This window comes from Ectopseudomonas chengduensis (assembly GCF_900102635.1).
GTDB lineage: Bacteria > Pseudomonadota > Gammaproteobacteria > Pseudomonadales > Pseudomonadaceae > Aquipseudomonas > Aquipseudomonas chengduensis.
On sequence record NZ_FMZQ01000005.1, the window covers coordinates 112,771 to 170,441 of the forward strand.

General features: G+C 59.2%; 43 protein-coding genes, 1 tRNA gene and 2 pseudogenes (2 of these 46 only partly in view). 31 read left to right on the plus strand and 15 right to left on the minus strand.

From position 1 onward, the window contains the following. From BLS08_RS10280 to metR, 8 genes are all read right to left on the minus strand, one after another. On the minus strand, positions 1 to 1,184 hold the 5' portion of the coding sequence (locus tag BLS08_RS10280; RefSeq protein ID WP_139204198.1) for a coiled-coil domain-containing protein. Its footprint begins 667 nt before the window's first position; 1,184 of the gene's 1,851 nt are visible here — the first part of the coding sequence; it begins with the start codon at positions 1,182 to 1,184; its stop codon lies beyond the left edge, outside the window. A 451-nt stretch (positions 1,185 to 1,635) separates the two neighbouring features. After that, positions 1,636 to 3,099: a tyrosine-type recombinase/integrase gene (locus BLS08_RS10285; protein WP_090336536.1), complete on the minus strand. Its 1,464-nt coding sequence runs from the start codon at positions 3,097 to 3,099 to the stop codon at positions 1,636 to 1,638. A 253-nt stretch (positions 3,100 to 3,352) separates the two neighbouring features. Then, a complete protein-coding gene (locus tag BLS08_RS10290) occupies positions 3,353 to 3,637 on the minus strand; it encodes a type II toxin-antitoxin system RelE/ParE family toxin (RefSeq protein ID WP_090336539.1) in 285 nt (94 codons plus the stop codon). Continuing rightward, positions 3,637 to 3,912, minus strand: a complete 276-nt coding sequence (locus BLS08_RS10295; protein ID WP_090336541.1) for an antitoxin of toxin-antitoxin stability system — start codon at positions 3,910 to 3,912, stop codon at positions 3,637 to 3,639. The genes BLS08_RS10290 and BLS08_RS10295 overlap by 1 nt, the downstream gene beginning before the upstream one ends. Before the next feature lie 552 nt (positions 3,913 to 4,464). After that, complete coding sequence (locus BLS08_RS10300; RefSeq protein ID WP_090336544.1) at positions 4,465 to 7,620, minus strand: efflux RND transporter permease subunit; 3,156 nt, start codon at positions 7,618 to 7,620, stop codon at positions 4,465 to 4,467. A gap of 1 nt (position 7,621) precedes the next feature. Beyond that, positions 7,622 to 8,704, minus strand: coding sequence for an efflux RND transporter periplasmic adaptor subunit (locus BLS08_RS10305; protein WP_090336548.1), 1,083 nt, complete (start codon positions 8,702 to 8,704; stop codon positions 7,622 to 7,624). 6 nt (positions 8,705 to 8,710) lie between these two features. Next, positions 8,711 to 9,367: a TetR/AcrR family transcriptional regulator gene (locus tag BLS08_RS10310; protein ID WP_075748514.1), complete on the minus strand. Its 657-nt coding sequence runs from the start codon at positions 9,365 to 9,367 to the stop codon at positions 8,711 to 8,713. Positions 9,368 to 9,680: 313 nt separating this feature from the next. Then, on the minus strand, positions 9,681 to 10,598 hold the full coding sequence (metR, locus tag BLS08_RS10315) for a transcriptional regulator MetR (RefSeq protein WP_045735252.1): 918 nt from the start codon (positions 10,596 to 10,598) through the stop codon (positions 9,681 to 9,683). Between the two features lie 167 nt (positions 10,599 to 10,765). On the opposite strand from metR, the gene metE reads away from it, so the two are divergent. Together metE and BLS08_RS10325 are read left to right on the plus strand one after the other, a co-directional pair. Next, the gene (gene metE / locus BLS08_RS10320; RefSeq protein WP_090336551.1) at positions 10,766 to 13,069 is read left to right on the plus strand and encodes a 5-methyltetrahydropteroyltriglutamate--homocysteine S-methyltransferase; all 2,304 of its coding nucleotides are present in this window, start codon (positions 10,766 to 10,768) and stop codon (positions 13,067 to 13,069) included. A gap of 201 nt (positions 13,070 to 13,270) precedes the next feature. Next, the gene (locus BLS08_RS10325; RefSeq protein ID WP_090336555.1) at positions 13,271 to 14,260 is read left to right on the plus strand and encodes an alpha/beta fold hydrolase; all 990 of its coding nucleotides are present in this window, start codon (positions 13,271 to 13,273) and stop codon (positions 14,258 to 14,260) included. Positions 14,261 to 14,270: 10 nt separating this feature from the next. Here the strand turns inward: BLS08_RS10325 and BLS08_RS10330 are convergent, their stop codons facing one another. After that, positions 14,271 to 14,531 (minus strand): DUF6316 family protein, encoded by a 261-nt coding sequence (locus tag BLS08_RS10330; protein WP_003460676.1) that lies wholly within the window; start codon positions 14,529 to 14,531, stop codon positions 14,271 to 14,273. A 278-nt stretch (positions 14,532 to 14,809) separates the two neighbouring features. Between BLS08_RS10330 and BLS08_RS10335 the strand changes: the two genes are divergently transcribed. After that, positions 14,810 to 15,760 carry a DMT family transporter gene (locus BLS08_RS10335; protein ID WP_090336558.1) on the plus strand — a complete coding sequence of 317 codons (951 nt, stop codon included), beginning with the start codon at positions 14,810 to 14,812 and terminating at the stop codon, positions 15,758 to 15,760. Here the strand turns inward: BLS08_RS10335 and BLS08_RS10340 are convergent. Further along, a complete protein-coding gene (locus tag BLS08_RS10340) occupies positions 15,757 to 16,224 on the minus strand; it encodes an Lrp/AsnC family transcriptional regulator (RefSeq protein WP_003460678.1) in 468 nt (155 codons plus the stop codon). The two genes, BLS08_RS10335 and BLS08_RS10340, sit on opposite strands and share 4 nt — an antisense overlap. A 198-nt stretch (positions 16,225 to 16,422) precedes the next feature. Between BLS08_RS10340 and BLS08_RS10345 the strand changes: the two genes are divergently transcribed. From BLS08_RS10345 to BLS08_RS10360, 5 genes and pseudogenes are all read left to right on the plus strand, one after another. Then, on the plus strand, positions 16,423 to 19,890 hold the full coding sequence (locus BLS08_RS10345; protein ID WP_090336560.1) for an indolepyruvate ferredoxin oxidoreductase family protein: 3,468 nt from the start codon (positions 16,423 to 16,425) through the stop codon (positions 19,888 to 19,890). A gap of 106 nt (positions 19,891 to 19,996) precedes the next feature. Next, positions 19,997 to 20,089, plus strand: a pseudogene (locus tag BLS08_RS26015) (IS5/IS1182 family transposase); the annotation flags it as partial. A 93-nt stretch (positions 20,090 to 20,182) separates the two neighbouring features. Then, positions 20,183 to 20,257, plus strand: a tRNA-Arg gene (locus tag BLS08_RS10350). A 161-nt stretch (positions 20,258 to 20,418) separates the two neighbouring features. Continuing rightward, on the plus strand, positions 20,419 to 21,696 hold the full coding sequence (locus tag BLS08_RS10355; protein ID WP_003460680.1) for a tyrosine-type recombinase/integrase: 1,278 nt from the start codon (positions 20,419 to 20,421) through the stop codon (positions 21,694 to 21,696). A gap of 245 nt (positions 21,697 to 21,941) precedes the next feature. Next, positions 21,942 to 22,260, plus strand: a pseudogene (locus BLS08_RS10360) (IS4 family transposase); the annotation flags it as partial. A gap of 45 nt (positions 22,261 to 22,305) precedes the next feature. Here BLS08_RS10360 and sstT read toward each other — a convergent pair. Further along, complete coding sequence (sstT, locus tag BLS08_RS10365; RefSeq protein ID WP_003460683.1) at positions 22,306 to 23,529, minus strand: serine/threonine transporter SstT; 1,224 nt, start codon at positions 23,527 to 23,529, stop codon at positions 22,306 to 22,308. Positions 23,530 to 23,993: 464 nt separating this feature from the next. Here sstT and BLS08_RS10370 point away from each other — a divergent pair, with 464 nt between their 5' ends. After that, positions 23,994 to 25,301, plus strand: a complete 1,308-nt coding sequence (locus BLS08_RS10370; RefSeq protein ID WP_055986504.1) for an MFS transporter — start codon at positions 23,994 to 23,996, stop codon at positions 25,299 to 25,301. Positions 25,302 to 25,401: 100 nt separating this feature from the next. On the opposite strand, the gene BLS08_RS10375 is transcribed toward BLS08_RS10370, so the two are convergent. The 4 genes from BLS08_RS10375 to flgA all read right to left on the minus strand — a co-directional run bounded on the left by BLS08_RS10375 (position 25,402) and on the right by flgA (position 27,989). Further along, entirely contained in the window at positions 25,402 to 26,151 is a 750-nt protein-coding gene (locus tag BLS08_RS10375; protein WP_090336563.1) for a flagellar brake protein, read from the minus strand. A gap of 90 nt (positions 26,152 to 26,241) precedes the next feature. Continuing rightward, a complete protein-coding gene (locus tag BLS08_RS10380) occupies positions 26,242 to 26,709 on the minus strand; it encodes a flagella synthesis protein FlgN (RefSeq protein ID WP_003460689.1) in 468 nt (155 codons plus the stop codon). A 50-nt stretch (positions 26,710 to 26,759) separates the two neighbouring features. Continuing rightward, complete coding sequence (gene flgM, locus BLS08_RS10385) at positions 26,760 to 27,095, minus strand: flagellar biosynthesis anti-sigma factor FlgM (RefSeq protein ID WP_003460690.1); 336 nt, start codon at positions 27,093 to 27,095, stop codon at positions 26,760 to 26,762. A gap of 135 nt (positions 27,096 to 27,230) precedes the next feature. Continuing rightward, entirely contained in the window at positions 27,231 to 27,989 is a 759-nt protein-coding gene (gene flgA, locus BLS08_RS10390; protein ID WP_074856809.1) for a flagellar basal body P-ring formation chaperone FlgA, read from the minus strand. A 77-nt stretch (positions 27,990 to 28,066) separates the two neighbouring features. Between flgA and BLS08_RS10395 the strand changes: the two genes are divergently transcribed. The 22 genes from BLS08_RS10395 to fleR form a co-directional block, all read left to right on the plus strand. After that, positions 28,067 to 28,999 carry a chemotaxis protein CheV gene (locus BLS08_RS10395; protein WP_090336567.1) on the plus strand — a complete coding sequence of 311 codons (933 nt, stop codon included), beginning with the start codon at positions 28,067 to 28,069 and terminating at the stop codon, positions 28,997 to 28,999. A gap of 43 nt (positions 29,000 to 29,042) precedes the next feature. Beyond that, positions 29,043 to 29,870, plus strand: a complete 828-nt coding sequence (cheR, locus tag BLS08_RS10400; RefSeq protein ID WP_039964674.1) for a protein-glutamate O-methyltransferase CheR — start codon at positions 29,043 to 29,045, stop codon at positions 29,868 to 29,870. Between the two features lie 521 nt (positions 29,871 to 30,391). Beyond that, on the plus strand, positions 30,392 to 30,799 hold the full coding sequence (gene flgB, locus BLS08_RS10405) for a flagellar basal body rod protein FlgB (RefSeq protein ID WP_055986489.1): 408 nt from the start codon (positions 30,392 to 30,394) through the stop codon (positions 30,797 to 30,799). A gap of 11 nt (positions 30,800 to 30,810) precedes the next feature. Then, a complete protein-coding gene (flgC, locus tag BLS08_RS10410) occupies positions 30,811 to 31,254 on the plus strand; it encodes a flagellar basal body rod protein FlgC (RefSeq protein WP_055986486.1) in 444 nt (147 codons plus the stop codon). Between the two features lie 10 nt (positions 31,255 to 31,264). Continuing rightward, positions 31,265 to 31,954, plus strand: coding sequence for a flagellar hook assembly protein FlgD (locus tag BLS08_RS10415; protein ID WP_055986483.1), 690 nt, complete (start codon positions 31,265 to 31,267; stop codon positions 31,952 to 31,954). A 26-nt stretch (positions 31,955 to 31,980) separates the two neighbouring features. Then, positions 31,981 to 33,294, plus strand: coding sequence for a flagellar hook protein FlgE (flgE, locus tag BLS08_RS10420; protein WP_055986480.1), 1,314 nt, complete (start codon positions 31,981 to 31,983; stop codon positions 33,292 to 33,294). 156 nt (positions 33,295 to 33,450) lie between these two features. Next, positions 33,451 to 34,191, plus strand: a complete 741-nt coding sequence (locus BLS08_RS10425; protein ID WP_055986477.1) for a flagellar basal body rod protein FlgF — start codon at positions 33,451 to 33,453, stop codon at positions 34,189 to 34,191. 33 nt (positions 34,192 to 34,224) lie between these two features. Beyond that, the gene (gene flgG, locus BLS08_RS10430) at positions 34,225 to 35,010 is read left to right on the plus strand and encodes a flagellar basal-body rod protein FlgG (protein WP_055986476.1); all 786 of its coding nucleotides are present in this window, start codon (positions 34,225 to 34,227) and stop codon (positions 35,008 to 35,010) included. A gap of 49 nt (positions 35,011 to 35,059) precedes the next feature. After that, positions 35,060 to 35,749: a flagellar basal body L-ring protein FlgH gene (flgH, locus tag BLS08_RS10435; protein WP_055986472.1), complete on the plus strand. Its 690-nt coding sequence runs from the start codon at positions 35,060 to 35,062 to the stop codon at positions 35,747 to 35,749. Between the two features lie 197 nt (positions 35,750 to 35,946). After that, positions 35,947 to 37,026 (plus strand): flagellar basal body P-ring protein FlgI, encoded by a 1,080-nt coding sequence (locus BLS08_RS10440; protein WP_055986601.1) that lies wholly within the window; start codon positions 35,947 to 35,949, stop codon positions 37,024 to 37,026. Positions 37,027 to 37,035: 9 nt separating this feature from the next. Then, positions 37,036 to 38,190 (plus strand): flagellar assembly peptidoglycan hydrolase FlgJ, encoded by a 1,155-nt coding sequence (flgJ, locus tag BLS08_RS10445; protein WP_055986468.1) that lies wholly within the window; start codon positions 37,036 to 37,038, stop codon positions 38,188 to 38,190. 8 nt (positions 38,191 to 38,198) lie between these two features. Beyond that, the gene (flgK, locus tag BLS08_RS10450) at positions 38,199 to 40,220 is read left to right on the plus strand and encodes a flagellar hook-associated protein FlgK (protein WP_055986465.1); all 2,022 of its coding nucleotides are present in this window, start codon (positions 38,199 to 38,201) and stop codon (positions 40,218 to 40,220) included. Between the two features lie 11 nt (positions 40,221 to 40,231). Beyond that, entirely contained in the window at positions 40,232 to 41,827 is a 1,596-nt protein-coding gene (locus BLS08_RS10455; protein WP_055986462.1) for a flagellar hook-associated protein 3, read from the plus strand. A gap of 290 nt (positions 41,828 to 42,117) precedes the next feature. Then, a complete protein-coding gene (locus BLS08_RS10460; RefSeq protein ID WP_055986459.1) occupies positions 42,118 to 48,546 on the plus strand; it encodes a glycoside hydrolase family 99-like domain-containing protein in 6,429 nt (2,142 codons plus the stop codon). Between the two features lie 341 nt (positions 48,547 to 48,887). Continuing rightward, positions 48,888 to 50,330 (plus strand): flagellin, encoded by a 1,443-nt coding sequence (locus BLS08_RS10465; protein ID WP_055986457.1) that lies wholly within the window; start codon positions 48,888 to 48,890, stop codon positions 50,328 to 50,330. A gap of 69 nt (positions 50,331 to 50,399) precedes the next feature. Further along, entirely contained in the window at positions 50,400 to 50,765 is a 366-nt protein-coding gene (locus BLS08_RS10470; protein ID WP_082469402.1) for a flagellar protein FlaG, read from the plus strand. Between the two features lie 60 nt (positions 50,766 to 50,825). Then, positions 50,826 to 52,229: a flagellar filament capping protein FliD gene (fliD, locus tag BLS08_RS10475; RefSeq protein ID WP_055986451.1), complete on the plus strand. Its 1,404-nt coding sequence runs from the start codon at positions 50,826 to 50,828 to the stop codon at positions 52,227 to 52,229. A gap of 252 nt (positions 52,230 to 52,481) precedes the next feature. Continuing rightward, positions 52,482 to 52,859 carry a flagellar export chaperone FliS gene (fliS, locus tag BLS08_RS10480; RefSeq protein WP_055986446.1) on the plus strand — a complete coding sequence of 126 codons (378 nt, stop codon included), beginning with the start codon at positions 52,482 to 52,484 and terminating at the stop codon, positions 52,857 to 52,859. A 23-nt stretch (positions 52,860 to 52,882) separates the two neighbouring features. Next, a complete protein-coding gene (gene fliT / locus BLS08_RS10485) occupies positions 52,883 to 53,179 on the plus strand; it encodes a flagellar protein FliT (protein WP_055986443.1) in 297 nt (98 codons plus the stop codon). Positions 53,180 to 53,425: 246 nt separating this feature from the next. Further along, on the plus strand, positions 53,426 to 54,901 hold the full coding sequence (locus BLS08_RS10490) for a sigma-54 dependent transcriptional regulator (protein ID WP_055986441.1): 1,476 nt from the start codon (positions 53,426 to 53,428) through the stop codon (positions 54,899 to 54,901). 281 nt (positions 54,902 to 55,182) lie between these two features. After that, positions 55,183 to 56,397: a sensor histidine kinase gene (locus tag BLS08_RS10495; protein ID WP_055986439.1), complete on the plus strand. Its 1,215-nt coding sequence runs from the start codon at positions 55,183 to 55,185 to the stop codon at positions 56,395 to 56,397. 3 nt (positions 56,398 to 56,400) lie between these two features. Next, positions 56,401 to 57,671: the 5' portion of a sigma-54-dependent response regulator transcription factor FleR gene (fleR, locus tag BLS08_RS10500; protein WP_055986431.1), read on the plus strand. It continues 145 nt past the right edge of the window; the window shows 1,271 of its 1,416 coding nt (coding positions 1-1,271); its start codon is at positions 56,401 to 56,403; its stop codon lies beyond the right edge, outside the window.

Here is a 57,671-nt window from a genome sequence, read left to right on the forward strand (position 1 = left end):
TTCTCTGTTTGTTCGACTATTAGAGTATTCTTTTTCTCTAGCGTTTGCTCTAGTTTGCTATTTTGAACTTCTGCCTGTTTTATCTCCTGCTGAGTTTTTTCTAGCGTTTCTGTTGCTTCTGCTAGTTGTTTCTCTCTTAGGGTGTAGAGATTGAATGCACGATCTTCCTTGGCTTTTTTGCTCTCAAGTCTGAGTTTCTTTCTTAGCTCAAGGCTTTCTTGCGTGGTTTCCACTCTGCTAGCGACAATAGGGATATTCTCATTTTTAAACTTATCGTTTATGTGTTGGTAGAACAGTTCTTGTAGTGCTTCGCCTATAATCTGGCTTTCCTCGTAGGTCTGGCTTTGGGTATTGACTGGATTGTATTCTTTGAAGAAGTCAATTGACTCAATGACCTTGTTAGCAAGCAAGGCTTGATGCTCTGTGAGGTCATATTCGCCTGTCCTTTGGTTTTTACAGTCGATAAAGATATGAGGGTGGTCGCCAACCTTCTTGTCTCCTTTGGCCTCTAGTTCGTCGCCGTGGTAAACGGTTAGTAGGACTTTATAGTCTGGAAAATACTTTGAGTAAAAGTCTTGAATGCCGCTTATGTAGAAGTCGGCTGATAAATCTACTTGGTTGTGCATCGGGAACTTGAAGAAGGCTTCTTGAATAACCGTTTTTCTTCCATCCAGCGGTTTTTCTATCTGGATGATTCCATTGTGTAGGTCTATGTAATTTTGCACGCTTTTGAGCTTCTGAGCCTTTCTGCTCAGGTCAAAACCGTTGAAGTCTTCTGCGACTTGAAGGGGGTCTATGTGGTCGTTTCTTTCGATTAGATCTTCTAGGTAATCAGCAACCGGATTCCCGGCTTCTTCCTTGATTATCTTCTTGATTTTGTACTTATATTTGCCTTTGGTTTCTATGTCCTCCTGCCTTTTCTCCTTGGTTCGATTTATTGCATAGAACGGTTTTAGCGTCTCCTTTATGAAGGAAAGTCCGTCCTGGGTATTCATTGCAACTCGCTTTCCATTAACGATAAAGACGTTTTTATGCGATAGCGATTCGTCCCATTGAAGTTTTTTTATCTCTTTGCTTGGGATTCGCAAAGAGTGTTTAAGAGACTTGTCCAGTTTTCGGATTCTTGAAACTGAAAAATTTAGTCTCTTATATAGCATTGATGTTTCTTTAATCTGACCAGTCATTTTTTACCTCGTTTTTTAGTTGTTTTTCCCTCCATTTATCCAGCGAGATGGCTTTTGCATTTTGCTTTTGGGATTCCAAAGGGTGGAACCCTTGGCCCGACGTTTTAACTTCTCACCTTTTGCGCAGCAAAAGTGTGAAGTTAAAACCAAAGGGTTGATAAAGGTCTAAAAACTCTAGGTTTTTCATACCTTATATAAATAATTTACCATGAATTTTAAATTGATCAAAAATGATCGCTATTTTTATTGGTTTTCTTGTGTTGTGTATGTGCGTGTATAGGGTGGCTTATACAAGCCTACTTTATTAGTGCTCTATATATAGCTTGCTATAGCGGGCGCACATGTGAGGGCTGGGTAAGGTCTGCTTTAAAGCGGGAGGAGGGATTTTAGGGCGTTTTTTTATGTGTAACGCCCTAAATTTTTAATGAGTAACGCTTTTTGAGTGGACTGGTTAGATTGGGTATTTTAGTTTGGAAATTGCATTGAGTTTTTGGCTGGGGCTAGGGCCTGAACTGTATACGTCGAAAGTAATTGTTCCGGTTTCATGTCCGACAATTGCGGCAATCAATATTCCGGGGATATCTGCCCGTTGCAGTTGGGTGATTACTGTCTTTCTGAGGCTATGGAAAACGAATTGAGAGTTATAGCCGAGATCGGTTTTTAACCGTCCGAACTGTTTGCTAAGCGCATCCGAACGGTTCCCGTATTTATTTCCCGATGTGGATTTTATTAGGTAGCCGTCTTCGGACTTCTCCGCTAGACGGTCTATTACATGTAATAGGTCGGGGTGGATGGGGATGTTTCTTTCGCCTGCTGCGGTCTTTGCGTCTTTGATTGAAAAGCACTTAATGCCTTCGTCGTTGATTATGTCGCTTGTTTTCAAGCGGCATAGTTCTTCGATTCGTGCGCCTGTGTATGCTCCAAGCAAAATAAGATCGGAGAGGGTTTCTCGGTTTTTTAGGCTTTTAGCGGTGCTATAAAGCCTTGCTACGTCTTCCGTGCTGAATGATTTCCGCTCTGTAGAGTTTGCGGATTTCTTGCTTCGGTTCGTTGGGAAGTCGTGATTCTGGAAAGGGGATTGTTGATCTCGGTGTAGTTTTTTGAAATTTTCGTCGTATCTGACTGCCCATTTCCAAAAACTTGAACCGGCAAATAAAAACTGTTTTTTGGTTTTCTCGCTGACGCTGAGCGTATCCATGTAGGCCGTAATGCTTTCGTGAGTAAGGTCACGGCGGTTGTCTTCAAGCCATTTTTTGAGATTTTCCAACCGTGCTATTTGGGTGTCTACGGTCTTTTGAACTATGCCTTTGACGTTCTCTTGATATGTCTTGAATGTGTTGATTCTGGCGGTCGTTATGGGCGATTTAGCACGGTAGTGGGTAGGGTCTTTGAGAATTTTGCGGATATCTTCTTTTTCTTCTGCTTTTAAGGGCAGAGTATTACTCTGCCGCTCCATATTCTCTTGGATAAGATTTTGAAAGTCTTGATTGAGCGCCAAAATATCAACTTTTTCGCCATTCTCAAAATGGCGCAAAATCCGCTCCCATTTTTCTTGGCTATGGTTTTGGTCGAGTTTCAAAAAATCCGCCGCAAAATCGGCATTTAATGAAGCGATAGGGCGTTCCATTACGGTTGCCTGTGCCATATCTGCAAAGAATGCTTGGGCACGCTCTGCCATTCGCTTTGCTTCAATGCGGGCGTCTTCGGGGTCGATCTTCGCTGCGCTGCGGGCTTTGGCAATCATTGATTGCCATTCCTGTAGGTAGGGGATTTTTAGCCTTTGGGCTTCGGTCTTGGAGCCGGTTTTGAGGGAGGCGGTGAACTCTCGTCGGTTGAGTGCTGGTCTGGCGTCCTTCGGAATCGCTAGGCGAGCGTGCCAAATGCCCGAACGTAAGACGAGGTTGTCGCTTGCCATTTCTGTTCACCCATAAAGAACATGTTCTTTAGGGTGACAGGCTAGTCGTTTTTTCTATGGATTTGTAGCAAAAATTTGTAGCAAAACGGTCTGTAAGTGACTGTAATGCTTGATTTTACTGGGCTGTAGCCTGTTTTTCGGAGAGTCCCTATCTTCCCGCCATATCCAAGCCAAAGCCCCTGAAGCTCCCAGAGCTTCGGGGGTTTTTGTTTTCTGCGGCATGCAACGTGTCGAAAGCGGCTGGAGGCTGCAGCTAGCTCTGAACCGGTGGCCACATCCTGGCGACGTGCACCAGGGCAAGAATCCAGACCACATCACGCTCAGTCTGATAGACGAGACGGTAGTTCTCGTGAGGGATCAGCTCGCGAGTACCGACCACCGTTCCCAGTCTGCCCTTGTCGGGAAAGTCAGCCAGACTGGCGGCAGCAGCACTGAATAGCTCGTCCATGTGCGCAGCAGCGCGTGGGTTGTCGGTTGCGATATATTCCCAGATATCCAGACGATCCTGCAGTGCCTCGGGTGTCCAAATGACCTGCATCAGTGACCCAGAGCCTTAGCACGGCGAGCGGCGAATTCAGCCTCTACATCATCGTTGGATCGGCCACGACCAGCCTCTACCGATGCCCTGGCAGCAGCGACCTTGCGGTGCACGAAATCATCATGCTCTTTGGCCTGTTGCTGCTGGCGAATGTAGTCGCGCATGAGGTCGCGCATAACCTGAGAGGCCGGCCGGTGTGCGGCTTGAGCGGCTGCCATGAAGTCTTTGCGCAGTTCGGGCTCAAGCTTCAGATTGAAAACGGCTTCTTTGGCCATGGTGCATCACCTATCGGTCGATTCGTAACTACAACGTATATACGTTGTGTGCATGCTAAGCAATGCTCGCGGCACTGGAAAGCATGAGTCATCATCTTTGTGTCTAGTTCAAGACGTTGTGAGTGATAGTTTTAAGCGTCACGAAAAGAGATGGTTATTTGCCGTCATGCGAATATTCTGGGGAAATTCGAAGTGTGAGAGTTGCCAGGGGAGCATCTCCGCTCTGTGAAATATGCCGCGCAATTGAGGCTTGGCACATTGCCACTGCCTGGACTACTCTCCGGTTACTGGGCTAACGAAGTGGCCAACAGGCAGGATGCCGACCCCATACACTTCGTTAGCTCGGTGTTTCTTCCTTGCGCTGGCCAATGCCAAGCGAGTGGAAAAGCAAAGCCCTCCGAGAGAGGGCTTTGTCGTTTCTGCAAGACGCCTTGCGCGTCTGCTGTCTGTTAAAAGCATCCCTGCTGCCTTTCCATTCCCGCCCTAACCATCGTTGCTGGTTAGCCTAGGCGATATCTGGCGTTTTGCCATGTATTCCTGGGCGGTTCGGCGTCAGCTGGTGCGCTGCACCTGCGCCCTGTCGGGTTTGGCGGCGATCAGATGCTCCGGCAGGTCGAGCAGGTCGGTATCGTAGGTCTCCAGCGGCGGCGGACGCCGCTCGAAGCGGGCACCGAGTACCAGCAGGCAAGGGGTGAGCAGCAGGGTCAGCACGGTGGCGAAGGCCAGGCCGCCAGCGATGGCGCTCGACAGTTGCGTCCACCACTGCGTCGAGGGGGCGCCGAAGCCGAGGCTCGGGGTCACCAGGTCTACGTTGATGCTGAGCACCATGGGCATCAGCCCGAGGATGGTGGTCACTGCGGTGAGCAGCACCGGACGCAGGCGCAGGCTACCGGTTTCCAGCGCCGCTTCACGCGGTTCCAGGCCCTGGCGACGCAACTGGTTGTAGGTGTCGATCAGGATGATGTTGTTGTTCACCACGATGCCGGCCAGGGCGATCAGGCCCATGCCGACCATGACGATGCCGAACGACTGGCCATTGACCAGCAGACCCATCAGCACGCCAGCGGTGGAGAGGACGATGGCTGACAGCACCAGTGCCGCCTGGTAGAGGCTGTTGAACTGGGTCACCAGGATGATCGCCATGAGGAAGATGGCGACGACGAAGGCGGTCATCAGGAAGGTGGCCGCCTCGCGTTGGTCGGCATCCTCGCCGGCGAATTTCACCTTGACCTCGGCCGGTACATCGCCGAGCGCTTCGCGCAACGCCTTGAGGCGTTCGTCCAGGCGCGCACCTTCGGCCAGGTCGGCCTGCAGGGTGATGGTGCGGTCACCATCGACGCGGCGCAGGGTGCCGACCTTGGGCGCAGGCTGCAGGTCGACGAAGTTGCTCAGCGGCACCTGGCCGGCCGCTGTGTTGAGCGTCAGGCGGCCGAGTTGGTCGAGCGAGCGCCAGTTACCGGGCAGGCGCACACGGATGTCCACTTCGTCGGTGGCATCTTCGGGGCGGTAGGTCGCCAGTTTCAGGCCGTTGGTGATCATCTGCACCGCGTTGCCGACGCTGAGTACGTCCGCGCCGAAGCGCGCGGCAGCCTCGCGGTCGACCTTGATTCGCCATTCGATGCCGGGCAGGGCGCGGTCGTCCTCGATATCGGCGAAGCCGCCGAGCCGCGTCATTTCCCCGCGGATACGCTCGACCCACTGCTCGCCCAGTGCCGGGTCCAGCGAGCTGATCTGCAGTTTCACCGGCTTGCCGTCGGTGGGGCCCTGTTCCTGCTTGCGGAACTCCAGCACCACGCCGGGAATACCGGCGGTGCGCTGGCTCATTTCGGCGAGGATGTCCTTGGCCGGGCGGCGCTGGTGCCAGTCGACGAACTGGAATTGCAGGGTGCCGATCACGTCGGCGCCGAGCTGGCCTTGCTGGCCTTCCGGCTGGGCCAGGGAGCGCGCATACAGCGCCTTGACCTCACGCATGCCGATCACCTGCTTTTCCACCTGCTGGAGCAGGGCGTCCTTCTCCTGCACAGATAGATCGCCGCGTGCGCGCAGCCAGATCTGCGCGCTTTCCGGCTCGACGTCGGGGAAGAACTCCACGCCATGATTGAAGCGGCCATAGCCGACGTAGATCAGCGCGATCAGCGCCAGCATGCCGAGCAGGGTCAGGCCCGGGCGCTTGAGCAGCACCACCAGCAGATTGCGGTAGGCGTTGCCGGCGCGGCTGGCGCTGGGGGCCTGTGGGCGTGCCTGACCGCCGGTGACGGCGCCGAGCACCGGCAGAAATATCAGGGCCATGGCCAGCGAGGCCAGCAGGCAGAGAATCACCGTGGCCGGCAGGTACTTCATGAACTGGCCGACCACGCCGGGCCAGAACAGCAGCGGCAGGAACACCACCAGGGTGGTGGCGGTGGAGGCGATCACCGGCCAGGCCATCCGCGTGGCCGCGTTGGCCCAGGCCTGACGGGGCGTCTGGCCCTGATGCAGGTAGCGGTCGGCCAGCTCGGAGACGACGATGGCGCCGTCGACCAGCATGCCGGCTACCAGGATCAGGCTGAACAGCACGACGATGTTGAGGGTGAAGCCGAGCATCCAGATCAGCAGGATGCCGCTGAGGAAGGCGCCGGGAATGGTCAGGCCGACCAGCAGCGCCGAACGCATGCCCATGCTCGCTACCACCAGGATCAGCACCAGGACGATGGCGGTGAGCACGTTGTTGAGCAGGTCGCCGAGCATGCTCTGCACTTCCTGCGACTGATCCATGATGTAGCTGACTTCAACGCCCGGCGGCAGCAGGGGCTTGGCCTGCTCCATCAGTGCCTTGACCTGGTCGATGGTCTCGATGATGTTGGCGCCGCTGCGCTTGGCCACTTCCAGCACGATGGCCGGCTGGCCGTTGATGCGGGCGAAGCCGGTCGGGTCCTTGAAGGTGCGGCGAATGGTGGCGACGTCGGCGAAGGTGACCACGCTGTCACCGACCACCTTGATCGGCATGCGCATCACGTCTTCAAGGTCTTCGATGACGCCGGGCACCTTCATGCTCATGCGGCCTGCGCCGGTATCCAGGCTGCCGGCAGCGACCAGGCGGTTGTTGCGGCTGACCAGGTTGAACAGCTCGTTGTAGTCAATGCCGTAGCTGTCGAGTACCTGCGGGTCGACGACGATTTCCAGCAGGTCTTCACGGTCACCGCCGATCTCCACCGACAGCACTTCGGCGATGCCTTCGATGTTTTCCTTCAGGCGCCGGGCGATGTACACCAGCTCGGTCTCGGCAATCGGCCCGGACAGCCCCACCGACAAGACCGGGAACAGCGCCACGTTGACTTCGGTGACGGTCGGCTCGTCGGCCTCCTCGGGCAGCTTGCTGCGCGCGGTATCGACCTTCTCGCGCACGTCGGCCAGTGCCACCTTGGCGTCGAAGCCAGCGTCGAACTCCAGGGTCACCGAGGCGTGTCCTTCGCTGGATACCGAGCGCATTTCCTTGACGCCCTCGAGGCTGCGCAGCTCCTGCTCCAGTGGGCGTACCAGCAGGCGTTCGCCGTCTTCCGGGCTGATGCCTTCGAGGGTCACCGAAACGTAGATGATGGGAATGACCACGTCCGGGTTGGATTCCTTGGGCATGGCGATGTAGGCCGCCAGCCCGCCGCAGAGCAGGAACAGCAGGACCAGGATGGTGGTACGGCTACGGTCGAGTGCGGCAGCGATCAGTGCGTGCATCTCAACTGCCCACGGCCGCGAGTTGCGTGCGTACCTGCTGACCGGGCTGGACGAAGCCCTGGCCGAGGGTGATCAACGCCACCTTCGGCGGCAGGCCGCTGACCCAGGCGCCCTGATTGTCGACGCTGATCAGTTGCACCGGGGTGAACTCCACGCGCTGCGCGTCGTTGACCCACTTGACGCCGTGGCGGCCGCTTTCGTCCAGGCTGAGCAGGGCAGGGGACAGGCGATGGGCCATGACTTCGCCGGTCTGGATATGCAGGGTGGCGCTGGCGCCGGCCAGGCGCAGGCCGTCCGGGTTGTCCACCTTGACCTCGATGCGGAAACTGCGCGAGCCGGGGTCCGCGGCCGCGGCGATAAAGTGCAGTTCGCCTTGCAGCGTGCGGCCGTCGAGCAGTTCAACTTTTACCGGTTGGCCCAGTTCGAGCTGGGTGACCTGCTGCTGGGCGATCTGCGCGCTGACCTTGAGGCGGTCGATATCCACCAGGGTCAGCAGGCTCTGGCCGGGCTGGACGAAATCGCCCAGTTCGACCATGCGCTGGTCATAGATGCCGGCAAACGGCGCCTTGATCTTGGTGTTGCGCTGCTGCAGACGGGCGCTGTCGAGTTCGGCGCGGGCCTTGGCCAGTTCGCTCTCCAGGCGCATCAGCTCGTTGGCGGAAACGAGGCTGCGCTCGCGCAGGCGCTTGGCCGCGCTCACGTCGCTCTGACGCTGGCGCACATCGGCCTCGCTGCGCGCGACCTGGGCCGGGCGGTCGTCAGGCGAAATGCTCAGCAGCAATTGATCGGCAGCGACGCGGCTGCCCTTGTCCTGATCCAGGTTCTGTACGCTGCCGCTGACCTGGGCGCGCAGTTCCACTCGGCGCCAGGCTTCGATCTGCCCTTGCACCACATGCTGGCGCTGCATGGGTTGTGCTTGCAGCCATTGAATTTCGACACGCGCCAGCTCGTTGCTGGTGGCGGGTTGGTCGGGCTCGACATCGTCGCGCGCGACGAAACGCTCGCCGCTGAACAGCCAGCCCAGCAGCAGGACTGCGATGACGATGGCGATGATCCAGGGACGCTTGCTGAGTTGGGCGAACATGTGGGTTTACTCGCTGAGTACAGGCGCTGCATGCAGCGCGGCGGCCTGGCCTTGCAGGCCGGCAATGATGAAATCGGTGACGCGCTGGAAATAGGCGTCCAGCTCGATGGGTTCGGCCCAATGGGCGAAGCCGCCGGAGGCGATACGGGCCATCACGCCATTGACGCAAGCCTCCACGCCCCACAGCAGGCGTTGGCAATCAGTGGGGGAGAGTTGCAGTTCGCTGAAGCTGCCTTGCAGCAGGTGGTTGAACAGGGCCATGTACTGACCTTCCAGCTCGAGGAACTGTTCACGGTAGGGTGCGTCCAGGCGTTCCTGGAAGGCGGGGCGGTCGCACAGCAGGCAGAGTTGGGCTTGCAGTGGGTCGGCCAGCAGTTGTTCGAAGGCGCGACGAATCACATGGCGCATGGCTTCGCGAGGCGGCGCCTGGTTTGCGGTCTCACGCAGTTCGCTCAGATGCTGGCGCGAGCAGTCCAGCACCAGACGCGCGTAGAGCGCCTCCTTGCTGGAAAAGTGCTTGTACACCGTGCCCTTGCCGATGCCGGCGTGACGCGCCACTTCGGCGATGGTGACGCGATCCCAGGATTGCTCCTGAAACAGCTGGCGAGCGGATTGCAGCAGGGCGTTTTCCCGTTGCTGGAAGAGTTGATCCTGATAGCGCATGACTGTTCCGGGTTTCGTGACCGGTGGTCATGCTATGACTGTTGGTCACGATGCATCAAGACGGGAGTTGTAACAAGGCAATTGGCGGGTAGCCGTTCACTGCCTCATTCGTCGCGAGGCGCGGTTCTTACGGGGGATACATGAGTGTAGGAGCCCCGACCCGGGGCGAAGCTTCTAACTCACCAGGCGATCAAACGCGTTGCGTCGATGGCGGGTTACGCCGCAACAGACATTGCGAAGGTAATTGCGGAAGGTGGCAGGCGGCTAACCCGCCCTACGACATTCGCTCGATCCTTGCCCCATGAGGCGACGCTCAGCGCGCCACGCTGACGCCTTCGAGGCTGGCGAAAGAGGTGTCCTTGGCGGTGAGCAGGAAGTCGCGCATGAATGGCGCGTCGAGCATGTCGGTGCGAATCGCCGCGTAGAGCGTGGCGAACAGCCCTTTTTCGCCCAGGCGCTTGGCACTGACGTAGCCGCGCGAGCTGTACTCGTGCAGCGCCCAGTTGGGCAGGCCGCACACGCCACGGCCGCTGGCCACCAGTTGCATCATCATCACCGTCAGTTCGGAGGTGCGCACTTGGGCTGGCTCGATATCGTTGGGTTCGAGAAAGCGCGTGAAGATATCCAGGCGGTCGCGTTCCACCGGGTAGGTGATCAGGGTTTCCGTGGCCAGGTCCTGGGGCTGGATGAAGGCCTTGTGCGCCAGGCGGTGCTGATTGGCGACAGCCAGCATCGCCTCATAGGTGAACAGTGGCACGTAGGTGATGCCGGCCAGCTCGATGGGATCCGAAGTCACCACCAGGTCCAGATCGCCTCGGGCCAGGGCCGGCAGCGGAGCGAAGGAAAAGCCCGAGGCCAGGTCCAGTTCCACCTCCGGCCAGGCATCGCGGAACTGGTCGATGGTCGGCATCAGCCACTGGAAGCAGCTGTGGCATTCGATGGCCATGTGCAAGCGGCCAGCAGTGCCACCGGCCAGGCGCGCCAAATCACGCTCGGCGCCGCGCAGAAGGGGCAGGGTGGCGTCGGCCAGTTGCAGCAGACGCAGGCCGGCGCTGGTGAACCGCACCGGCTTGGTCTTGCGCACGAACAGCTGCAGGCCGAGGCGCTCTTCCAGCTCTTTGAACTGGTGTGAAAGGGCCGACTGGGTCAGGTGCAGGCGTTCGGCGGCTTCCACCAGGCTGTCGGTTTCGCGCAGGGCGTGCAGGGTTTTCAGGTGGCGTAGCTCGAGCATGGCGATTCTCTAAAAGGTTTCACTCATCCAGTTGCGTGTCTGGATGAAAATGGTTCATACAGCCTACATGAGTAAATCTTTAGATCAAGACGAAAATCTTGAGTTTGTCTCACTCGGTGTTGGTGCCGAGAATGGCGCCATCTCGATTGATTCTGGAGTTTCACGACATGGCCCTGTCCCATTCCCTCGGTTTCCCGCGCATCGGCCGCGACCGCGAACTGAAGAAAGCCCTCGAAGCCCACTGGCAAGGTGAGCTGGACGAAGCCGGCTTGCGCGCCGTCGGCCAGCGTCTGCGCGCCGAGCACTGGCAACTGCAGAAGGATGCCGGTATCGATCTGCTGCCGGTGGGCGATTTCGCCTGGTACGACCAGGTACTCGCTCATTCGCTGGCCTTCGGTGTGATTCCCGAGCGCTTTCGCCCGGCCGCCGGCAAGCCGACGCTGGACACTCTGTTCGCCATGGCGCGTGGAGCCGTTGCAAACAAGAGCAGCGGTACTTGCTGCGGCGGTGCTCATGCTCAAGAGATGACCAAGTGGTTCGATACCAACTACCACTACCTGGTGCCGGAATTCAGAGAGGATCAGCAGTTCGCCCTGAGCTGGGAGCAACTGTTCGAGGAAGTGGCTGAGGCGCATGCTCTCGGGCACAAGGTCAAACCGGTGCTGATCGGACCACTGACTTACTTGTGGCTGGGCAAGGTCAAGGGAGGCGACTTCGACAAGCTGGAGCTGCTCGAAAGTCTGCTGCCGGTCTATGGCGAGATCTTCCAGCGTCTGGCCGCGCAGGGCGTGGAATGGGTGCAGATCGACGAGCCGATTTTGGTGCTGGATTTGCCGCAAGAGTGGAAGAACGCTTTCGAGCGCGCCTACAACCTGATCCAGCGCGAGCCGTGCAAGAAGCTGATCGCCACCTACTTTGGCGGCCTGGAAGACAACCTCGGTCTGGCCGCCAACCTGCCTGTAGATGGCCTGCATATCGACCTGGTACGTGCGCCGGAGCAGTACCCGACCATTCTCGACCGTCTGCCGGCTTATAAAGTGTTGTCGCTGGGCGTGGTCAACGGGCGCAACGTCTGGCGCTGCGATCTGGAGAAAGCCCTTGAGGTGCTGCGCCACGCTCACGAGCGTTTGGGCGACCGGCTGTGGGTCGCGCCGTCCTGCTCGCTGCTGCACAGCCCGGTGGACCTGATGCGCGAAGACCAGCTCGATGCCGAGCTGAAAGGCTGGCTGGCTTTTGCCGTGCAGAAATGTCAGGAGGTCGCATTGCTCGGTAAGGCCCTGGAGGTGCCGGAAGACGCTTCTGTGCATGCCGCCTTGCAAGCGAGCCGCTCAGTACAGGCTGCTCGTGCGGCTTCAGGGCGTATTCACAAACCCGAGGTGCAGGCCCGTCTGGCGGCGATTCGTCCGCGTCATGCCCAGCGCCAGTCGGCGTTCGCCGAGCGCATCGAACAACAGCGTGAGTGCCTGCAACTGCCATTGTTGCCGACCACGACGATAGGCTCCTTCCCGCAGACCTCGGCCATCCGTCTGGCGCGGCAGTCGTTCAAGCAAGGCAAGCTGAGTGCGGCCGAATACACCGAGGTCATGCAGAGTGAAATTCGCCAGGCGGTACAGGTGCAGGAGCGCCTGGGGCTGGACGTGCTGGTGCATGGCGAGGCCGAGCGCAACGATATGGTCGAGTACTTTGCCGAACAACTCGATGGCTATGCCTTCACCCGCTTCGGCTGGGTGCAGAGTTACGGCTCACGTTGCGTCAAACCGGCGGTGATCGTTGGCGACCTGAGCCGACCCAAGGCCATGACGGTGGAATGGATCAAGTACGCCCAGGGTCTGACCGACAAGGTGATGAAGGGCATGCTGACCGGCCCGGTGACCATGCTGATGTGGTCGTTCCCGCGCGAGGACGTGTCACGTGAAGTGCAGGCGCAGCAACTGGCGCTGGCGATTCGCGATGAGGTGGTGGACCTGGAAGCGGTGGGCATCAAGATCATCCAGATCGACGAGGCGGCGTTCCGTGAAGGGCTTCCACTGCGTAAGTCCGCTTGGCAACACTACCTGGACTGGGCCACCGAGGCCTTCCGCCTCACCGCCAGCGGCGTGCGTGACGACACGCAGATTCACACCCACATGTGCTACAGCGAGTTCAACGATGTGATCGAGTCCATCGCGGCGATGGATGCCGACGTGATCACCATCGAGACCTCGCGTTCGGACATGGAGCTGTTGGCAGCGTTCGAGAAGTTCGCTTACCCGAACGACATCGGCCCCGGCGTGTATGACATCCACTCGCCACGGGTGCCGGACAGCGCCGAGATGGTCGGGTTGTTGCGCAAGGCGGCGCGGCGTATCCCGCTCGAACGCCTGTGGGTCAACCCCGATTGCGGCCTGAAAACCCGCGCCTGGCCGGAAACCGAGGCGGCGTTGGTGAACATGGTGGCCGCCGCCAGGCAGTTGCGCGCCGAGCTGGCCTGATTCCCCGGCAGTGGTCGCGGCTGAAGCCCCTCCTACGGATAGGTAGGAGGGGCGCTCGCGACGCTCTGGATCGCACTTCTGGTCACCGTCTGGGCAACCGTTCGTCCCCCTTCATCAAACTGTCACGCTTGTGTGGCAGCGCCGTCGAACGACTTTCATCAGAATCGCGTTTCAGTGGGGTTCTGCGTTTCTGGTGTTTTCATGCGTGCATTCATTTTCCTGGCCGCTTTGCTGTGCGGTCTGCAGGCTTTTGCAGCCAATCATTGCGACTTGTCCGAGCCGACTCGCTATGTGGATGTCGGTGAGGTGCGTCTGGCTTATCAAAGCATCGGCAGTGAGCGCGACCCGGCGCTGCTGCTGGTGATGGGGCTGGGCGGACAGTTGATCCACTGGCCTGACGAGGTGGTCGAACGCCTGTGTCAGCAGGGCTTTCGCGTCGTGCGCTTCGACAATCGCGATGTCGGGCTGAGCACGTGGCGGCGGCCGGCGCCGAGCATCAACCTGCCTTACGAGGTACTGCGCTATCGCCTGGGCCTTTCGCTCGGCGCGCCTTATCACCTGCGCGACATGGCGGGCGATGCCCTGGGGTTGATGGATCGTCTGGGCGTCGACAACTTCCATGTACTGGGTGCGAGCATGGGCGGCATGATCGCCCAGCACCTGGCCGATCTGGCGCCGCAGCGCGTTCTCAGTCTGACGCTGGTGATGACCAGCTCGGGTGCTCAAGGACTGCCTGCACCCAGCGATGCGCTGGTGGCGCTGCTGGCAAGGCGCGAGGCGGGGAGTCGCGAGGCCGCTCTGCAGCAGCAGGCAGACTTGCTGGCGGCCCTCGGTAGCCCGTCGGTGCATGATGATCGTGCCTTGCTCTTGCATCAGGCTGAACAGGCCTATGACCGCGCCTTCAATCCCGAAGGCGTGCAGCGTCAGCTGCTGGCGATTCTTGCCGAGTCGAGTCGGGTCGAGTTGCTCAATCGCCTGAACGTGCCGACGCTGGTGGTGCACGGCACGGCCGACCCGCTATTGCCGGTAATGCATGGGGTACACGTGGCTGCGCATATCAAGGGCTCCGAACTCAAGTTGATTCCGGGCCTGGCGCATCGCTTTCAGGATGCCTTCAAGGAGCCTTTGCTGGCCGCAGTGCTGCCGCATCTCGCGGCGCATCGGGGGGATTTGGGCTTGGCGCGTCTGTAGGTGGGAGCGCTCAAAGCTCCTGATTGTGCTTGATCGCTTCGCGGCGCTGCAGGTTGTCGATGTGCTCGCTGCTATGACGCATCAGCTTGTCGGCCATGACCATGCGCTCGATATAGCGCACGATGCTCTGTTCGGCGTCGTGACGGGAGAGGTAGGGGCCCTCCAGCGTGCCTTCGCGAGTGGCGAAGAAATACTGGCCGTTGACGGCGCTGACGCGTGAGCTGCGGTAATGCGTGCCCGGTTGGGGGTCGACGGTGCGTTGGCCGAACATGGCGGGGACTCCATCTGCAGGTGCTGGATAACCTGAGTTTACTGTGGCCAATGCGACCTGCTTGGCAAAACGACAGATGGTAGATTTTGGCGGCTTGTTAGAGGCTTTTAGCGGATTTTATGGATTATTGGCGCCGATCGGCTGGCGTTTCTGGGTTGCCGATCAGTACAGTTTCGCTCGGCAACTGGGCTGAACTGTTGCTGTGTCGGTGTGGTGGCCTCTCCTAGAATGCTCTGCTGCGGTCGACATGCTCTGTTGGCCGCCTGCCAGAGGTTGCCATGCACATTTCTTCCGGCCGTTGGATGTACGGTCTGCTGCTGGCCCTGATCACTTCGGTGCTTTGGGGCATCCTGCCAATCAAGCTGAAAGAAGTTCTCCTGGTCATGGATCCGGTCACGGTCACCTGGTATCGCCTGGCCGTAGCCGGCTCTCTGCTGTTTGCCTACCTCGCTGCGAGCCGTCGGTTGCCGCGTTTTCGTCCGCTCGGGCGCAAGGGCGGTTGGCTGCTGGCGCTGGCCATCGGCGGGCTGACGGCCAACTACGTGTTGTATCTGGTGGGGCTCAATCTACTCAGTCCCGGGACCACGCAACTGGTGATCCAGGTCGCGCCGATCCTGCTGCTAATCAGCAGCCTGTTCATCTTTCGCGAACGTTTCAGCCTGGGCCAGGCGATTGGCCTGATGGTGATGCTGCTGGGCTTCGGCCTGTTCTTCAATCAGCGCCTGGGTGAGCTGCTGACCTCTCTGACCACCTATACCACCGGGGTGCTGACCGTGCTGGCGGCTGCTTTCGTCTGGACCTTCTACGGCCTGGCGCAGAAGCAACTGTTGACCCTGTGGAGTTCGGTGCAGGTGATGATGGTCATCTACCTGGCCTGCGCGCTGTTGCTGACGCCCTGGGCGCAGCCGCTGCAAGCGCTGCAACTGAGCCCGCTGCAAGGTTGGCTGCTGCTGGCCTGCTGCCTGAATACCCTGGTCGCCTACGGCGCTTTCGCCGAGGCACTGGCGCATTGGGAGGCTTCACGGGTCAGCGCGACCCTGGCGCTGACACCGCTGGTGACCTTCGTCTCCGTGGCCCTGGCTTCGAGCTGGTGGCCGGATCACGTGCTACCTGAGCAGGTCAACTGGATCGCCTACGCAGGCGCGGTGGTCGTCGTGCTCGGTTCGGCACTGACCGCGCTTGGCCCATCGCTGTTGGCCGCTTGGCGGACGCGCAGGCCAGGGCGTTAATCCAGCGGCAGCTCGGTGGTGCGTTTGACCTCGCTCATGGCGATATGTGAGTGCGCCTCGTGCACATGCGGGCGCTGCAGCAGGTGGTCGCGCAGGAAACGCTCGTAATCGGCGATGTCCTTGGCCACCACCTTGAGCAGGTAGTCCGAACCGCCGGCCATGCTGTAGCACTCCAGTACCTGCGGGTAGCCGACCACAGCTTGCTCGAACTCATCCAGATTGCCGCGGCCGTGTGCCGACAGCTTGATGTCGACGAACACCGTGATGCCGAAGCCCAGGCGCTTATGGTTGAGCAGGGCGACCTTGCGTTCGATCAATCCCTCTTCCTGCATGCGGTTGATCCGTCGCCAGCAGGGCGATTGCGACAGCTCGACTTTCTCGGCTACCTCGGCGGCAGAGAGGTCGGCATCGTGTTGCAGCAGGCGGAGAATCCGCCGGTCGATGGGGCTGAGCTTGTCCTGCATGATTGTTTCCAATTTATTGTGATTGTTGGAAGGATCATGCGAAGTATTGCCTTTGCTACTGGAAAATAGAAAGAAAAAAGCGGAACCCTCCGGTCATGCTTTAGGCAAATCCGTCGCAGCGATCCTGTGACCGGACTCAACGGAGCGTGTCTACCGTCGCGCTCCCTGTGCTCGCCATAACAATAAAAGGAGCGCTCCATGTCACTGGCCGAAATCCGCCTGGATGACAAATACCGCCTCGCCACGGGTCACTTCTATCTGACCGGCACTCAGGCGCTCACCCGCCTGCCCATGCTGCAGAAGCAGCGTGATGCCGCCTTCGGACTCAATACCGCCTGCTTCATCTCCGGCTATCGCGGCTCGCCCCTTGGCGGCCTGGACAAGAGCCTGTGGGACGCGCGCGAGTACCTGAAGGAAAACCACATCCACTTCCAGCCCGGCGTCAACGAAGAGCTGGGCGCGACCGCGGTGTGGGGCAGCCAGCAGGCCAACCTGTTCCCCGGCGCCCGCTACGACGGCGTGTTCGCCATGTGGTACGGCAAGGGGCCGGGCGTCGACCGCAGTGGCGACGTGTTCAAGCACGGCAACTCGGCCGGCGTTTCCAAGCACGGCGGCGTATTGCTGCTGGCCGGTGACGATCATGGCTGCAAGTCCTCGACCATCGCCCACCAGAGCGAGCATGCGTTCATCGCCGCGTCGATCCCGGTGCTCAACCCGGCCAACGTCCAGGAAGTGCTGGACTACGGCATCATCGGCTGGGAGCTGTCGCGCTACAGCGGCTGCTGGGTAGCGCTGAAGACCATCGCCGAGAACGTCGACTCCTCGGCCGTGGTGGACGTCGATCCACTGCGTATCCAGATAAAGATCCCCGAGGATTTCCAACTGCCGGAAGACGGCGTGCACATCCGCTGGCCCGATCCGCCCCTGGCCCAGGAAAAGCGCCTCAACGTCTACAAGATCTACGCCGCGCGCGCCTTCGCCCTGGCCAACAACCTCAACCAGGTCAAGCTCGATTCGCCCAACCCGCGTCTGGGCATCATCACCACCGGCAAGTCCTACCTCGACGTGCGCCAGGCCCTGGATGACCTCGGCCTGGACGAAGCACTGTGCGCCAAGGTTGGCCTGCGCGTGCTCAAGGTCGGCATGAGCTGGCCGCTGGAGCCGGTGTCGGTGCACCAGTTCGCCGAAGGCCTGGACGAAATTCTGGTGGTGGAAGAGAAACGCAGCATCATCGAAGACCAGCTCACCGGCCAGCTCTATAACTGGCCAGTGGGCAAGCGCCCGCGCGTGGTCGGCGAGTTCGATGAACAGGGTAATTCGCTGCTGCCCAACTTGGGCGAATTGACTCCGGCGATGATCGCCCGGGTGATCGCCAAGCGCCTGGCGCCGATCTACAGCAGCCCGACCATCGAAGAGCGCCTGGCCTTCCTCGATGCCAAGGAAAAGGCCCTGGCCGCGCCCAAGCACAAGACCGTGCGCACCCCGCATTTCTGCTCCGGCTGCCCGCACAACAGCTCGACCAAGGTGCCGGAAGGTAGTCGTGCCCTCGCCGGCATCGGCTGCCACTACATGACCCAGTGGATGGACCGCAGCACCGACACCTTCACCCAGATGGGCGGCGAGGGTGCCACCTGGATCGGCCAGGCGCCGTTCACCGATACGCCGCACGTGTTCCAGAACCTCGGTGACGGCACCTACTTCCACTCCGGCCATCTGGCCCTGCGCGCGGCCGTGGCCGCCGGGGTCAATATCACCTACAAGATTCTCTACAACGATGCGGTGGCGATGACCGGCGGCCAGCCCATCGACGGCGAACTGCGTATCGACCAGCTCAGCCAGCAGGTGCATGCCGAGGGCGTCAAACGCATCGCCCTGGTCAGCGACGAGCCGGACAAGTACCCGACCCGCGCCACCTTCGCCCCGGGCGTCACCTTCCATCACCGTCGCGAGCTGGACGCCGTGCAGCGTGAGTTGCGCGAGGTAAAAGGTGTGTCGGTGATCCTCTACGACCAGACCTGCGCCACCGAAAAACGTCGTCGGCGCAAGCGCGGCAAGATGGTCGATCCGGCCAAGCGCGCCTTCATCAACCCGGCCGTGTGCGAAGGCTGTGGCGACTGCAGCGTGAAATCCAACTGCCTGTCGGTGCTGCCGCTGGAAACCGAACTGGGGCGCAAGCGCGAGATCGACCAGAGTGCCTGCAACAAGGACTTCAGCTGCCTGGAGGGCTTCTGCCCGAGTTTCGTCACCGTGCACGGCGGCAGCCTGCGCAAGCCCGAGGCCGTTGGCCTCGGTGCGCTGTTCATCGCCCTGCCGGAGCCGAAACAGCCGGCCCTGACTCGCCCCTGGAACATCCTTCTGCCCGGTGTTGGCGGTAGCGGTGTGACCACCGTTGGCGCGCTGCTGGGCATGGCCGCGCATATCGAAGGCAAGGGCTGCACCGTGCTCGACCAGGCCGGCCTGGCGCAGAAGTTCGGCCCGGTGATCACCCACATCCGTATTGCCACGCGGCAGAGCGACATCTACGCGGTGCGCATCGCCGCCGGGGAAACCGACCTGCTGCTGGGTTGCGACCTGGTGGTGTCGTCCAGCGAAGAGGCGCTGGCCAAGCTCAACTACAAGATCGCCCATGCGGTGATCAACAGCCATGAGGCGGCCACTGCCGAGTTCACCCGCAACCCGGACGCCCAGGTGCCCGGCGCAGCCATGCGCGAGGCGATCAGCGAGGCGGTGGGCGAGGGCAAGACCCGCTTCGTCGACGCTACTCGCCTGGCCACTCGCCTGCTCGGCGATAGCATCGCCACCAACCTGTTCATGCTCGGCTATGCCTATCAGTTGGGCCTGGTGCCGGTATCGGCCGAAGCGCTGAACAAGGCCATCGAGCTCAACGGCGTGTCCGTTCAACTCAACCAGCAGGCCTTCCTCTGGGGCCGTCGCGCCGCACATGATCTGGCTGCGGTGGAAAAACTCGCCGCGCCCAAGGTCGTCGAAGCGCCGCATTGCAGCACGCTGGAGGAAATCGTTGCCGACCGTGTGCAGCGTCTGACCGCCTACCAGAACGCGGCCTATGCCGAACGCTACCGTGAGCTGGTCGAGCACGTGCGCAAGGCCGATACCGATGCGCAGCAGCGCCTGAGCAAGGCCGTAGCTCGCTATTACTTCAAGCTCCTGGCCTACAAGGACGAGTACGAAGTGGCGCGGCTGTACAGCGATGCCACGTTCCGCAAGCAGCTCGAAGCGCAGTTCGAAGGCGACTACCAGTTGCAGTTCCACCTGGCGCCGAGCTGGCTGAGCAAGCCAGATGCGGTGACTGGTGAGCCGTGCAAGCGCAGCTTCGGCCCCTGGATGCTCAAGGCGTTCGGCGTACTGGCGCGCTTCAAGTTCCTGCGTGGCAGCGTGCTCGATCCGTTCGGCCACAGTGCCGAGCGTCGCCTGGAGCGCGAGCTGATCGAGGAGTACGAAGCCAATGTGGCCTACCTGCTCGCCGAGCTCAACGCCGGTAACTACCGCACGGCGGTGGCGCTGGCCGAGATTCCCGAGCAGATCCGCGGCTACGGCCACGTCAAGGAAGCGGCACTGACCAAGGCGCGCGAGCAGGCGACGCAGCTCAAGGCACGCCTGACCGTCAGCGAGATCGCCGCTGTGCAGCTGTTCGAACCGGCTGCCTGAACCTCAAACCCATCCCCTTTGCCACCCTCTCCCGTGCGGGAGAGGGGCGGCTTTTTATATCCGAGGTAATCCGATGTCCGTCTTCACTCACGTCGACTTCGATCAGCACGAACAGGTGGTCTCTCGATTCGACAAGCTCAAGAGAAATTACGAGAGCGTGGTGGCCATGGCCTGCGCCTTCCTATGGTTGCCCATGTAAAACGGCAGCAGGCCCTAGGAAGTGAGCGGTGGCGACATGACAAATGCGCGTGTCGCCGCTAAGATGCGGCCCGGCCGTTGCCAATACGGCCGTGTCCCCTTAGTTCAACGGATAGAATAAGCCCCTCCTAAGGGCTAGATGCTGGTTCGATTCCAGCAGGGGACGCCAAATGATTGACTCTATCTGTCTATAGAAGTCTACGAATCCCAGTAAAGCCGGCCACTTGAGCCGGCTTTGTTGTATCCGGCTGTCTACTATTGTCTCTGTACATATCCACGTTTTAGGAAGACGTTTAGGGATACGCCGGTTCGATAAGGGTACGTATTCCTATGGCACGCCCAGTCACCCCTCTGACAGATTCCAAGTGTGAGGCTGCCAAGCCGCGCGAGAAGGAATACAAGCTGTTCGATGGTCAGGGCCTGTACCTGGCTGTGAAGCCCAGCGGTTCCAAGGTGTGGCGCTTCAAGTTCACCCGGCCCGATGATAGGGCGGGGCTGGCCACTTTCGGCAACTACCCAGCGCTGACCCTGAAGGCCGCCCGTGATCGGCGTGCTTCTGCCCTGGAGCTGCTGGCCCACGATCAAGACCCGATAGAGACCGCCAGGCTCGCAAAGATCGAAGCCACCAATGCCCGCGCCAACACCTTCAAGGCCATGGCCGAGGAATGGCATGCGGCCTGTTCCCTCAAGTGGTCGCCAGGGCATGCCGCCACGGTGTGGCGCAACCTCGAGTTGCACGTATTGCCGGTGCTCGGTGCGCGCCCGCTGGGTGAGCTCAAAACCCGGGATCTGATGCAGCCGCTCAAGGCCGTGGAGAAGCGCGGCACCCTGGAGCTGGCTGGCCGGCTGCGCCAGTACATCACCGGGGTCATGCGTATGGCAGTGCAGCATGGGCTGATCGACAGTAACCCGGCCAACGACCTGGTGGGCGCCACGGCCACCCGCAAGAGTGCCCACCGGCCCGCCTTGCCACTGGATCGCCTACCCGAGCTGCTGCAGCGTATCAAGGCCGATTCCGGCCGGGCGCTGACCCGGCATGCGGTATCGCTCACCCTGCTGGTGTTTATCCGCTCCAGCGAGCTGCGTTTTGCCCGTTGGAGTGAGATCGACACCGTCCGGGCCATGTGGGAGATACCCGGCCAGCGCGAGGCCATCGAGGGCGTCAAGTTCTCCCACCGCGGCGCCAAGATGGGGACTCCGCACCTGGTACCGCTGAGCCGCCAGACACTGGAGCTGCTGGAACAGGTACGCCAGCTTACCGGCCGTTTCGATCTGGTGTTCCCCGGCGACCATTACCACCACAAGCCCATGAGCGAGAACACCATCAACAAGGCCCTGCGCCGTATGGGTTATGACACCAAGGTTGATCTGTGCGGCCACGGCTTCCGCACTATGGCCTGTTCCGCCTTGGTGGAGTCGGGGCTATGGTCGAAGGATGCCGTTGAAAGGCGGATGAGCCACCAAGAGCGCGACACGGTGCGTGGCGCCTACATCCACAAGGCAGAGCACCTGCAGGAACGCCGGCTGATGTGCCAGTGGTGGGCCGACTACCTCGATGCCAACCGGCAGCAGCACGTCACCCCATACGATTTCGCCCACCGTTGGTAAGGGGTCGGCAACGTGGTGCCGGTCAACTTCGGCAAGTCGGTTTGAGCATGCAAACCCATACCCCTGAAAAATTCCTTGTTCTTGGTGTGATTGGTGTTCCTAGAATGCTTGGAGCCAGTAACCACGGGGCTTTCAGCGATGGAGCACAAGAGCGAACAGACAGGAACACGGGCGGCAATGAACACCTGTTGTGTTCCGGCGTCCTGCCTCAAAAAGGCCGATTCGGCCTGCTCTTGCCTGTAAAGGAGCTGATCTACCAAGAGGTTTGGGGGATTGTTGCTGGCCTGCAACATCATTCGTCGTGAAGCCAGTCAGGCAGCCGTCGCCTTTGGCCGCTCCCCAAGCGACATCCGCTTCAAGCCGGTGGCCCACTACATCGCCGTGCAATTGATCGTGATGGCAGCGGCCAACCCGATTTCAGCAACAGGACAACGCTTATCAGCGTTGAGGGCAGGAGTCGGCGGGCTGTTTCTGGATCACCGCCCAAGGCCATCAAGAGCAAGGACGGTGAAGATTTCAAAGACCCGCTACCCGGTGGATCGCAAGGCTGCTCCGCTTAAGTGAACAGCATTACACGCGAGGTGGGCCTTGCTATCAACGCGGCGGGTCTCAGCTGTCCTTACGCTCTTGTGCCATGCAGGCCGCTGCGGTGAACAGTACGTCGGTGGAGGAGTTCAGTGCAGTTTCCGCCGAGTCCTGAACGATGCCGATGATGAAACCGATGGCGACGATCTGCATGGCCACGTCGTTGGGAATACCGAACAGGCTGCAGGCCAGCGGGATCAGCAGCAGCGAGCCGCCGGCCACGCCGGAGGCGCCGCAGGCACTGATCGAGGCCAGCACGCTCAGCAGCAGGGCGGTGGGTAGATCGACGGGGATGCCCAGGGTGTGCACTGCAGCCATGGTCAGCACGGTGATGGTGATGGCGGCACCGGCCATGTTGATGGTGGCGCCCAGCGGAATGGAGACCGAGTAGGTTTCTTCGTGCAGGCCCAGGCGCTGGCTCAGTTGCAGGTTGACCGGAATGTTGGCGGCCGAGCTACGGGTGAAGAAAGCGGTGATGCCGCTTTCGCGCAGGCAGGTGAACACCAGCGGGTAGGGGTTGCGACGGATCTTCCAGTACACCAGCGCCGGGTTGACCACCAGGGCCACCAGCAGCATGCAGCCGACCAGCACCACCAGCAGGTGCAGATAACCGAGCAGGGCGTCGAAGCCGGATTCGGCGAGGGTGGCGGCGACCAGGCCGAAGATCCCCAGCGGCGCCAGGCGGATCACCAGCTTGACGATGGCAGTCACACCGTTGGACAGTTCGCCCAGCAGTTGTTTGCTACCGGCGCTGGCATGGCGGAAGGCGAAGCCGAGGCCGATAGCCCAGGCCAGGATACCGATGAAGTTACCATTCAGCAGGGCATTGACCGGGTTGTCGACCACGTTCATCAGCAGCGTCTTGAGCACCTCGCCGATGCCGCCGGGGGGCGTCAGTTCAGCAGCCTGGCTGCTCAGTACCAGCGACGACGGGAAGGCGAAGCTGGCCACCACCGCGACCAGGGCGGCGCTGAAGGTACCGATCAGGTACATCAGCAGGATCGGGCGGATATGCGTCTGTTGGCCTTGCTGGTGGTTGGCGATGGACGACATCACCAGGATGAACACCAGTACCGGGGCGACGGCCTTGAGCGCCGAGACGAACACGTTACCGATGAAGCCGACGGACAGTGCTGCCTGCGGGGCGATTACGGCCAGAGCGATACCTGCCAGCAGGCCGATGATGATCTGCGTCACCAGGCTGGTGCGGTTGAGTAGCTGCAGGGCAGGGTGAAGGGCTTGGGACATCGCGAGTTCTCTGGTTGCTGGGCGCGTTGCAAGTGGCGTCGGGCCTGGTTCGAGAGGTTTTTCGGTAGTGCCATGGAGAGCAGGCCGAAAAAATAGCGCGCGACTCTAGCACAGCCGGATCGGGGTTCGTGCGCTGGACGGGCATCTGGACGACAGGGCGCAAGCCCATGTCGCATCTCTACAAGGCTTGTCTGCCGGCTCTGCCAGGTAGTTGCCGGGGCGGATCAGCAAACCTGCGGCTGGCAGGGTGTGACCCGTGGTCGCTCGAAGAACAGGAAGAATTGAGGCTACGCTGTACCCTGTGCGGCGCAAGCGAGCGTCTGAATCGTGATGAGTTGGCAATCGAACTGTTCGTTTTCCAGGGCATCGAAAGTTGCATCGCCCGCACGCCCCAAGGGCGCCGTCCTAGCCGCGCAGGCCCGCCGCCATTCCCGGTTTCCGTGCACAAGGAGCTTTACCCGTCAATGCGCTTGATCTGGAAGTCATTCCGCTCGCTCTATTTCGCCACCTTGCTGATGTTGCTCGGCTCTGGCCTGCTCAGTACCTACCTGGCCCTGCGTCTGGCTGACACCGTGGATGGTCTCTGGGTCGGTGCGCTGATGGCGGCCAATTACTTTGGCCTTGTGCTCGGCGGCAAGCTGGGGCATCGACTGATCGGTCGGGTGGGGCATATCCGTGCTTACGTGGCCTGTGCCGGCGTGGTCACGGCGGCTGTGCTGGGCCATGGGCTGATCGAGTGGCTGCCATTCTGGCTGTTTCTGCGCATGCTGGTGGGCCTGGGCATGATGTGTCAGTACATGGTCATCGAGAGCTGGCTCAACGAGCAGGCCGAAGCCACGCAGCGTGGCCTGGTGTTCAGCGGGTACATGGGGGCTTCCTACCTGGGCCTGATTCTTGGGCAGCTGGCGCTGGTGGTGCATCCGACGCTGGGTCTGGAATTGCTCATGTTGGTCGCCCTGTGCTTCGCCTTGTGTCTGGTGCCCGTAGCGCTGACCCGGCGTTTACACCCGGCGCCCTTGCATCCGGCACCGCTGGAGCTGCGCTTCTTCCTCAGTCGCGTGCCGCTGTCGCTGACCGCTATCGCCGTGGCTGGCCTGTTGATCGGTTCTTTTTATGGCCTGGCGCCTTTGTACGCCACTCGGATGGGGCTATCGACCGAGCAGGTGGGGCTGTTCATGGGCAGCTGCATCCTGGCGGGTCTCCTGGTGCAGTGGCCGCTGGGCTGGCTTTCCGATCGACATGACCGCGTGCGCCTGATTCGTGGCTGTTCGGTCTTGCTGCTGCTGGCTGCCTTGCCGTTGGCGGCACTGCCACAGGTATTTCTCGGCCTGCTGTTCGGTGTCGGTTTTTTGGTCAGCATGATGCAATTCAGCCTCTACCCACTGGCCGTGGCCCTGGCCAATGACCATGTCGAGCCGGAGCGGCGGGTATCACTGACGGCCATGCTGTTGGTGACATTCGGTGTTGGTGCCTGCATCGGTCCATTATTGGCGGGTGTATTGATGCGTTTTTATGGCGCCAACATGCTCTATGTGTTTGTCAGTGTCTGTGCGCTGATCCTGGTCTGGCGTATTCGCCCAGAGGTCGTCACCCATCAGCATCAGGTCGATGATGCGCCACTGCAGCATATGGCCATGCCGGGTAACGTCACCAGCTCGCCGCTGGTCGCTGCGCTCGACCCGAGGGTCGATGAGCAGACGGTACAGGAGCAGATGCAGGAGCCAGCTGCGGCGGGCGAGGAGGAGGTTGAGCCGGACGTGAAGCGGGGGTAGTCCGCCGCCAGACTTTGTAGGGTGGGCTTTAGCCCACGGCGGCCTCCCTTGGTGGGCTGAAGCCCACCCTACGGGCTTTGCGCGAATGGAGGGGGTGGGCTCAGAAGGGGCCGTCGCTCTCGGTGCGACGCGCCTCGCGTTGCAGCTGATAGACGAAGCGCTCGACCTGACGTTGCTCAAGGCCGTTCAAGCGATGAAAACGAGTGCCGACGAAGGTCATGTCGACCTTGTCCTCGTATTGCACGTGACGTAACTCCACGGCGCAGGTCATGTTGCCGAAGGGCAGATAGGCGGTGAGTCGCTCGTGTACCTGGCCATTGCTCAATTGCTGGCTGAGGTTGCCGGCGAAACGCAGTTTGCAGCCGGTGGCCGAGATGTCCAGCAGATGGCCTGGCAGCGACTCGCGCAGTTTGTCACCATTGAGTACAACCTTGACCAGATCGCTTTGTTTCAATTGTGCGCGAAAGGCGCTGCGGCGCTGGTGATAGATTACCTCACTGGGTAGCGGCGCCCAGTAGCAGGGGGCTCCCTCGAGCTCGCCGAGCTGCACGTCATGATCACAGGTCCAGGCGACGCGTACCCCGTCGCGAAACGCTTCTATGTTGAAGGTTTCACCCTGCTTGAGAAAACGCTCACCATCGTTGGGGATGATTTCGTCCAGTGCCACGCGAGCACGGTCTTTATCGATTTCAACCAGGTAGCTTTGGAAGCGCAGGTCGCGCCCCTTGAACTGAATGATCAGGGGGTCATGGTTCTGTTGCAGTTGACGCAGGATGGCAATGATCTCGACGGATGTCTTGAGCACCTTGGGCGGCTGAGGACCGCTCTCGTCGTTGAACGCGCTGGACACAGGACGGAACTCTCCGGTTCATGAGCTATAACGGCACTAGCATACTGGCAGAGTGCCTGCATGTCCCTGTGCTTTTTGTTGGGGGATGGCTCAGGCCTGGCTGAGCGGTCTTTGCTGCGCGATTCTAGCGGCACCGCCGCGGCTGTCATAGAGGCCGGGTGTCTCTGCGCCGCGCAGAATACCAAGGACGCTGCCGACCGAGGCCTGGTTGGCGCGAATCAAACGCCCATTGCGTAGATTGGCCTCCTGGCAGCGCTGCAGGAGAGCGGACAGCTCCTCACTGCGTACCAGCAACTGATCACCTACGGAGGACTTGCTCGCCAGCGCAGTGAGCCCTTCGCGATCTGCACTCAGACCGGCGTTTTGCAGCAGACGGCTGCGCTCGTTGCCGTGCTGTTGAAGCAGGGCAAGCAGAGGTTGTTTTTCACTGAGCAGGCTGTCGAGGCGCGGCAGGTCGCGTTCGGTGAGGGCCTGGAATTCGTTATCGATCAGCTCAAGCAATTGCTCGGCGGTGCCGATATCGTTGGTGAAGAGGTCAAGCAAGGCTGTGTCGTTCATGGCGGGCTCTTGGGGGTCGGGCGTCCAACACCCCCAGCGCAGCCCTGAGACTAGCGCTGGGATTCGAAGTCGAGCAGTTTCTGGGCGACGCGTTTGCTGTCGACCTGATAGCTGCCATCAGCAATGGCCTGTTTCAGCTGGGCCACACGCTCCTTGTTGACGATGGGCTGATCACGCAGCTTCTCGCCGATTGTTTGCAACTGCTGTGCCTCACGGCTCAGTTGTACCGATTCACCGCTCTTGGTGTTGGTCTGTTCATCAGTACCGGTGACAGGCGCTTTGTTCGGCTGTGCCGACTCATTGCGATTGCCAGCCTGAGTCGCGCCGGTACGTCCCGCATTGGCGGGCGTATTGGCATTGTTCAGCCGGTTGAAGTCGATGACCATGATGCAGAACCTCGGACGATATGGTGGACGCTTGCCATGCTTCTCGGCTGCTGCCGGGAAAACTTTAGGATTAATTTCATCGCGTCGTTTAACAGTGTAGGGAATCGCCACGTCTTTGCGCTACAAGAAACATGCCTACATGGGTACTTCCACTTGCCCAGGCCCGACAACGCGGGCTCGAACGACTCGCTGCGAACGCAGGTTACGCACGTTGATCTGTTCGCCTGGAGCACCATCGGTCAGAGCTTCGCCGGGCATACGGACACTCACGCTAGCGCCGCGAGCGCTGATCACCACCTGGTCGCCGCGCCGAATGACCTCGGCTATTTGCAGATGAGTCGAAAGAAGAATCTGGTCACTACCGAGCTGGCGCGTCAATTTTTTGCCGATCGCCTGATTCAGGTCGGTGAGAAAGTTCTGACCCAATTGACCGACATCGCGTTCAACCAGGCTCAAATCCGTAGCTTTGACTACGCTCATGCGCTTGAGCGGGCGAGTCAGTACGACAATGGGGCGATACAAGCGCACTTCAGCGGGCACGAATACTGTCCACGGAGCGCTGCCGTCACAGCGCACGCGCGTAGTGACACGGCCCAGCGGCTGCGCCGGGCTTTCCAGCGTGGTGGTCAGCGGCTGATCGCACAGAGGCAGGCGTAACCGTGGGTCGAGACGGTTGACGCGAATCTCATGGCGGCCCTGAATTTCGCTACGCTGTAGATATTCAGTGGTCGCCTGCTCAAGAAAGGCCTCGGTGGCGCCGATAAGTTGTTCAGTGCTGGTGAAGGTGGCAGCCGCCGTAGCGCTGTAGCCGAGTGTCGGCAAAGCGAGTAAAACGGGCAAAGGGGCAAGGCACTTTGCTAGTAGCTGACGGAATGATGACGTTCTCTGCTTCATAAGCAATGCAAAGCAAGCCCCGTGCCGCCTGCTAGGCTCAACGGGGTAGGCGTTACTGGATAAGAAGGAGTCCGGGCATGGCCGGGTTGATGGATTCGGTTAACCAGCGCACTCAGTTGGTGGGACAGAACCGCTTGGAGTTGTTGCTGTTTCGCCTGGAAGGCCCACAGCTTTACGGTATCAACGTATTCAAGGTGAAAGAGGTGCTGCAATGCCCGAAACTCACCATCATGCCCAAATCAAGTCCGGTGGTGCGGGGGGTGGCCAACATTCGCGGGGGCACCATCCCGATTCTCGATCTTTCCATCGCTACCGGCCGTGCCGCGCTGGAAGATCTGAAGACCAGCTTCGTGATCATCACCGAGTACAACACCAAGGTTCAGGGTTTTCTGGTGCGCTCGGTCGAACGTATCGTCAACATGAACTGGGAGGAGATCCATCCGCCACCCAAGGGCACCGGACGCGATCACTACCTGACAGCAGTCACGCGGCTCGACCAGCAGTTGGTCGAGATCATCGATGTCGAGAAGATTCTTGCCGAAGTCGCGCCGACCTCGGAAGTGATCTCCGCTGGCGTCATCGATGATCAGGTGCAGAGTCAGGCGGTGACCAAGCATGTGCTGATCGTCGATGACTCCTCGGTGGCGCGCAAACAGGTTTTGCGCTGCCTGCAGACCGTTGGCGTCGAGGTGACGGCGCTGAACGATGGCCGCGAGGCACTCAATTACCTCAAGAAAATGGCCGACGAGGGGCATAATCCCGACAAGGAACTGCTGATGCTGATTTCCGACATCGAGATGCCCGAGATGGACGGATATACGCTGACCACGGAGATTCGTAGCGATCCGCGCATGCAGAAGCTGCATATCCTCCTGCATACTTCGCTTTCCGGTGTGTTCAACCAGGCGATGGTGAAGAAGGTCGGCGCTGACGACTTCCTCGCCAAGTTCAAGCCGGATGATCTGGCGGCGCGGGTGGTCGAGCGCATTCGGGTAGCGGATGGGGGCTGAGGGACAAACCTTGGTGAACGTTATGGTTGGTGAGGCGGCACTAGTGTCTTCAGGTAATTTGGATTTCGAGCAGTTCCGGACTTTCCTGGAAAAGGCCTGCGGTATTCTGCTTGGCAGCAACAAGCAGTACCTGGTCTCCAGCCGTCTGAACAAGTTGATGGAACAGAACGGCATCAAGACCCTGGGCGAGCTGGTGCAGCGCATGCAGAGCCAGCCGCGAGGCGGGTTGCGCGAGCAGGTGGTGGATGCCATGACCACCAATGAGACCCTGTGGTTTCGCGACACCTATCCCTTCGAGGTGCTCAAGAGCCGTGTACTGCCGGAGTTGATCAAGGCCTACCCGGGGCAGCGCCTGCGTATCTGGTCGGCCGCCTGCTCGTCCGGGCAGGAGCCATACTCGCTGTCGATGGCCATCGATGAGTTCGAGCGTACCAACCTCGGTCAGCTCAAGGCAGGTGTGCAGATCGTCGCCACCGATCTTTCGCCTTCGATGCTGGCCAACTGCAAGTCCGGTGAATACGACAGCCTGGCCATGGGGCGCGGGCTTTCGCAGGAGCGACTGCAGCGCTACTTCGACCCCAAGGGGCCAGGGCGTTGGCAGGTCAAGGCGCCTATCAAGAGCCGTGTCGAGTTTCGCCCACTGAACTTGCTGGATAGCTACGCGGCATTGGGCAAGTTCGACATCGTCTTCTGCCGCAACGTGCTGATCTACTTCTCGGCCGAGGTGAAGAAGGACATCCTCACGCGCATCCATGCCACCCTCAAGCCGGGTGGCTATCTGTTCCTTGGCGCCTCCGAAGCGCTCAATGGCCTGCCGGACAAGTACCAGATGGTGCAGTGCAGCCCGGGGATCATCTACAAGGCCAAATAGGCGCAAGGCATGTTTGGTATCAGCAGCGGGAGGCCTTTGGCCTAATGCCAGTCAGTTAAGCCGTTGCACTCGATCTTTGTAGGAGCCGGCTTGCCGGCGATCCGCCATAAAAAGCATCGCCAGCAAGCTGGCTCCTACGAAAAACGCCCCTCTACTGCAAGTAGGAGGGGGTGGTGACGAACTTATCTGATCAGCATTAGCCTTTGGCCTCCCGTTTGCGTTTCTGGACTCTGAAAACCATGGGCCCGATCGGATAGGTTTCGCCGTAGGCACCAGCGGTTTGGCCTGGTGCAGAAGAACCGATGCGCATCGCGCGCCCCAGGGTTCGGCGGGGCGGCAATCTGTCCGGTTGGCTTTGCCGCTTGCTTGCCAATAGGCGGTAAAGCCTTGCCGCTTTGCCGCTATTTCCCTGTTCGTCATGCTTTAAGCTATTGATTTTGTTGACTTAAATAAGTTGGCACAGCCTTTGCTGAATATCTCGCAACAGAGACTACATGGCCCAAGCGGCAAAGGTTCGGAACATGAGCATCAACTTCGGCAGAGCACTCGGTATTCACGAACAAGCCCTCGGCTTTCGTGCCCAACGCGCCGAGGTGCTGGCCAACAATATCGCCAACGCCGATACGCCGAACTACAAGGCTCGCGATCTGGATTTCGCCAGCGTACTGGCCGAACAGAGCAGCCGCATGCAGCGTGGCGGCGTTTCTCTGAGCCGCACCGATAGCCGCCACATCCCAGCCGAGGGCGTGAAGACCGGCGAAGCCGAGCTGCCGTATCGCACGCCGTTCCACGCGTCGCTGGATCAAAACACCGTCGACCTGCAGATCGAGCAGTCGAACTACGCCGAGAACGCGGTGCAGTTCCAGGCCAGCTTTACCTTTCTCAACAGCAAATTCAAAGGGCTGACTGCAGCCCTGCGCGGCGAATAAGGAGTCAGGCCATGTCCCTTGCCAGTGTTTTCAATATCGCCGGAACCGGCATGAGTGCCCAGAGCACGCGTCTCAATACCATTTCCAGCAACATCGCCAACGCCGAGACCGTTTCCTCGAGCATCGATCAGACCTACCGCGCCCGTCATCCGGTGTTCGCCACCGTGTTCCAGCAGTCGCAGAACAGTGGTAGTGGTTCGCTGTTCGCCGAGCAGGACGAGGCGGGGAGTGGGGTGCAGGTGCTCGGCATCGTCGAGGATCAGAGCAATCTGGACATGCGCTACGAGCCCAGTCATCCGGCAGCGAATGCGGATGGCTACGTGTTCTATCCGAACGTCAATGTGGTCGAGGAAATGGCGGACATGATTTCGGCCAGTCGAGCCTTTCAAACCAATGCGGAAATGATGAATACCGCCAAGACCATGCTGCAGAAGGTTCTGACCCTGGGTCAGTAAGGACATAGCCATGAGCACCACAGAGACTGTTTCCAGCAGCGTGCTGTCGACTTACTCCGGCACCTCGACCAGCAGCACCAACGAATCCAGTTACTCCAGCCTGGGCAAGGATGACTTTCTGATGCTGCTGGTAACGCAGATGAACAACCAGAACCCGCTGGATCCGCAGGACAACAGTGAGTTCGTGGCTCAGCTCGCCCAGTTCAGCAGCCTGGAAAGCCTCACCAACATGTCGAGTTCGATGGACTCGTTGCTGAGTTCCTATCAGTCCTCGCAAGCGCTCCAGGCGTCCTCCTTGGTGGGGCGCAGCGTGACGGTATCGGCCAGTAGTACCTATGTCGATGGCGCCGCCGGCATGACGGGTAGCGTCGTGCTCCCGTCCGCAGCCGATGGTATTTCGGTCGGTGTCTATGACTCGGCAGGCAGTTTGGTCAAGACCATTGCGCTCGACAGCCAGACCAAAGGCGGCAACGTCAGCTTCACCTGGGATGGCACTAACGCCAGCGGAGTGGCGCAGCCGTCCGGCACCTACACCTTCAAGGCGTCGGCCTCGCTGGATGGCAAATCCACGGCCCTTGAGACCTACCTGCCGGCAGCGGTCAGCAGTGTGACGCTGGGTTCTGGAACAAGTGACATGACGCTCAATCTGGCCGGTGTAGGCAGTATTGCGTTGTCCAAAGTAATCAATATCGGCCAGTAAGCGATCGATGTAAGGGAGACGCGAGCATGACATTCAATACAGCATTGAGCGGTTTGAAGGCTGCCAGTTCATACTTGAACGTGACGGGTAACAACATTGCCAACACCGGGACCACCGGCTTCAAATATTCGCGTGCGGAGTTCGCCGATCTCTATGCCAGCAGCATGTTCGGCACGGGGAGCAACTCGATCGGCAGTGGCGTGATCACATCGGATATCGCCCAGCAGTTTACCCAGGGCAATATCAGCTACACCGATAACAGTCTCGACCTGGCCATCAATGGCAGTGGCTACTTTATCGTCAATGACGGTGGTAGCCAGCTGTATACGCGGGCCGGTGCCTTCAAGGTCGACAGTAATGGCAATGTGGTCAACAGCGCTGGCAACAACCTGATGGGCTATGGCGTCGATGCTGACGGCAATCTAGTCAATGGGGTGCTGACCAATCTGGTGGTCGATACCAGTAACCAGGAGCCTAACGCCACCTCGCTTGTCACTCAGAGTCTCGCGCTCAATTCGTCGGCCAGCATACCCACTAGCTCGCCCTTCGATTCTACTGTGTCAACTTCCTATAACTGGTCGACCTCCGTGAGCCTGTATGACACGCAGGGTAACGCCCATACCATGACGCAATACTTCGTCAAGGATGCGAGCAACCAGTGGAGCATGTACGTGCTGGTGGATGGGCGTAACCCGGGCGATCCGACCAGTACGGACCCGTACCAGGCCACGTTGCCGTTCACCACCGCAGGCGCACTGGATACGGACAATATTGTATTTGGTGATTTTGGTGATAATGGCGATGGCACGCTGAGCCTGGCCAACTGGATTCCAGCGACAATCACCGATGCTACGACCGATCCGGTCACCTGGGGCTCCAATGGCGCTGCTGCCAGCGCTACCGGCGTTACCCTGGATCTGCGCAAGGCAAGCCAGACCAACACCAACTTCGCAGTGAACAGCTTGGCGCAGGATGGCTACACCACCGGGCAATTGTCGGGTTTGTCCTTCGATGAAACCGGGCAATTGTTTGCCACTTACACCAATGGCAAGTCCGAGGTGATCGGGCAGGTGGCCCTGGCGACCTTTGCCAACATGCAAGGCCTCACCCCGGTTGGTGGCACGGCCTGGAGGCAGTCGCTGGCCTCTGGTGAGCCGGTGATCGGGACGCCGACTTCCGGTACGCTCGGTTCGATTGCGGCGGGGGCGCTGGAAGACTCCAACGTCGATCTGACAGGGCAGCTCGTCGACCTGATCGTGGCGCAGCGCAACTACCAGGCCAACGCCAAGACCATCGAGACCGAGAACGCGATCGCGCAGACGATCATCAATATCCGTTGATGATTTCGGCGGCAGATTCTTGCCGTCTCCATTGTTGAAGCCTCTCCTTGCGAGAGGCTTTTTTCTTTTAAAAACAGTAGCTTAATATTTATTTTTGGTTGTGGCACGTACCTTGCTAAAAACCATGTGATTGTGGTTTTTCAGGCGGAGGTCGAGATGGACAAGTTGCTGTATGTGGCGATGACGGGTGCCAGCCAGAACGCCCTGGCACAGAAGGCTCATGCCAACAACCTGGCGAATATCTCTACCAGCGGATTTCGCGCCGACCTTGAGCAGGCGCGTGCCATGCCGGTTTTCGGCGACAGTTATCCGGCGCGCGTGTATGCGATGTCCGAGCGCCCCGGCACCGACTTTACGCCAGGTGCCTTGCAGGAAACCGGGCGTGATATGGACGTCTCCATCGAGGGAGACGGCTGGATCGCCGTGCAGGCCCCCGATGGCAACGAGGCGTATGTGCGCACCGCCAGCTTGACTGTCGATGCGCTGGGCGTGTTGCGCACCGGCAATGGTTTGCCGGTCATGGGCAATGCCGGGCCGATTGCGGTACCGCCTGAGCAGAAGGTGGAAATCGGCCAGGACGGCACCATCAGTATCCGCGCCCTCGGTGAGGCCCCAAACGTATTGGCCGAAGTCGACCGGATCAAGTTGGTCAACCCCGATACCGCGCAAATCCGCAAGGAAACCGATGGCTTGATCCACTCGCGCACAGGCCAGCCATTTGAAGCAGATGCCAATGTACGCCTCAATTCTGGGTTCCTCGAAAGCAGTAACGTCAGCGCGGTCGCCGAGATGACCTCCATGCTGGCGCTTTCCCGGCAGTTTGAATTGCACGTGAAAATGATGAACACGGCCAAGGAAGGATCAGAGTCCATGGCCCGGATCATGCAAGTCAGCTAATGAGTTCCGCCCGGCGAGGGCGAGGAGATAGACATGCTTCCAGCATTATGGGTCAGTAAGACCGGCCTCTCCGCACAGGATATGAACCTGTCGGTGATTTCCAACAACCTGGCGAACGTATCGACCACCGGCTTCAAGCGTGATCGTGCCGAGTTTCAGGATCTTCTCTACCAAATTCGCCGTCAGCCAGGTGGCCAGACGACTCAGGACAGCGAGTTGCCATCGGGTCTGCAATTGGGCACCGGGGTAAGGATCGTCGGCACGCAGAAAAACTTCACCTCTGGCAGTCTGCAGACCACCGATCAGCCGTTGGATATGGCCGTCAACGGCCGTGGCTTCTTTCAGGTGCTGCTGCCTGATGGCACCGTATCCTATTCGCGCGACGGTACTTTTCACCTTAACTCCGATGGGCAGGTCGTGACCTCCAACGGTTTTGCCCTGGAGCCTGCCATCGTCGTACCCGCCGAGACCCAGACGTTCACCGTCGGTGAGGATGGAACGGTTTCGGTGACCACTGCCAATAATCCGGCGGTTCAGGTCATCGGCAATCTGCAGACGGCCGACTTCATCAACCCGGCTGGGTTGCAGGCCATCGGTAACAACCTGTTCCTGGAAACTGCAGCCAGCGGGGCGCCCCAAGTGGGTACGCCGGGCCTCAATGGCTTGGGCACCGTGCTGCAGAACACCCTGGAGAACTCCAACGTCAGCGTGGTTGAGGAGATGGTCAATATGATCACCACCCAGCGTGCTTATGAGATGAACTCCAAAGTGATTTCCACGGCTGACTCGATGCTGCAGTTCGTCAATCAGAATCTCTGATGCTGATTGAGCTGGGTGCAGCATGAGCGTCTGTGATGTGAGGTATGCAATGAAAGGTCTTTATATTCTTTTGCCGTTCTGCGTGTCGTTGTTTGGCTGCATGGCGCCAACGCCCAAAGCCGACGACCCCTATTACGCGCCGGTGCTACCACGCACGCCATTGCCGGCGAGCGCGACCAATGGTGCGATCTATCAGGCCGGCTTCGAGACCAATCTGTACGATGATCGCAAGGCGTTTCGCGTCGGTGACATCATTACCATCACGTTGGAAGAGCGTACCCAGGCGAGCAAGGCGGCCAGTTCCGATATCAGCAAGGACAGCTCGGCCAATATCGGCCTGACCTCGCTGTTCGGCGGTGCGGTATCGGCGACCAATCCGCTGACGCGCAACCCCATGACGCTGAGCTCCGAGTTCAGCGGCACTCGCAGCAATCAGGGTGACTCCTCCGCAGCGCAGAGCAACAGCCTCAGTGGTTCGGTGACGGTGACGGTGGCGGAAGTGCTGCCCAACGGTGTGCTGGTGGTGCGTGGCGAGAAGTGGCTGACGCTCAATACCGGCGATGAAATGGTACGTATCTCCGGGCTGGTCCGCGCCGACGATATCTCCAGCAGCAATACCGTATCCTCGACCCGTATCGCCGATGCCCGGCTGACCTATTCTGGTACCGGTTCGTTTGCCGATGCCAGCCAGCCAGGTTGGTTGAGTCGTTTCTTCCTGAGCCCGATGTGGCCGTTCTGAGGGGTATGAATATGAAATGGCCCCTGACCTTTGTGGCTGCGAACTCTGCTCGCCAAGCCTTTACCGATGCCCGGATTCGCGAGCCGAAGAAGGGCTGCGTGCGTGAAGCGCAGAGCACGTCCTGCCGCCGGCAGTTCGCGGTTGCTCATCGTGGTTACCGTCACCGTGGCGCCAACGACTGGTTGCTGCTGGTCATCATGCTCGCGTGCATGCTGCTGAGCCTGCCGACGCAGGCCGAGCGCCTCAAGGATCTGGCATCCATTCAGGGCGTGCGCAGTAACCAGCTGATCGGTTACGGCCTGGTCGTGGGCCTCAACGGTACGGGCGACCAGACCACCCAGACACCGTTCACCGTCCAGACCTTCAATAACATGCTGGCGCAGTTCGGCATTAAGGTGCCGGCAGGTGGCAACGTGCAGCTCAAGAACATCGCGGCTGTATCCGTGCATGCTGATCTGCCTGCATTCGCCAAGCCCGGGCAAACCATCGATATCACCATTTCATCCATCGGTAATGCCAAGAGTCTGCGCGGTGGCAGCTTGCTGATGACGCCACTCAAGGGTATCGATGGCAACGTTTACGCTATCGCTCAGGGCAACCTGGTCGTGGGTGGCTTCGATGCCAGTGGTGCCGATGGTTCGCGTATCACCGTCAACGTACCTTCTGCCGGCCGTATTCCTGGTGGTGCTACGGTGGAACGCCCGGTGCCGAGCGGTTTCGATCAGGGCAACTACCTGACCCTGAACCTCAATCGCCCCGACTTCACCACTGCCAAGAACATCGTCGACCAGATCAACGATCTGCTCGGCCCTGGCGTCGCCCAGGCCATCGATGGTGGTTCGATTCGCGTCAGCGCGCCGCTCGACCCTAACCAGCGTGTCGACTATCTGTCGATTCTGGAAAACCTGCAGGTCGAGGCGGGTAAGGCTGTGGCTAAGGTCATCATCAATTCGCGCACTGGCACCATCGTCATTGGCCAGGACGTCAAGGTGCAGCCGGCAGCCGTGACCCATGGCAGCCTGACCGTGACCATCACCGAAGACCCCATCGTCAGTCAGCCAGACGCCCTTTCCGGTGGGCAGACGGCCGTAGTGCCTCGCTCGCGCGTGGGGGCGGAAGAGGAGGCCAAACCGATGTTCAAGTTCGGCCCCGGCACCAGCCTTGATGAAATCGTGCGTGCGGTAAACCAGGTGGGCGCAGCGCCTTCCGACCTGATGGCCATTCTGGAGGCGCTCAAGCAGGCAGGCGCGCTCCAGGCTGACCTGATCGTTATTTGAGGTGGCCCTATGAATACCTTGCTCGGTGGTACACGTACGGTCAGCGACTCTGGGGCTTATACCGATCTCAATCGCCTGGCCGGCATGAAAAATGGCGAACAGCGCGACAGCGAGGGTAACGTTCGGCGTGTCGCTCAGGAGTTCGAGGCGCTGTTCATCAACCAGATCTTCAAGTCGATGCGTTCGGCCAACGAGGCGGTTGCCAAGGACAGTCTGTTCGACAGTGATACCACGCGCCACTATCAGGAAATGCACGATCAGCAATTGTCCATCAGCCTGTCACGCGAGGGTGGGGGCATTGGCTTGGCCGATGTTCTGGTACGGCAAATGAGCCGTCTGCGTGGTGAGCCTGCGCGCAGCAGCCCCTTTGGTACTGTCGTGCAGCAGGGTGAGTCGGGCGCAGACAAGGCGAGCAGCAAGAATGCAGACGAGGCGCCTGTGTCGCAGGCTGCGCTGCTCAACCGCCGGCGCCTGTCGCTGCCGTCACGCCTGGAAGATCGTCTGCTGGCAGGCATCGTCTCCAGCAGCGAGGGTCAGCTCAATAACGGTGCTGACTGGGTGGCGAAAAAGGACAGCAGCGAGAAGGCGCTCGCCGAACCCCAGAAGACGACGCCACGTAGCGTGGCTCAGCCACCACTGGCCAAGGGCAAGGCGGCATTCGCTTCGGCGCAGGACTTCGTGCAGACCATGCTGCCACTGGCTCAGGAGGCGGCCGATCGTATCGGCGTCGAGCCGCACTACCTGGTAGCGCAGGCGGCGCTGGAAACCGGCTGGGGCAAGTCGATCCTGCGGCGCAGTGACGGCGACAGCAGCTTCAACCTGTTTGGCATCAAGACCCATGGGCAGTGGCAGGGCGAGGCCGCGCGCGCCGTGACCAGCGAATACCGTGAAGGCCAAATGGTGCGCGAAACCGCCAGTTTCCGGGCGTATGACTCGTACAAGCAGAGCTTCCACGACCTGGTGGATTTCCTGCAGAGCAACCCGCGTTATCAAAATGCGCTGTCCAAAACGGATAACTCGGAGACGTTCGTGCGCGAACTGCAGGCAGCCGGTTATGCCACCGACCCGCAGTACGCCCGCAAGATCAATCAAATCGCACGCAAGATCGATGCAACCTACCAGACCATCGCCCGCAGCGATGTGGCAACAACACGGACGCTTTGAGGTGATTCATGGCTGATCTTCTCTCGATTGGCGTTTCCGGCCTGCGTGTCAGCCAGACCGCGCTGTCCGTGACCGGTAACAACATCACCAATACCGATACCGCCGGCTACACCCGCCAGCAGGTGACCCAGGTTTCCAATGCCTCGCAGAAACTGGGGGCGACCTATCTTGGCAGTGGCGCCTCGATTACCGACGTGCGGCGTATCTACAGCGATTTCCTGACGACGCAGGTGCGTACCGCGACGGCGCTGGACGGTGATGCGCAGACTTATCTGACGCAGATCAACCAGGTCAACTCACTGCTGGCCGACAGCACCACCGGTATCACCGCCGTGATGGCGAATTTCTTCGCAGCCCTGCAGACCGCCGCAGCCAGCCCGACCGATACCGCCTCGCGGCAGTTGTTGCTGACCCAGGCCAATACCCTGAGCGAGCGCTTCAACTCGATCTATGGTCAGTTGTCGGATCAGAACGGCTACATCAATCAGCAGCTTTCCAGCATGACGCAGCAGGTCAACAGCCTGGCCGCCAGCGTGGCGGGATACAACCAGGCCATCATGAATGTGTCGGCGGCTGGTGGTTCGCCCAACGATCTGCTCGACAAGCGCGACGAGGCCGTGCGTGAACTCTCCGAGCTGATCGGCGTCACGGTGGTGCAGCAGGACGGCAATTACAACCTGTTCATCGGCAATGGACAGCCGCTGGTCGTCGGTAATGCGGCTTCGACGCTCAATGCGGTGCCGAGTACCGAGGATCCTGCGCGTTACTCGCTGCAGCTTAGCCAGAACAGTTATTCAACGCTGGACGTCACGTCCTCGATCACCGGCGGGCAGATCGGTGGGTTGCTGCGTTACCGTGAAGATGTGCTCGACACCACCATGAATGAACTGGGGCGTCTGGCGTTGGTGGTTTCGGATCAGATCAACAGTCAGCTGGGGCAGGGGCTCGACCTCAATGCCGAACTCGGCGCCATGCTCTTTGGCGATATCAATGATCTGACGCTGCAGCAGCAGCGCAGCCTTGCGCAGACCGGTAACAGCGACACCACCGGTAATCTGCGCGTGTCCATCGAGGACACCAGCAAACTCAGCGCCAGCGATTATGAAGTGACATTCAACAGTGCCACCGGCTACAGCGTAAGACGGCTGTCCGATGGCAAGGACATGGGCACCTTTGACCTCACCGACTCGCCGGCACCGGTGATCGATGGTTTTTCGCTGCAGCTCGATGCGGGCACCGTCGCAGCAGGGGACAAATTCACCATCCTGCCCACTCGCTATTCGGCCGGCGACATCAAGGTCACCATGACCGATGCCAACCAGTTTGCATTGGCGGCGCCACTGAGCGCCACGCTCACCACGGGCAACGTGGGCACAGGCAGCGTGACTCAGCCAACGCTGACCACTCTGATCGACATTTATGACAGCGCCGCTGTCGCGGACATGCAGGCCAGCCTCGAGAACGGCATGCCGATCAAGCTGGTGTACGATGCGGCCAGTGGTGGCGCTCAGGGTTATACCCTCTACGATGCTTCCGGTAACAACATTGGTACGGGCAGCATTGTGCCCGGGCAGAGCAACAAGGTCACCGTCAATATCGCCGCCAATCCTCCGACGGTGCCCAGCGCTTATTCATTCGAGATGACCCTGGCGGGCTCGCCGGTAGCTGGCGATAGCCTGAGCATCGCCTTCAATGCCGAAGGCAGCAGTGACAACCGCAATGGTCTGGCCGTGTTGGCCCTGCAAACCAGCAATACCGTGGCGGTCAATGGCAACAGTGGCATGAGCCTGACCACCGCTTACAGTTCGTTGATCGAAACCGTTGGCGCCAAGACCAATCAGGCAAAAATGGATGCCTCGGCAACCGAGGCTATCCTTACCCAGGCCACTACCAGCCAGCAGTCGCTGTCTGGCGTGAACCTCGACGAAGAGGCGGCCAATCTGATCAAGTTCGAGCAGTACTACACGGCGGCCTCGCAAATCATTAAAGTTGCTCGCTCCACGTTCGATACACTCATCAACAGCTTTTGAGGCCTGACGACATGAGCACGCGCATCTCCACACCGCAGATGTTCTATTCCAACATCTCCGGTTACCAGAAGGGTTATGCCGATATCGTCAAGACCCAGCAGCAGATTTCCAGTGGTGTACGTATCCAGACGCCGGCTGATGATCCGGTCGGGGCCGCCCGCCTGTTGCAGCTCGATCAGCAGCAGGAGCAGCTCAAGCAATACAGTACCAACATGACCACTGCGACCAACTCGTTGACCAATGAAGAAGCGCTGCTCACATCGGTGACCAATATCTTGCAGAAGGCGCGAGAGCTGACCGTGCGGGCCGGCGGTGGTTCGCTTTCCGACGAGGATCGCAGCGCCATTGCCAGTGAGCTGGATCAGATCACCGATCAGCTACTCGACCTGATGAACAGCAAGGATGCCAGTGGTAACTACATTTTCGCCGGTTCCAAAAGTGGCGTTCAGCCCTTCGTACGTAACCCCGATGGCTCGGTGACTTACCAGGGTGACCAGACCAGTCTCAGTCTGCAGGTGTCTGGCTCCGGTTCGCTGGCCATCAACGACAGTGGCTGGAGCATCTTCGAGAATGTGGTCAATGCCAGTCGTACCCAGTCGGGACTGGACAATGATCCCAACACCGATGGTCAGCGTGTCTACCTGTCTCAGGGCTTGGTGGCCAATACCACTCAGTACAACAAGAGCTTTCGCGATGGTCAGCCCTATACATTGGAGCTGGTCAGCAGTACGCAATTTCGCATCCTGGATGTCAACGGTAATGACGTCACCAGTGAGGCGTCTTCCACATCCGGCTCATTCGACCCAGTGGCCATCGATGGCACTACCATCAACTTCCGAGGGGCGACCTTCGAGCTCGACGTCGCCTTGCAAGACAGCGACGGTGAGGGCAGCCTGGATGACCTGCTGACCGGCTACAGCTTCACCTTTGGCGTGGCGGCGACTGAAGTGGCGATTACCCGTAGCGCCAGCAATACCAGTACGGCGCAGATCACCTCCGGCAGCGTCACCAACCAGACTGCATACACCACTCAGTTTCCCAGCAATGGTGTGCAGATTCGTTTCACCAGTGCCACGGACTACGAGGTATATGCCCAGCCCGTGCTTAGCGGTAGCACGCCGATCAGCAGTGGTGCGCTGTCCGGGACGTACCCGGATACCATCAGCTTTGCCGGGGTGGAGCTGCAGATCAGCGATGCCGCTGCGGCTGGCGACACCTTCGTGGTGCAGGGGAAATCGGCGGAAACCCAGAGCATCTTCGAAACCATCACCAGCCTCAGCGCCACGCTCAAGACCCCGGTTGCCGGTGACACTGCTGCGCAGTTGGCGTTGCGTGATGCAGTTGCTTCGGCAATCAGCAACCTGGACAACGGCATGAATCAGGTGTCTGCGACTCAATCTTCGATTGGCGCCCGGTTGAATGCGATCGATACCCTGACCACCGAGAACGAAAGCATGCAGATCAGCAACACCAGCAACCAGTCATCCATCCGCGATACCGATATGGCCGAAGCCATCTCCAAGCTGGTGCTGCAGCTGACCAAGCTGGAGGCGGCGCAGGCTTCGTTCGTGCGGATTTCTCAATTGAGCCTGTTCAACAAGCTATGATGGCTATCTGAAGTAGTGAGTCTGGCTGGTTTCTTGCTGGACTCCCCTCGCTAGTCAAAAAAGTGGCAGCTCCATTGATGCTGCCACTACTGTTGTCTAGCAATAATAATGGGCTTCGTGTGGAAGGCGCTCCGGCTAACGTGCTTGATCAAAGCGAGTCGGGGTGTTGGTTGACGCTGTGTTGATGGTTTTCAGTACACAGGTTCGGTCAATTTCTTTGCCAGATAGCGGTAACGACACGTTCCACGCAGCCATCATAGTCAGCAGCTCGTCAGGAGCTCGGAGAGTGTATGTCTGTTCGTGAAATCCATCTCTGTATCGTTTGGGATCGTGCTAGGCATATACAGGATGCCTTCATAGAGCAGCTTCGGGCGAGGTTCAAGCTGCTTGCCGCTTATGAGTTGACTTGGTCTGAGGAGCGGTTTGCCACGAACCTTTCTCGGTTTTATGGCAAAAAATTAACAGCAGACAGTGACAAGCAGCGCCACTGCGGGACCGGAAGCTTTCTGGTTTTGTTGTTTGAGGATGAATCTCCTGTTTATGCTCATCGCCTGACCTTGGGGGGGCGCCGGCGTGTCAACTCTGCAGTGTTCGATCTCAAGGATCATTTTCGGAGTCGAGCGCAGGGGAGTCTCCCTATACATGCGACCAACGATATTGATGAAACGCGACATGACCTCTTTCTACTGCTCGGGCAGCGGTTAGAGGATTTCGTTGCTAGCGTTGCAGACAGCGAGTGGCAGGGCCAGATAAAGCAGTTGCGGCAAGAGCTGGTGGGCGACAGCAGCTGGGCTAGTTTGCCGGAGCTCTTTACAGCGTTGAATGAAACCACTCCTTATGTCGTATTACGTAATTTCGATGATCTGCCAGGTGTCTATACATCTGGTGAGCATGGTGATATCGACTTGCTGGTGGCTGATGAAAATGCGGCACTCATTGCCAATGGCCATCTGGTTTATGCGGGGGAGCACCGTGTTCACTATGCGGTGAATATCGCGGGGGAGGAGGTAAGGTTTGATTTTCGGCGAGTAGGCGACAGTTATTACTGTGCATCATTTGCGCAAGATATCTTGGCGCGGCGCACGTTTGATGGGCGAGGATTTTATACCCCCTGTTCGAATGATCATTATTATTCCCTGCTTTATCATGCCTTGCTGCATAAGCCGGCTCTGAGCGAGGAGTATGCGGCTAAGTTGAGTGGGCTGGGCGATACCATTCGCGCTCGGCGTTTGCTGTGTGCCATGCAGACGCTAGATAATTTCATGGTCGAAAACGGTTATCGCTATACGCGGCCAGATGATTCTACGGTTTATTTCAATCAGGGATTGCTGCAGAGCTATTTCAGCTCGCTAAGTCTAAAGTGTCCAGGTGACGAGTCACGCATCCTGCCCGCGTTGAGGTGCGCGCCGAATGTTGCGGGTGGGCAGCAGGGGAGTGAGTGTTTAAGTTTTCATCTGAGCAAGGAGCGTTTCAATTTAATTCGTCCGTTTGAACATCTTATTTCTGGGCGTGTTCTTGAGTTGGGCGCTGGCAGCGGCTCACTTACCGAGGCGCTTTCCGCCTTGCCAGGTACGCAAATCGTGGCGCTTGAGCCGAGTCAGCGGCTTGGGCAGGTTTTAGAGAAGCGCTGTGCCGGCTTGACGAATGTTGAGGTTGTCGTTGGTGCGCTTGAGTGTCTCGATAAAGCAACGTTTGACCACATTATTCTGATGGATCAGGCCTTGTTCGCGGATCGGTTTCTGGGTAATGAGGTTGAGCACTCTGCTGCGCTCAAGACATTGCTGTCGCGATTGCAAGAGTACCTTGCGGAGGATGGAACACTCTTGCTGGTCTGCGAGAATGCACTGTCGCTCGGTATGTTGAATGGTTCGCAGATCAGTGCCAACACTGCTTTTGGCGGGCAAGGCTGCGAAAGTTTTGGGCGTGCCGCGTTACAGCAAGTTTTGACGGATGCCGGTTTTCTGGTCAATCAGTGGCTTTATCCATTCCCTGATCACAGGCGCCCGCGCACTATAGTGACACAGTCCGCCCTGGACATGCCTTTGGATCTCCTGCCTGTATTGTGGGGGGCACTCAATGACGCTTCGTCGAGTCTGGAGCTATTCCCCTCGGCGCAACTGTGTCGGAATGTGCTCTCTAATGGCATGTTGCCGGACTTGGCCAATGCGTTCCTTGTTGTGGCTAATCGCAAGTCTGTTCCAGCACCTGTAAAACCTCTGCTCTTGCACTATTCATCAGGGCGTAAGGACGTATTCGCCAAGGTCGTTGAGTTCGAGCAACGTGGCAGCAAGGTTTTTGTCAAGAATCGTCGTCTTTATCCTGATCTTGCCGAGCGTGATTGGTTGGCTGTGCGTGATTATGAAGAGCCATTTTACCAGGGCCGGCATTGGCAGTTCGAGTTGGCTGAGGCGCTGAAGCGACCAGGATGGACTTTTGCAGTGATACAGCGCTGGGCGGCGCGATGGTTTCAGGCGCTCATTCAACATGCCGGGCTTGCGTCGAGGCTCGATTCACTCACGGCAGCTTCGCTGGTGCCAGGTAGTTTGTTCGATGCTATCCCCAGAAACATGTGTTTGCAGCCCAATGGAGAGGCCGTGTTTTTTGATCAGGAGTGGCGGGGCCAGAAAGATCTTCCGCTTGGTTATATCCTGTTTCGCGGTATTTTTATCTCGCTGTCTTCGATTCGTAATGTGTCTGAGCCGTGGGCCGGTACGCCGACCAATATTCTTTCTATCTACTCTTATTTCTGCAGCGCTGTTGGCCTACCAGTAGAGCGATCACTTATTGAGCGCTTTGTGCTCATCGAGCAGGAGCTGCAATCTATCGTCGGTGGCTGGCATTGGGCGGCCTTCTCGAAGCCGGAAACCTTTGTACTAAACATTCGTCCTGGCTATGTCGAGCAGTCCGTGCGTAACGACTTCATGCTCTCTGCTGAGGTTGAGGTGTGTGTGGATTCAACTGCGCCCGCTTCTACAAACCAGATGCCGAGAATGATCGCCTTTCATCTGCCGCAGTTTCATCAGGTTGCAGAGAATGATCGCTGGTGGGGGGAAGGGTTTACCGAATGGACCAACGTGCGGCAGGGCACGCCGACGTTCGATGGGCACTACCAGCCTCATGTGCCGGGCGAAATGGGCTATTACGATCTATCCGATATATCCGTGCTTGAGCGCCAGGCAGCGTTGGCTCGTGAGCATGGGCTTGAGGGTTTTTGTTTCTACTACTACTGGTTCGACGGTAAGCGCTTGCTGGAAAAACCGGTCGATATGCTGCTCGAGCACCCTGAGATCGATTTGCCATTTTGCCTATGCTGGGCCAATGAAAACTGGACGCGGCGCTGGGATGGCGGTGATCAGGAGGTGCTCATCGCGCAGACTTATGATCCAGCGCAGCATGAGCACTTTGCCCGTGATTTGACGCCTTACTTGAGTGATCCGCGTTATATCCGGGTTGCGGGTAAGCCCGTGGTGTTGGTGTATCGCGGCGATATCATTCCTGACCTGCCCGGGACTTTGGCCGCCTGGAGGCAGGCATGGCGCCAGGCGGGCATAGGCGAGGTCTATCTTGTGGGGGTCGAAAGCTTCCGCGTGTATGACCCGGACGTGGTGGGCTTTGATGCCAATTGCGAGTTTTTGCCTCATCAGGTTAACGCTTCTCAGATCGCCCCGGACGAGCCGCTACTCCTACCGCAGCTTCCCCTGCAGTTCCTGGGGGATTACAACAAGCTGGCCGATCATTGGAGTGAACGCCCCAGGCCGCCTTACAAACGCTTCAGATCCTTGGTGCCAAGCTGGGACAACAGCGCAAGGCGTAGAAAGGGGCGCGCGGGATTATTTGTCAACGCCACGCCCGCGCGCTACCAGAGCTGGCTCGAGCGTACCCTTGAGCGTACCTGCGAAGAGTTCGAGGGCGATGAGCGTCTGGTATTCATCAATGCCTGGAACGAATGGGGCGAAGGTTGTCATCTTGAGCCAGATGAGCGATTCGGTCGCGGCTACCTGGAGGCAACCCGTGACGCGCAGCAGGCGCTACAGAAGCGTTTGCCGATTCAGGCTCAGCCATCCAATGCCTTCCAACAGGACTATCAGCAGTGGTGCGCGTCTCGCGTTCTGGCACCAGGTGAGCGCGCGCGAGTAGCCGAGCGCATGGCTAGCTGGGGCGCGTTGCCGCGTATCCTGATCGTCATCGATGTCTCGGATGCGGCCGCTGAGGTGTTGCAGTCGACACTGGACAGCCTCGATCGGCAAACCTATGGCGCCGAGCAGGTGTGGCTGCGCAGTGAGCCGTTATCCGTGCAGTGCGACGCCTCTCTTGAGTGGCTGCCAGAGGCGCAGGATTGGGCGATTCTCGATGGTCACCTTGAGCGTGCCGAGTACGATTGGCTGCTGCTGCTGCGCGCCGGTGATGTGCTGGATGAGCAGACGTTATTGCTGCTCGCTGATCACAGCGCCAACCATACGGGGCTTGCCTGTTGTTACTTCGACGAAGACCGGGTGCTCGATGGCGAGTATACGGAGCCCTTCTTCAAACCGGATTTCAACCTGGACCTGCTGCGCAGCTATCCCTATTGCGGCAGGGTACTGGCGTTCGAGCGCAAGGCTTTGCTGGAGGTGGGGGGCTTCATTGGCAACTTTGCTACTCTCAGCCCGGTTGATCTGCTGTGGCGATTGTTTGAGCGCAAGGGGTTCGGCAGTGTTGGCCATATCGCGCATGTGCTGATTCATTCTTCTTATGGCTTGGGGCGGTGGTTGGCCGAAGGTGCGGTGCAGGAGCAGGTCGCTCTGGTGACATCTGCGCATTTGTCGCGTTTGGGCATCTCTCACCAAGTCAGCCCGGGCAGCGTTGCGCCATTGGCGCGTGTTCACTATGGCGCCGCCGCTCAGCCGCGTGTCTCGATTGTTGTGCATGCGCAAGACCAGTTGCCTTTGTTGCAGCGTTGCGTCGAGAGCATTCTGGAGAAAACCAGCTACCGCCATTACGAGCTCATGCTCATCGACAACGCCAGCCAGCAGGCGGAAAGCCTTGACTGGTTTGCAGGCATGCAGGCGATGGCGGGCTCGAGCCTACAAGTGATACGCCTAGACCAGGCGCACAGCCGGGCGGCGCTTTTCAATCTTGCTGCAGCCAGGGCTCAGGGCGAGTACCTGCTGCTGTTGTCGGCCGATACCGCCGTGATCGAACCTGGTTGGCTCGAGGCCATGCTCAATCACGCGCAACGGCCTGAGGTCGGGATCGTCGGCGCTCGGCTTATCGGGGCTGATCAACGTATTCTCCATGCAGGGTTGATATTGGGGCTTTATGGTGTAGTGGGTAGCCCCTTCGAGGGCGCTGATGCCCGCCAGCCTGGTTATATGCATCGCGCGCTTGTGGAGCAGAATTACAGCGCTGTGAGTGCTGACTGCATGCTGGTGCGCCGCGATGTGCTATTGGCCTTGCAGGGTTTTGACGAGTCAGAGCAGGCGCAGTCTTTCGCGGATGTCGACTTCTGCTTGCGTGCCCGTGGGGATGGTTATCTGACGGTTTGGACACCCTATGCCACCCTGCTGCAAGGCAGCAGTGGGAGTAGAGCGCAGCAGGCAATGAGTGACGCCAGCATTGACCTGTTCTATGAGCGCTGGCTGGGTATTGCTGCGGCAGATCCGGCCTATAGTCGATCACTCAGTCTGCAAGCGGATTTCAGGCTCGAGGCCGTCACCGAGCAGTTGCCGTGGCAGCCGTTTGTTGCGCGGGCAGTACCTTCTTTCCTGTGCTTGGCTGCCGACCGATTTGGTAGTGGTCAATATAGGGTGATTCAGCCTTTCAATGCTTTGCGTGACTACGGCTTTGCTCAGGGAGCCATCAGCAGCTATTTGCATACACCGCTGCATATCGAGCGTATGGCGCCTGACGCGATTATCTTGCAACGACTGTATGGTGCTTTTGAACCCCAGTTACGGCGGTTGAAGGCATTTTCTAGTGCGTTCAAGGTGTTCGAGCTGGATGACTATATTCTCGAGTTACCTGAGCTCAGCGAGCATCGCGGCGCTTTCGGCAAGCATGTCGAGCGTGAGTTGAGCCAGGCCGTTGCCTTGTGCGACCGCTTGGTCGTCTCGACCGAAGAGCTGGGGCATGCGCTGCGGCATCTACACCCGGATATTCGCGTTGCACAAAATCGGCTGGAACCAACGCTCTGGAATGTTCAGCCGGTGCCGTCACCGCGCCGACGTCCTGGCCGGCCCCGTGTCGGTTGGGCGGGTGGTGCTGGGCATACGGGTGATCTGCTGCTGTTGGCGGATGTCATCAAGGCACTGGCCAGTGAGGTGGATTGGGTCTTCTTCGGCATGTGTCCTGCGCAGTTGATGCCCTATGTCGCCGAGTATCATGCCGGGGTGAGCTTCGAGCGTTATCCACAGCGGTTGGCCAGCCTGGATCTGGATATTGCTCTGGCACCGCTTGAGCGCAATCGCTTCAATATATGCAAGAGCAATTTGCGTCTGCTGGAGTATGGCGCATGCGCATACCCGGTCATTTGTAGCGATATCGAACCTTATCGAGGTGTGCTCCCCGTGACCCGTGTCAGCAACCATAGCAAGGCTTGGGTCGAAGCGATTCGTGCTCATCTTGCCGATCCGCAGGCCAGTCGCCGTGCTGGGCTTGAATTGCAGGCGTACGTGTTGGCTGACTGGATGTTGACCGAGGAGGCGGCGCTGGAGTGGGGGCGTGCCTGGCTGCCCGACTGATTCGCTTGAGAGGCATCTTGGCATAGCGCAAGTGTGGAGCGGCGCAGCAAGGCGGCACTCCTGCGCCAGGCTGTACTGCGCGGTGGGTGTGGTGGCATGGGATTGTTCGCGCACTGCGCGCCACCTCTTGCTCGTTCGCAGAGTGCGCAGATCCATAAGCTTCTGCTGTGAAAGATTTTTTCTTTCTCTTGTTCTGTCAGTATTTTGGCTCGAAAAAAAAATCAAAGAAATGCTAAAGGATTGGCCAGGGGCGACGATAACCCCAGTGAAAGCTCTCTAGGCCATCCCGGGCGGTTGCCAAGGCCGGGAGTCGTACAAGCCCACACCACGAGGTTCTCGTCATGGCTCTTACCGTCAATACCAACATTGCATCGCTCAACACCCAAAAGAACCTGAACAAGGCGTCCGACGCCCTGTCCACCACCATGCAGCGTCTGTCCAGTGGCCTGAAAATCAACAGCGCCAAGGACGATGCGGCCGGCCTGCAAATCTCCAACCGCCTGACCAGCCAGATCAACGGCCTGAACGTGGCGACCAAGAACGCCAACGACGGCATCTCCATCGCCCAGACTGCTGAAGGCGCGATGCAGGAATCCACCAACATCCTGCAGCGTATGCGTGAGCTCTCCCTGCAGTCGGCCAACGGCTCTAACAGCGCTGAAGATCGTGCATCCCTGCAGGCTGAGTACGCACAGCTGACTACTGAGCTGACCCGTATTGCTGAAACCACCACCTTCGGTGGTCGTAACCTGCTCGATGGCTCCTTCGGCACCACCAGCTTCCAGGTGGGCGCCAACGCCAACGAAACCATCAACGTGACCCTGGGCAATGTCTCGGCAACCAAGATCGGTTCGCAGCAGGTGCAGAGCCTGGCCATCACTCCCGATACTACAGGTGTTGCCAGTGGCTCCATTACTGTTACCGGTAGCGGTGAGGCCAAGACCGTCTCTATTGAAGATGGCGCTTCGGCCAAGGATATTGCCAAGGCACTCGATGGTGCCGTAACTGGTCTCAGTGCATCGGCGCGTACCGTCGCTAAGCTGGAAGTTGACGCTGCTGCATCGGGCACTCCGGCGAACTTCAGCATCCAAGTCGGTGATTCCAAAGCCATCGACATGATCGGTGTGGACAGCCTTGGCAGCCTGGCCGAGCAGTTGAGTTCCAACGCCTCTGCTCTGGGTATCGCCGTTAATTTCAACGAAAGCACCCAAGAGCTGAGCATTACCTCTGAGTCGGGCGAGAACATCGTCTTCGGTGAGGTTTCGACCGCTGGCGTGACGTCCTCGTTGACTAACGTCAAGGTGAATGTTCAGAATGGCTCCGGTGAATATGCTGCTAATGGTACAACGATTACCGATGACATGATCGTTACCGGTGCGGTTGAGCTGAACTCGGCCAAGTCTTACTCCTTGGCTGGCGGAGGTGTGACGGGCTTGTTTAGCACTGGCACCACCGCCTCGTCTTCGCTGACCAGTATTGCCGATACGGATATCACCAGTGCCACGGGGGCTCAAAATGCCATCGCTGTAATCGACAAGGCCATCTCCAACATCGATTCGCAGCGTGCTGACCTCGGTGCCGTACAGAACCGCTTCGACAGCACTGTGTCCAACCTGGCAAGCATCTCGGAAAACTCCACCTCCGCTCGTGGCCGGATTCAGGATGCCGACTTCGCCGCTGAAACGGCCGAGCTGACCAAGCAACAGACCCTGCAGCAAGCGTCTACTGCTATCCTGGCTCAGGCCAACCAGTTGCCTTCCTCGGTACTGAGTCTGCTGCAGTAAGCTGAAGTCTGACACGGTCGAGGGGGAAGTGCGTAAGCCTTCCCCCTTTGCCCATTGCGGGGTGAACCTATGACCATTTCCAGCGTTACACCCATAAGCACCGTGGTGCCGACCCAGCGTCAGGCCGGTGTGGGTAGAGAGTCGCCTGTCGGGCAGCCCCCAGTGCAAGTGGAGGATTCCTCGGCTAGCAGTGAGCAATCGGCAGAAATGCCGCGCGATCAACTGGAGTCTGTCGTGGCCAATATGCAAAATGCCATGCAGTCCATCCGTCGAGACATCAATTTTCAACTGGACGACAGCACCGGGCGTGTCGTGGTCAAGGTTGTTGATGGCAGTTCCGGCGAAGTGGTTCGGCAGATTCCGTCCGAAGAGGCGCTCGAGCTGGCGGCGCGTCTGGAAGACATGCGCAGTCTCTTGTTCCGTGAAGAGGCTTGAGTGGCCCGTTAATTGCTGAGTGTCTGCTAGGCGTCAATTATTCGTTGCGAGGAGGTTGTCATGGTTGTCACGAGCGTAGGCCTGGGGTCCGGGATTGATATCAAAGCGATCGTAGAGGCCACGATAGCGTCCGAAAAAGCGCCCAAGCAGGCGCAGATCGACCGTCTGACGACCAAGACCGATACCAGTATCTCGGCCATCGGCACGTTGAAAAGCGCCCTTGAAGCTTTCGAGGCGGCGCTGACCAGTCTTACGACGGCTTCCAGTAGCTTCGATGCCCTCAGTGGCACCTCATCTTCCAGCTCTGTCGCCAGCGTGACGGCGGGTAACACGGCTGTGGCGGGCAGCTACAGCCTCGAAGTGACCAGCCTGGCCAAGGCTTCCAAGGTGGCCAGCGCCAGTCAGCCAGGTGGCTCCTCGACCACTTACGCCTCTGGCGGCACCTTGACCATCGATGTGGGGAGTAACGCCTCCTACGACGTTGAGATTAAGGCGGGTGCCTCGCTGACGGAAATTCGCGACGCAATCAACTCGCAACTGTCCTCGTCTGCCGGCATCAGTGCCAACATCGTCACCGATTCCAATGGCTCGCGCTTGGTGCTGTCTTCGGAAACCACGGGTGAGGGCACTGATCTTTACGTCAAGGGCACGGGTGATCTCGCTGCGCTTAACGTCAATATCGATGAGGATGGCAATAAGAGCCTGACGCAGCAGAGCGGTACGTCCGCTGGCTACATCACGCAGGCCAGTAATGCGTCCTATAAGCTCGACGGTCTCGAGTTGAGCAGCTCTTCGAACACCGTGACGGCTCTCAGTGGCTTGAGCATCAAGCTGGCTGGTGAGGGCAGTACTACCCTCACCGTGGCGGCCAATACCGACGGTTTGAAAACCTCGATAGAAAGCTTCGTTACGGCTTACAACACCTTGATGACCGTTACCAATGCATTGACTAAGGTGACGGCCAGTGAAGATGGCTCCAGCACCGATGCAGGGGCTCTGGTGGGGGATGCGTCGGTTCGCTCGCTATTGAACTCGGTGCGTAGCGCCATGGTCGAGCCTTCTACCAGTAGCGGTGAGCTGAGTATTCTTGCGCAGCTAGGCATCACGACTAAGAAGGACGGTACGCTTGAGGTTGACAGTGATGTATTGAATAGCGCCTTGGCGAGCCAGTACACCAATGTCAAGGAGTTCTTCGCGGGCGATAATGGCTTGATACCTCGCCTCAAGGAGGTAGTCAGTCCTTATACGGCCACGGGTGGCTTGTTGGAGACGCGTATCGAGGCGTTGAATATGACCAAGTCGCAACTGACCGAGCAGCAGGAAGCCTTGGACCGTCGTATCGAGAACCTGACCACCACCCTCTACACCAAGTACAACAACATGGACACCCTGGTTGCCCAGTTGACCGCCACCAGTAACAGCATCATGTCAACGCTCAATGCGCTGAATAACTCAAAAGACTGAGTGTCGTTCAGTGTCTCAGATGGGTCGGTGCGTTCAGCCTGACCCTGGCTCTCGCCTCGTGCTTTATGTGTGTTCCTGATAGGCTGAGTGGCCTGTATCGGGAGCATTGTCTTGAGCGTCGTTCAAGATGGGGTGTGTTGTATGGTGGCCTGCAATGCCAAAAGAAAGGGTAACCGCCGCTAAAGCTTTCGATGAGCACGTCGATAACTGAGGTAAGTAGGTTTACCAGCTCAGGCAATAGGAGCAGTCGTCATGTATGCAGCATCAGCACTCAGACAGTATCAGCAGGTCAACACTCAGGCTCAGCTCGTCGAGGCTAGCCCTCATCGTTTGATTCAGATGCTTCTCGAGGGGGCGCTGGATCGTCTGGCTCAGGCTCAGGGGGCGATGATGCGTGGCCAGGTTGCTGAGAAGGGCTTATTGATTGGCAAGGCTGTAAAAATCGTCTGCGGTTTGCGCGAGGCGCTGAACAAGGAGCAGGGTGGGCAACTGGCTGAAAATCTCGATGGCCTTTACGAGTACATCGTCCACCAGTTGACCCAGGCCAATCTCAAGAACGACGCCCAGGCGTTGCAACATGTTGCCTCCCTGCTACGAGAGATCAAAGAAGGCTGGGACGGCATCGCCTGATCGTTTATCCATAGGAGTAAGTCATGAGCTCATCCGTTCAGCGTTTGCAGGCGACCCGACAGGCCCTGTGTGATGCCCTGGCCAACCAGGATTGGAGCGCCATTGGCGAGTTGGATCTGCAATGCCGCATGGCGGTGGATGCCGCCATGTTCGAGGGTCAGCAGGATGAAGAGCAGCTTCGCTCCAGCCTGGAGCAATTGCTTGACCTCTACCGTGAGTTGGTGGGTATCTGCCAGGGCGAGCAGCGGCGCTTGGCCGGTGAGTTATTGCAGCTCAACCAGTCTCATCAGGGCGCCAAGGTCTATCAGTTGTTCGGTTGAGAGGCCTAGCATCGCTTTTGCTGTTTGAGTCTTTAGCTGCACATTAAACTGCAATTGTCGTCTTTTCACAGACGATTCCCTTCTTCCATGTAGAAGGCCGCATTCAGGCTCGAACGCCAGTGCAAATATTCACGCCATAAAATTGACTACATCCGGTATATTGACTTTACTACTGGCTAATTGCCGGTTTTCGCTAAGTCCTCGGCGTACCATTTCCCCTCACTTCTCGGGCCAGACGTATACAAGATGTGGCGTGAAACCAAAATCCTGTTGATCGACGACAATGCTGTGCGCCGCCACGAGCTGGCGATAATTCTGAATTTTCTCGGGGGAGAGCACCTGACTTGCACCAGTCAGGACTGGCGCGCTGCGGTGGCTGAGCTGGGTTCGAGTCGCGAAGTGCTCAGTGTTTTGCTTGGCGATGTCGAGGCCAAGGGCGGTGTGCTCGAATTGACCAAGCAGATTGCTGGCTGGGATGAGTTCCTGCCGTTATTGACGGTCGGCGACACCAGTATCGTCGAGTGGCCGGAGGATTTGCGCAGGCGTGTATTGGCCAGCCTGGAGACTCCGCTTAGCTATAACAAGTTGCTCGACTCGCTGCATCGCGCCCAGGTCTACCGTGAAATGTACGACCAGGCGCGTGATCGTGGTCGGCAGCGCGAGCCCAATCTGTTTCGCAGCCTGGTCGGTACCAGCCGGGCCATTCAGCAGGTGCGGCAGATGATGCAGCAGGTCGCCGATACCGAGGCCAGCGTGTTGATCCTCGGTGAGTCCGGAACTGGCAAGGAAGTGGTGGCGCGCAATCTGCACTACCACTCCAAGCGTCGCGAGGCACCGTTCGTGCCGGTCAACTGTGGCGCCATTCCGGCCGAGTTGCTGGAAAGCGAGTTGTTCGGTCACGAGAAGGGTGCCTTTACTGGGGCCATTACCAGTCGGGCAGGGCGCTTCGAGCTCGCCAACGGCGGTACGCTGTTTCTCGATGAGATCGGCGACATGCCGCTGCCGATGCAGGTCAAGCTGCTGCGTGTGTTGCAGGAACGAACCTTCGAGCGTGTCGGCAGCAACAAGACGCAGACCGCCGATGTGCGCATCATCGCCGCCACGCACAAGAACCTGGAGAAGATGATCGAGGATGGCAGTTTCCGTGAGGACCTGTATTACCGCCTCAACGTCTTCCCGATCGAGATGGCGCCGCTGCGCGAGCGTATCGAAGATATCCCGCTGCTGATGAACGAGCTGATTTCGCGTATGGAGCACGAGAAGCGCGGCTCCATTCGTTTCAACTCGGCAGCCATCATGTCGCTGTGCCGCCACGATTGGGCGGGCAACGTGCGTGAGCTGGCTAACTTGGTGGAGCGCATGGCGATCATGCATCCCTATGGCGTGATCGGGGTGGGCGAGTTGCCGAAGAAGTTCCGTCATGTCGATGACGAAGATGAGCAGCTTGCGGCCAGCTTGCGCGATGAAATGGAAGAGCGCGCTGCGATCATGGCCGGTTTACCGGGCCTTGATACGCCAGCCATGCTGCCGCCGGAGGGGCTGGATCTGAAGGACTACCTCGGTAATCTGGAGCAGGGCCTTATCCAGCAGGCGCTGGACGATGCGGGCGGTGTGGTGGCGCGTGCGGCTGAGCGCCTGCGTATTCGCCGTACCACTCTGGTGGAGAAGATGCGCAAGTACGGCATGAGTCGCCGTGAAGAGGATGGTCAGGACGAGGATTGATTCCTCAGCCTCAGGCTAAGGAAACTCTGGAAAACTCGTCATTCCCGCGCAGGCGGGAATCCAGAACCTGCGAAACTCCTGGGCTCCCGCCTTCGCGGGAGTGACGGTAAGTAACTTTTTCAGAACATCCGTAACGCCGCAAAGAAAGCCGGAGCTTTGACGCAAGCTCCGGCTTCGTTTTTTCAAGTGGTTGAAAAATAAGAATAAAAAAGTAGGCACGGGTATTGCTAAGGCTCTTGTATCCGACCGTCTTCTGACGGTACGTCGTACGAGAGAAGCAGATGGAAGCCAACCTTCGTCCTACCGAGTCAGCAGAGCCAAACGGCTCCGCACCGCTCGAACAAGCCAGCCGCGCGGGACTGGAGCAGGCCTTTGCCCTGTTCAACCAGATGTCCAATCAGCTCAGTGAGTCCTACAGCCTGCTTGAGGCGCGGGTCAATGAGCTGAAGGGGCAACTGGCGCTGGTCAGTGCACAGCGCATGCAGGAACTGGCGGAGAAGGAACGTCTGGCCCATCGCCTGCAAAGCCTGCTGGATCTGCTGCCTGGTGGTGTGATCGTCATCGACGGTCAGGGCGTCGTGCGCGAGGCCAACCCAGTCGCGCGTGCGCTGCTCGGCCAGCCACTGGTGGGTATGCTCTGGCGCCAGGTGATCGCTCGCAACTTCGCGCCGCGCGAAGACGATGGTCACGAAATCTCCATGCGCGACGGCCGCCGTCTGTCCATTGCCACCCGTTCTCTGCACGGGGAGCCGGGGCAGCTTGTGCTGCTGACCGACCTGACAGAAACCCGTCGCCTGCAGGATCAGCTTTCTCGCCATGAGCGTCTATCGGCGCTGGGGCGCATGGTCGCCTCTCTTGCGCATCAGATCCGTACGCCACTCTCTGCTGCGCTGCTTTATGCAAGCCACCTGAATGAGCAGGTACTGCCGGCCGAGCAGCAGCAGCGCTTCGCCGGGCGCTTGAAGGAGCGGTTGCACGAGTTGGAAAACCAGGTGCGTGACATGCTGATCTTTGCCCGGGGCGAGCTGCCGTTGCCGGATCGCCTGTCGCCGTCGGTTCTGTTCGACGCGCTGCGTGCGGCTGCCGATGCGCATGTGGGCGATATGGCCGTGCGCTGGCAGTGCGATGTGCGCGACGGCGAGTTGCTGTGCAATCGCGACACGCTGGTCGGCACCGTCCTCAATCTGATCGACAACGCCATTCAGGCTGCCGGGCGTGATGCGCGTCTGAAGGTTCATCTATATCGCCGCGACAGCCAGCTGCGCCTGTGCGTCAGCGATAACGGGCCAGGCATGAGCCAGGAAACCCTGGCGCGCCTGGGCGAGCCCTTCTTCACCACCAAGACTACCGGTACCGGCCTCGGCCTGGCGGTGGTCAAGGCGGTGGCGCGTGCTCATCAGGGCCAGTTGCTGCTGCAATCACGTGCAGGTCGTGGCACCTGCGCCATCGTTTCTTTGCCGCTGCTTGATGCAGCGCCTCACTCGAATCAGGAGTAATCCATGGCTGCCAAAGTCCTGTTGGTTGAAGACGATCGCGCCCTGCGCGAAGCCCTGGCCGATACCCTGTGCCTGGGCGGGCATGATTATCGGGCGGTCGATTGCGCCGAGGCGGCGTTGGTCGCGTTGACCGAAGAGCCGTTCGGGCTGGTGGTCAGCGACGTCAACATGCCGGGTATGGATGGTCATCAACTGCTGGCGCAGATCCGTAGTCGTTATCCGCAACTGCCGGTATTGCTGATGACGGCTTTCGGCGCGGTAGAGAGGGCGGTAGATGCCATCCGTCAGGGCGCCGCTGATTATCTGGTCAAGCCGTTCGAGCCGCGCACGTTGCTGGAACTGGTGGCCAAGCACGCTCTCGGTAAATTGACGGCGGGGGATTGCGATGGTCCGGTAGCGCTCGAGCCGGCCAGCGTGCAGCTGCTGGAGCTGGCGTCACGCGTGGCGCAGAGTGATTCGACGGTGATGATCACGGGTGAGTCGGGGACCGGTAAGGAGGTGCTGGCGCGTTATATCCATCAGCAGTCGCCGCGCGCCTCCGGGCCTTTCATCGCCATCAACTGTGCGGCGATTCCCGACAACATGCTCGAGGCCACCTTGTTCGGGCATGAGAAGGGCGCGTTCACCGGTGCGGTCACTGCTCAGCCGGGCAAGTTCGAGTTGGCCGACGGAGGCACCATCCTGCTCGACGAGATTTCCGAAATGCCGCTGGGGCTGCAGGCCAAGTTGTTGCGTGTGTTGCAGGAGCGTGAGGTGGAACGGGTCGGCGCGCGCAAGCCAATCAACCTGGATATTCGCGTGCTGGCCACCAGCAACCGTGACTTGGCTAGCGAGGTTGCCGCAGGACGCTTCCGCGAGGACCTCTATTATCGACTGTCGGTCTTCCCCTTGGCCTGGCGGCCGTTGCGTGAGCGGCCTGCCGATATTCTGCCGCTGGCCGAGCGGCTGCTGGCCAAGCACGTCAAAAAAATGAACCAGGCGCCGGTGCGTCTGTCCGAGTCGGCCGCGCAGAGCCTGGTGCAGCATCAGTGGCCGGGCAACGTGCGTGAACTGGACAACGCCATTCAGCGCGCATTGATCCTGCAGCAGGGCGGGGTGATTCAGGCGCAGGATCTGTGCCTGCACGCACCCATAGGTCAGACGGTGCAGAGCGCCGTGCCGCACCTGGCTGTGGCGCCGAGTATGGCCCCGCCGATGACGCAGCCGGTCGAGTCGCCGAGTGCGGTCGATGCCGGCGCGCTGGGCGAGGACCTTCGCCGTCGTGAGTTTCAGGT

Excerpts from the sequence above, each read along its gene's own strand:
- BLS08_RS10285 (WP_090336536.1), bottom strand. The coding sequence starts at position 3,099 with ATGGCAAGCGACAACCTCGTCTTACGTTCGGGCATTTGGCACGCTCGC.
- BLS08_RS10290 (WP_090336539.1), bottom strand. The coding sequence starts at position 3,637 with ATGCAGGTCATTTGGACACCCGAGGCACTGCAGGATCGTCTGGATATC.
- BLS08_RS10295 (WP_090336541.1), bottom strand. The coding sequence starts at position 3,912 with ATGGCCAAAGAAGCCGTTTTCAATCTGAAGCTTGAGCCCGAACTGCGC.
- BLS08_RS10300 (WP_090336544.1), bottom strand. The coding sequence starts at position 7,620 with ATGCACGCACTGATCGCTGCCGCACTCGACCGTAGCCGTACCACCATC.
- BLS08_RS10305 (WP_090336548.1), bottom strand. The coding sequence starts at position 8,704 with ATGTTCGCCCAACTCAGCAAGCGTCCCTGGATCATCGCCATCGTCATC.
- BLS08_RS10310 (WP_075748514.1), bottom strand. The coding sequence starts at position 9,367 with ATGCGCTATCAGGATCAACTCTTCCAGCAACGGGAAAACGCCCTGCTG.
- metR (WP_045735252.1), bottom strand. The coding sequence starts at position 10,598 with ATGCTCGAGCTACGCCACCTGAAAACCCTGCACGCCCTGCGCGAAACC.
- metE (WP_090336551.1), top strand. The coding sequence starts at position 10,766 with ATGGCCCTGTCCCATTCCCTCGGTTTCCCGCGCATCGGCCGCGACCGC.
- BLS08_RS10325 (WP_090336555.1), top strand. The coding sequence starts at position 13,271 with ATGCGTGCATTCATTTTCCTGGCCGCTTTGCTGTGCGGTCTGCAGGCT.
- BLS08_RS10330 (WP_003460676.1), bottom strand. The coding sequence starts at position 14,531 with ATGTTCGGCCAACGCACCGTCGACCCCCAACCGGGCACGCATTACCGC.
- BLS08_RS10335 (WP_090336558.1), top strand. The coding sequence starts at position 14,810 with ATGCACATTTCTTCCGGCCGTTGGATGTACGGTCTGCTGCTGGCCCTG.
- BLS08_RS10340 (WP_003460678.1), bottom strand. The coding sequence starts at position 16,224 with ATGCAGGACAAGCTCAGCCCCATCGACCGGCGGATTCTCCGCCTGCTG.
- BLS08_RS10345 (WP_090336560.1), top strand. The coding sequence starts at position 16,423 with ATGTCACTGGCCGAAATCCGCCTGGATGACAAATACCGCCTCGCCACG.
- BLS08_RS10355 (WP_003460680.1), top strand. The coding sequence starts at position 20,419 with ATGGCACGCCCAGTCACCCCTCTGACAGATTCCAAGTGTGAGGCTGCC.
- sstT (WP_003460683.1), bottom strand. The coding sequence starts at position 23,529 with ATGTCCCAAGCCCTTCACCCTGCCCTGCAGCTACTCAACCGCACCAGC.
- BLS08_RS10370 (WP_055986504.1), top strand. The coding sequence starts at position 23,994 with ATGCGCTTGATCTGGAAGTCATTCCGCTCGCTCTATTTCGCCACCTTG.
- BLS08_RS10380 (WP_003460689.1), bottom strand. The coding sequence starts at position 26,709 with ATGAACGACACAGCCTTGCTTGACCTCTTCACCAACGATATCGGCACC.
- flgM (WP_003460690.1), bottom strand. The coding sequence starts at position 27,095 with ATGGTCATCGACTTCAACCGGCTGAACAATGCCAATACGCCCGCCAAT.
- flgA (WP_074856809.1), bottom strand. The coding sequence starts at position 27,989 with ATGAAGCAGAGAACGTCATCATTCCGTCAGCTACTAGCAAAGTGCCTT.
- BLS08_RS10395 (WP_090336567.1), top strand. The coding sequence starts at position 28,067 with ATGGCCGGGTTGATGGATTCGGTTAACCAGCGCACTCAGTTGGTGGGA.
- flgB (WP_055986489.1), top strand. The coding sequence starts at position 30,392 with ATGAGCATCAACTTCGGCAGAGCACTCGGTATTCACGAACAAGCCCTC.
- flgC (WP_055986486.1), top strand. The coding sequence starts at position 30,811 with ATGTCCCTTGCCAGTGTTTTCAATATCGCCGGAACCGGCATGAGTGCC.
- BLS08_RS10415 (WP_055986483.1), top strand. The coding sequence starts at position 31,265 with ATGAGCACCACAGAGACTGTTTCCAGCAGCGTGCTGTCGACTTACTCC.
- flgE (WP_055986480.1), top strand. The coding sequence starts at position 31,981 with ATGACATTCAATACAGCATTGAGCGGTTTGAAGGCTGCCAGTTCATAC.
- BLS08_RS10425 (WP_055986477.1), top strand. The coding sequence starts at position 33,451 with ATGGACAAGTTGCTGTATGTGGCGATGACGGGTGCCAGCCAGAACGCC.
- flgG (WP_055986476.1), top strand. The coding sequence starts at position 34,225 with ATGCTTCCAGCATTATGGGTCAGTAAGACCGGCCTCTCCGCACAGGAT.
- flgH (WP_055986472.1), top strand. The coding sequence starts at position 35,060 with ATGAAAGGTCTTTATATTCTTTTGCCGTTCTGCGTGTCGTTGTTTGGC.
- BLS08_RS10440 (WP_055986601.1), top strand. The coding sequence starts at position 35,947 with ATGCTCGCGTGCATGCTGCTGAGCCTGCCGACGCAGGCCGAGCGCCTC.
- flgJ (WP_055986468.1), top strand. The coding sequence starts at position 37,036 with ATGAATACCTTGCTCGGTGGTACACGTACGGTCAGCGACTCTGGGGCT.
- flgK (WP_055986465.1), top strand. The coding sequence starts at position 38,199 with ATGGCTGATCTTCTCTCGATTGGCGTTTCCGGCCTGCGTGTCAGCCAG.
- BLS08_RS10455 (WP_055986462.1), top strand. The coding sequence starts at position 40,232 with ATGAGCACGCGCATCTCCACACCGCAGATGTTCTATTCCAACATCTCC.
- BLS08_RS10460 (WP_055986459.1), top strand. The coding sequence starts at position 42,118 with ATGTCTGTTCGTGAAATCCATCTCTGTATCGTTTGGGATCGTGCTAGG.
- BLS08_RS10465 (WP_055986457.1), top strand. The coding sequence starts at position 48,888 with ATGGCTCTTACCGTCAATACCAACATTGCATCGCTCAACACCCAAAAG.
- BLS08_RS10470 (WP_082469402.1), top strand. The coding sequence starts at position 50,400 with ATGACCATTTCCAGCGTTACACCCATAAGCACCGTGGTGCCGACCCAG.
- fliD (WP_055986451.1), top strand. The coding sequence starts at position 50,826 with ATGGTTGTCACGAGCGTAGGCCTGGGGTCCGGGATTGATATCAAAGCG.
- fliS (WP_055986446.1), top strand. The coding sequence starts at position 52,482 with ATGTATGCAGCATCAGCACTCAGACAGTATCAGCAGGTCAACACTCAG.
- fliT (WP_055986443.1), top strand. The coding sequence starts at position 52,883 with ATGAGCTCATCCGTTCAGCGTTTGCAGGCGACCCGACAGGCCCTGTGT.
- BLS08_RS10490 (WP_055986441.1), top strand. The coding sequence starts at position 53,426 with ATGTGGCGTGAAACCAAAATCCTGTTGATCGACGACAATGCTGTGCGC.
- BLS08_RS10495 (WP_055986439.1), top strand. The coding sequence starts at position 55,183 with ATGGAAGCCAACCTTCGTCCTACCGAGTCAGCAGAGCCAAACGGCTCC.